The sequence below is a fragment of the Pseudomonas sp. TMW22091 genome, assembly GCF_022496705.1.
GTDB lineage: Bacteria > Pseudomonadota > Gammaproteobacteria > Pseudomonadales > Pseudomonadaceae > Aquipseudomonas > Aquipseudomonas saxonica.
On record NZ_SCFI01000010.1, the window covers coordinates 115,343 to 162,241 of the forward strand.

The 46,899-nt window shown below is 53.8% G+C and carries 29 protein-coding genes and 1 pseudogene (1 of these 30 running past the window's edge); 23 read left to right on the forward strand and 7 right to left on the reverse strand.

Going from position 1 to position 46,899, the window contains the following annotated elements:
- Positions 1-578 carry the 3' portion of a FadD3 family acyl-CoA ligase gene (locus EQV93_RS18010; protein WP_240892104.1) on the forward strand. It extends 973 nt beyond the left edge of the window, so 578 of the gene's 1,551 nt are visible here — the last part of the coding sequence; its start codon lies off the left edge, out of view; its stop codon occupies positions 576-578.
- 27 nt (positions 579-605) lie between these two features.
- Here the strand turns inward: EQV93_RS18010 and EQV93_RS18015 are convergent, their stop codons facing one another.
- The 5 genes and pseudogenes from EQV93_RS18015 to EQV93_RS18030 form a co-directional block, all read right to left on the reverse strand.
- On the reverse strand, positions 606-7,376 hold the full coding sequence (locus tag EQV93_RS18015) for a hypothetical protein (RefSeq protein WP_240892105.1): 6,771 nt from the start codon (positions 7,374-7,376) through the stop codon (positions 606-608).
- A gap of 124 nt (positions 7,377-7,500) precedes the next feature.
- Positions 7,501-7,637, reverse strand: a pseudogene (locus tag EQV93_RS22480) (enoyl-CoA hydratase); the annotation flags it as partial.
- Positions 7,638-7,742: 105 nt separating this feature from the next.
- A complete protein-coding gene (locus tag EQV93_RS18020; protein ID WP_240892106.1) occupies positions 7,743-13,976 on the reverse strand; it encodes a hypothetical protein in 6,234 nt (2,077 codons plus the stop codon).
- A 384-nt stretch (positions 13,977-14,360) separates the two neighbouring features.
- Positions 14,361-21,857 (reverse strand): hypothetical protein, encoded by a 7,497-nt coding sequence (locus tag EQV93_RS18025; RefSeq protein WP_240892107.1) that lies wholly within the window; start codon positions 21,855-21,857, stop codon positions 14,361-14,363.
- Positions 21,858-21,988: 131 nt separating this feature from the next.
- A complete protein-coding gene (locus tag EQV93_RS18030) occupies positions 21,989-22,774 on the reverse strand; it encodes an enoyl-CoA hydratase (RefSeq protein ID WP_208727534.1) in 786 nt (261 codons plus the stop codon).
- A gap of 145 nt (positions 22,775-22,919) precedes the next feature.
- Between EQV93_RS18030 and EQV93_RS18035 the strand changes: the two genes are divergently transcribed.
- From EQV93_RS18035 to EQV93_RS18120, 18 genes are all read left to right on the forward strand, one after another.
- Positions 22,920-23,705, forward strand: coding sequence for an SDR family oxidoreductase (locus tag EQV93_RS18035; protein WP_122784351.1), 786 nt, complete (start codon positions 22,920-22,922; stop codon positions 23,703-23,705).
- A 54-nt stretch (positions 23,706-23,759) separates the two neighbouring features.
- A complete protein-coding gene (locus EQV93_RS18040; RefSeq protein ID WP_122784352.1) occupies positions 23,760-24,746 on the forward strand; it encodes an OB-fold domain-containing protein in 987 nt (328 codons plus the stop codon).
- 1 nt (position 24,747) lies between these two features.
- The gene (locus EQV93_RS18045; RefSeq protein WP_240892108.1) at positions 24,748-25,881 is read left to right on the forward strand and encodes an acyl-CoA dehydrogenase family protein; all 1,134 of its coding nucleotides are present in this window, start codon (positions 24,748-24,750) and stop codon (positions 25,879-25,881) included.
- Complete coding sequence (locus EQV93_RS18050) at positions 25,853-26,272, forward strand: MaoC family dehydratase (protein ID WP_122784354.1); 420 nt, start codon at positions 25,853-25,855, stop codon at positions 26,270-26,272. The genes EQV93_RS18045 and EQV93_RS18050 overlap by 29 nt, the downstream gene beginning before the upstream one ends.
- Before the next feature lie 18 nt (positions 26,273-26,290).
- On the forward strand, positions 26,291-27,469 hold the full coding sequence (locus EQV93_RS18055) for a lipid-transfer protein (RefSeq protein WP_122784355.1): 1,179 nt from the start codon (positions 26,291-26,293) through the stop codon (positions 27,467-27,469).
- Positions 27,470-28,639, forward strand: coding sequence for an acyl-CoA dehydrogenase family protein (locus tag EQV93_RS18060; protein ID WP_122784356.1), 1,170 nt, complete (start codon positions 27,470-27,472; stop codon positions 28,637-28,639).
- A gap of 148 nt (positions 28,640-28,787) precedes the next feature.
- Positions 28,788-29,978, forward strand: a complete 1,191-nt coding sequence (locus tag EQV93_RS18065) for an acyl-CoA dehydrogenase family protein (protein ID WP_122784357.1) — start codon at positions 28,788-28,790, stop codon at positions 29,976-29,978.
- Between the two features lie 11 nt (positions 29,979-29,989).
- Entirely contained in the window at positions 29,990-31,117 is a 1,128-nt protein-coding gene (locus EQV93_RS18070) for an acyl-CoA dehydrogenase family protein (protein WP_240892109.1), read from the forward strand.
- A gap of 37 nt (positions 31,118-31,154) precedes the next feature.
- Positions 31,155-32,843 (forward strand): class I adenylate-forming enzyme family protein, encoded by a 1,689-nt coding sequence (locus EQV93_RS18075; protein ID WP_240892110.1) that lies wholly within the window; start codon positions 31,155-31,157, stop codon positions 32,841-32,843.
- An 86-nt stretch (positions 32,844-32,929) separates the two neighbouring features.
- Positions 32,930-34,312 (forward strand): DUF1329 domain-containing protein, encoded by a 1,383-nt coding sequence (locus EQV93_RS18080; protein WP_208727533.1) that lies wholly within the window; start codon positions 32,930-32,932, stop codon positions 34,310-34,312.
- 388 nt (positions 34,313-34,700) lie between these two features.
- Positions 34,701-36,026 carry a flagellar filament capping protein FliD gene (gene fliD, locus EQV93_RS18085; protein ID WP_240892111.1) on the forward strand — a complete coding sequence of 442 codons (1,326 nt, stop codon included), beginning with the start codon at positions 34,701-34,703 and terminating at the stop codon, positions 36,024-36,026.
- A gap of 8 nt (positions 36,027-36,034) precedes the next feature.
- Positions 36,035-36,418 (forward strand): flagellar export chaperone FliS, encoded by a 384-nt coding sequence (fliS, locus tag EQV93_RS18090; RefSeq protein ID WP_122784362.1) that lies wholly within the window; start codon positions 36,035-36,037, stop codon positions 36,416-36,418.
- A complete protein-coding gene (locus EQV93_RS18095) occupies positions 36,402-36,719 on the forward strand; it encodes a hypothetical protein (RefSeq protein WP_122784363.1) in 318 nt (105 codons plus the stop codon). Before fliS ends, EQV93_RS18095 begins: the two co-directional genes overlap by 17 nt.
- Positions 36,720-36,722: 3 nt before the next feature.
- Complete coding sequence (locus EQV93_RS18100) at positions 36,723-37,802, forward strand: flagellar hook-length control protein FliK (protein WP_240892112.1); 1,080 nt, start codon at positions 36,723-36,725, stop codon at positions 37,800-37,802.
- Positions 37,803-37,862: 60 nt separating this feature from the next.
- The gene (locus EQV93_RS18105) at positions 37,863-38,333 is read left to right on the forward strand and encodes a flagellar basal body-associated FliL family protein (protein ID WP_122784365.1); all 471 of its coding nucleotides are present in this window, start codon (positions 37,863-37,865) and stop codon (positions 38,331-38,333) included.
- Between the two features lie 8 nt (positions 38,334-38,341).
- The gene (locus EQV93_RS18110; protein ID WP_146387242.1) at positions 38,342-39,076 is read left to right on the forward strand and encodes a FliA/WhiG family RNA polymerase sigma factor; all 735 of its coding nucleotides are present in this window, start codon (positions 38,342-38,344) and stop codon (positions 39,074-39,076) included.
- 1 nt (position 39,077) lies between these two features.
- Positions 39,078-39,953: a flagellar motor stator protein MotA gene (motA, locus tag EQV93_RS18115; RefSeq protein WP_122784367.1), complete on the forward strand. Its 876-nt coding sequence runs from the start codon at positions 39,078-39,080 to the stop codon at positions 39,951-39,953.
- The gene (locus EQV93_RS18120) at positions 39,940-40,851 is read left to right on the forward strand and encodes an OmpA family protein (protein WP_240892113.1); all 912 of its coding nucleotides are present in this window, start codon (positions 39,940-39,942) and stop codon (positions 40,849-40,851) included. Before motA ends, EQV93_RS18120 begins: the two co-directional genes overlap by 14 nt.
- Before the next feature lie 57 nt (positions 40,852-40,908).
- Here the strand turns inward: EQV93_RS18120 and EQV93_RS18125 are convergent, their stop codons facing one another.
- Complete coding sequence (locus EQV93_RS18125) at positions 40,909-41,703, reverse strand: winged helix-turn-helix domain-containing protein (RefSeq protein WP_122784369.1); 795 nt, start codon at positions 41,701-41,703, stop codon at positions 40,909-40,911.
- A gap of 151 nt (positions 41,704-41,854) precedes the next feature.
- Positions 41,855-42,730, reverse strand: coding sequence for a lateral flagellin LafA (gene lafA / locus EQV93_RS18130; RefSeq protein WP_240892114.1), 876 nt, complete (start codon positions 42,728-42,730; stop codon positions 41,855-41,857).
- 407 nt (positions 42,731-43,137) lie between these two features.
- Between lafA and EQV93_RS18135 the strand changes: the two genes are divergently transcribed.
- Genes EQV93_RS18135 through EQV93_RS18150 form a run of 4 tightly spaced genes read left to right on the forward strand, consistent with a single transcriptional unit; the run spans position 43,138 to position 46,312 of the window.
- The gene (locus EQV93_RS18135) at positions 43,138-44,298 is read left to right on the forward strand and encodes a DegT/DnrJ/EryC1/StrS family aminotransferase (protein ID WP_240892115.1); all 1,161 of its coding nucleotides are present in this window, start codon (positions 43,138-43,140) and stop codon (positions 44,296-44,298) included.
- On the forward strand, positions 44,295-44,516 hold the full coding sequence (locus EQV93_RS18140) for an acyl carrier protein (RefSeq protein ID WP_146387236.1): 222 nt from the start codon (positions 44,295-44,297) through the stop codon (positions 44,514-44,516). Before EQV93_RS18135 ends, EQV93_RS18140 begins: the two co-directional genes overlap by 4 nt.
- Positions 44,517-44,519: 3 nt before the next feature.
- The gene (locus EQV93_RS18145) at positions 44,520-45,560 is read left to right on the forward strand and encodes a ketoacyl-ACP synthase III (RefSeq protein ID WP_240892116.1); all 1,041 of its coding nucleotides are present in this window, start codon (positions 44,520-44,522) and stop codon (positions 45,558-45,560) included.
- Positions 45,557-46,312 (forward strand): SDR family NAD(P)-dependent oxidoreductase, encoded by a 756-nt coding sequence (locus EQV93_RS18150; RefSeq protein WP_240892117.1) that lies wholly within the window; start codon positions 45,557-45,559, stop codon positions 46,310-46,312. Before EQV93_RS18145 ends, EQV93_RS18150 begins: the two co-directional genes overlap by 4 nt.
- Positions 46,313-46,899: the final 587 nt, after the last annotated feature.

Below are 46,899 nucleotides of genomic sequence, written 5' to 3' on the forward strand. Positions count from 1 at the left end.
CCATTTGTGACCCCGACGCCGCCAGCGACGTGATCGCAGGTACCAGCGGGCGGGCGATCCCAGGCACCGAAGTGAGCATCCGCGACCCGCACAACCAAGCGTTGGCGGCAGGCTCAACAGGCGAAATCTGCCTGCGTGGTTTCCATGTCATGCAGGGTTATTTTGAAGACCCCAAAGCAACGGCAGAAACCATCGACCGTGACGGTTGGTTGCACACGGGTGATATAGGGGTGCTGGACACGGCGGGGAATCTGCGGATCACCGATCGCTTGAAAGACATGTTTATCGTCGGTGGCTTTAACTGTTACCCGGCGGAAATCGAAGCGGGCTTGATCGAGCACCCGGCGATTGCCCAGGTGGCGGTGATTGGTGTGCCGGATGAACGCATGGGGGAGGTGGGGTGTGCGTGTGTGGTGTTGCGTCATGAACAAACACTGGATGAGGCCAGCTTGATTCAATGGGCGCGCGAGCATATGGCCAATTACAAAGTGCCAAGGGTCGTACGGTTTTATGATGCATTGCCGGTCAATGCGTCGAATAAAGTGGCCAAGAATGAACTGCGGGCGGCGTGGTGTTAAGAACGTTTAAATGGCTATTGAGGAAACTCAAGGGACCAGTTCGCCATGTTCATCTAAGAATTCGAGAATGACCTCGTACGGGGGGAGGCTGGGGCTCAGCTGATTAATGTTACTGTAAATATTGATTCTGTCAGCACGCACCAATGAGTAGGTATAGCCTATGACCGTGTTGTCCGTATCCAACACTTCTTTTCGGGTGCCGGCAAATAGACGTACAAGTATCTTATTGAGCTTTATTTTATTGAAATCTTGATTGATAAGGCCTGCAACGAAGTGAGGAAACGTGTGCGGACTGCGCGAGTTTTCAGGAATGGCATAAATGCCTTCTTGGGCAAGAGTACGCCGATTGTGCATCTTTACTCGGATACGCAGACTTTGTCCGATAGGAACAGAAATGGGCTTGTTACCATCATAGAGCGCCGTGAGTTCACCGATTACTGGAGTGCGATCGGCAAATGTTTCTGTGTGGATAATGGGCAGTATCGGCTCCGGCTGAGCTTCTAAAGGCCGTTCAGAAGGGTCTACATCATGGACGAGAATATCTTTATTGAGGCGGTTAGATGCAGGAGCCAGTTCCGGATGTTCGCCTGTCGCGACAGTCTCGTCAGGGGCGTTATCCGGTTCAACACCCGTTGAGTAATTGATAATGACAAGCCACGTGGCAAGATCAGGAGTTAGTTTCTCCTTGAGCGTGTTGATTTCACCACGAAACGCTGAGTCAGCGAGGAAGTTGCGCGGAACTTCGTAGCGGGGTTGATAGCCAATATTCGCCGCGGCCTGAGCAGCTAGTCGTTGCATAAACGTTTTGACAGCCGACGTTGAAAAGGGAATCGTGCGGCGCATGTAGTTGCTGTATACATTGGTCATTAGCATTTCAAGCAGCAACTCAGTAATGATGTGGTTACTGGCGAACAACCACAGTGTGGTATCAATAAAATCCTGAGTGTATCGTGAAGGCCAACTATTAGGCTGCGTCATGTTAGCGTAGGTAATGAGGTAATCCAGCATGTCGAGTGCGTTTCTGTTTTTGCTGCCTTTTGCTTCACTCACTTGTAATGTTTTATTGAAATATTCGATTGTTGTGGTCATGTTCAGCGCGAGCAGCAGATGATCGCAATAAGCATTGCGTTCAGGGACGACATAGTGAGTCTCGTCAAAAAAACGAATACCTTCCCAAGATAAAGCGTCGTCACTTATGATCACGCCCGATGAATAGGCCGTGGGTTGGCCATCAATCGACACTGTATAGCGGACAGGATCGGCAGCTAACAGTGCTGAAATGAGATCTTTCGAGTTTTCTAGCGCTTCAGCGATTGTACTCCTCCTGCCCTTGCGGCCCTTGATAGACGCCCCTGTAGAATTCTTTGAACCAGGCGCTATCATGGAGTCGAACTCCCAGCAAAGACCATTTTCTGCGGCAGGTTGAAAGCTGAGTTGGATGTACTGGTTGTGATCGTCATTGAGCCTGATAGTGCCCGCTTGATTTAACGCCTCAAACTGTCTGAAGACATAATGATTAGCCCATAACTCTTTTTTACGCCACTGGTCTTCTTTATAAGGTCCGGGCAGTACAGTAATTATGTTCTCGGCAGGTGTTAGTGGTGTTGTTAGTGATGGTAGTGCTGTAGGTGATGACAGTAAGGCTGTGTCCCTGGGCACTCTCAGTATTCTGTTTATCGGAATGACAAGGGGTTGTTGGTTCGGAAGAGCCAGTGATACAGGTTTAAACAGGCCATGTTCGCTGAAAATATTGGTGGCGATGGCTTTCTCTTTAACCAACGGTGCGAGCCCCAACCCTTGTCGGGTGGCCTTGGATGCCAAAAAGCCACGGACGTTAGGAATGCTAGAAACGAGTTCAGCAATTCCTGATGCTGCAGCTTCCCACTGGAAGCGGAATTTCTCATCGGGCTGATCCTCCGCGAAGCTTTGTATAAGGGGGGCCAAGGGGCCGAAAATCAACCCCAGAACACTGGATGTGACGGTGAATGCACCTGCAAATATTGAAATAAGACTCCAGCCAAATTTTAACTGCTCCAGAAGTTTCAGGGTCTCGAGTTCAGATTTCGAATGAACCAGCAAATCGGCATCTTCGGTGAAAAGTTCCTGATAAGACTTTATGATTTCTTCAGCGGGATTCGTGAATAGCGTGAATGTCAGCGGCAGGCCAGCGATGCTGTGGTTAGTCACGTAGTTCTTGTGAAATTGACGACGGTCCATGCAGCTCTTAAAATCATCAGTGTTATTTATATAGGCATTATGCACAGCGATCGGTGTGTGAAATTCCCAGTGCTTATTGTCTGGGAAAGAATAAACAATCTGTTCATTTCGATTTTTAAAGCCCGAAATAACACCCGGGAGCACGCGGCCTTCCAAAGAGACTGAGCTAAAGGGTTCGTAAGCTTTCAGGGAGCGTAACGTGATGTTTATGAGTTCGTGTTGAAGCTTGATGGTATCGGTGTCCTTAAAGGTCTCTTCAATGAGCTTGATATAATGCGAATAAAAATCGCGATTGATAAGCACTTTAGCAACTTTGGCCGCGCCGGTTTCAGTCGTGCCCATGAACAGGGGGGAGTGGCTGTAGGTCAGTTGGGTACGTAGAAATTCGTGGAGTCGTTTTTTTTCGGTGATGCCCCACAGGATTTCCAATAAGCTGGTGGATTGATAACGGGGCTCGAGTTGTGCGCGTCTTTGTTTAGTGTTAATTGGATTTATAGACTCCTCCCTTTTTTCCCACACGCGAGTGCTACCACTAATACCCTCGCGATCTTGAAGGTTGGGGAGTTGCTCTTCTATGACCTGCTTTATGTAGGTCTCTGAGTATTGACGTACATCATAGGTTCTAAGGTCCGCGGTTTGCCCTGCACGCATAAGTTCAGCGGTGCGGTGCATGTCTCTGTTTATCTGTTTGACAATCTTCCACTCTTGCGTCAAAGCGAGTATTTCTGTTTGTGCTGGAACAGAGGTCAGGTTGTCCCATTTTATTACACAGATGGAGGGTGGGAGATAGTTGTTTGAGCGTGTGTGGATGCCGTTGGCAAGTTGAAGCAGTGTGAAGTGCTCTTTGTGTATGGCGTAGGGCACATGGTATTCAACCTCAAAAGTACTTTTGGCATTCAGTGGCGATCCAGGCATATATTTGTCAATGATTTCAGCGATTCTGCCAACCATAAAATCTTTTCGGTCTTTGTTCTTAAGAACCGAGGTGCGTGCATCAACCCTCTTATTATTTATAAATTGATACTCTATCAAGTCCTGGATTACTTCTCGAGTTTCAAGAATGACTATCATGTCTTGATTGTAGCGGTCGTGTACCGTGAACGTCACTTTTGGCGTCGCGTGGGTTTCATCACGCAACCTAACGATTTCTTTGATGAGGTTGTCGCAATAAATAATGGCGCGAACCAGTGTGTTTTCAGTTTTGAAACTCTCCAGTTTTCCGTGGGTATCGATACGGACTTTATCCCACGGGTAAGCGATAAGGGCACTGGCTGTTGTAATGCCGTGGATAGGGGCCGGTGGAGGGATATTTGCGTATGAAAAAAACAGGCTCTTGCGGGAGGTGGGGCTGTTAACTTTTGGAAGGTTGTTCAGGGCCTCCAAGAGCCGCTTTAATTTTGCCACCCTGTCATTGATTGCAGGTGTTAATTCTCTTCTGATTCGTGTGGTGTTGTAGCTGATTCTTTCATTGTAGTCAGCTATTGTTTCAGTCACTGGTCTCCCACCAAGGGCGACCTTTCCCCGTCTGGTGTAGTTTCTGTTGTTCTCTATAAACGGTTCTTGGACCTGACGTGTCCGTTCAGAAAGCTCGTTGATAAAGCCTGCCAGTACTCTCTTCGTCGCCTTGATGTCGGATTCTATCGTGTCCCGACTTTCCAAGTTTGGGGGCGTACTTTGGCTGATAGGCAAGGCAATAAATTCATAAGGCTGTTTCAATCTTTGTTCGGTTTGGTCAGATGTGTCTCGTTTTTTTCGACTGGCTAAAGGCGGCGTGCTGGGAGATGCAGTTGTTTCATCAGAGGGAGGGGAGGTTAGAAGGGCATCAAACGAGGCCAATGACTCATTGAGTGCGGCGACCTCAATAATGAGTGTATCCAGCCAATGATCGACTGCATCTGCAGTAAAATATTCTTGAGGAGCGGCGAGCATAATGAGCAGATCGTCGCATAGTTGTTTGATTTTACGGGCTGCATCAGACGCTGTGGGTGCGGGTGAAGACGTATATCTCTTGATCAGTGCGTACGCAGATGCTGAGAATACTAATAAGGATACCCCTGCCAAAGCGCCTTCTATTTGCCAGTTATTGGCCTTCTTTTTAGCGACGGGGCGGTCAGGAGGTGTCGTGTTTTCGATGAGGTTTTCTTGTTCCGATGTCGGGTCTGTATGTGCCGCGGATGACCTGACTAACAATTCGATGGCATCCGCATCTTCCTTCTGTTTCTGTGCCGCCAGTTTATCTTTGCGATAACTATGGCGGGCCTTGAAGGCCAATACCATTGCGGCCATGAAAGTGAAAGCAGCTACGCCCCCGAGTACGGGCGTTGTATCCATGGGTTCGGGTTTCGCCTTAGGCGTATCATCGGCCTCTGAACTTGTCGGTATCACGGCTAAAAACATGATCAAGGGCACCAGTGATGCCTGGGGCTGTAAAAGGCCCCTTATGACATCCCCCAGAAGACCTTCACTGGCATAGTTAACGGCACTTTTCATCAAGCGGAGCAGAGGTGGGGCAACATCGATAGCCAGATAAAGCGATTTGATCACGGCTTTTTGAACGGGCCCCGGTTGCGCCTCGACTTCTTCGATCACCGCCTGTCCTAACACGGCTTCAGGAATCGCGCCCAACCACTCCTGGGCGATGCGCTGCACCTGTTCGCGCAGCCAGATAATTTCAGGGTTAGCCTGCACTTCCGGCTGTGTATACAGGCTCACCAATAGACGGGTCACCCACTGGATGCGCTGACCGGTTTCTATGGGTTGAACCTGTTTCAATACGCGGTAAAGCCCTGGTAAAACGGGTAGCCATATCAGGGCTTTATCAAAGGCCCACACTGTTGTGTCATCGGCGTGTTCGACCAGCAGTTGACGTATCAGAGCAACGCTTTCATCTCCCAGTTGCTGCTTGTCTTGCGTGGCGTGCCACAAGCTCCACAGATTGATCAGGCGGGCAACGTTTTTGGTCAGAAACAGGCAGGTGTTTAAAACTTTTTGCATCTGTTCAGGCAGCAGTTGGCCCTTGTTGGCCATGCTTGTCACCATGCTTTTGACTGACTGCGTTGAGACCGTTAAGAAATCACTCCAATTGTCTCCTTTCCAAGAGCCGATGATGCTGGCTGTCGCTGTCAGTACGGGCTGGATGAGGTCTGCAGGCACCCCGCTGGCAATGGACTGAGCTCGGACGAATTGGGAGTCAGGCGCTTGTAGATCACGTTTCAGGGTGCCACCGATCAAAGCCGGCAGGTCTTGCCAGCTGGCGGTTGCGTATTCGTCCCAGAACTGGTTATCCAGCACTTGCGACAACGCCCGGATCATTTTTCCGTGCTGGAAAATGTCACTGGTCAGTAGTTTCCAGACCTGCTCCTTTTCCGGCAGCCAGAGTATCTCGGCGATGGTTTCCTTGGCGAAACGGGTCCAGGTCTGTTTGGGATCGAACAAGCGCAACACCATGTTCATGCCCGCTTCTTGTCTGGCAGAACCGCGCAGTGCCGCGTGCGCGAAAGACAGAGGCTCGGCCATCAACTGCCCGACTTCCCCTGCACCACTCATGCGCGCAATAAAAGGTTTACTGGTGTAGTGATCAAGGGTGAGCAGGGCGGCACTCATGCCGCTGGTGTCCTCTGGCGCCGCCTGCTGACCTGTTTTAAGCAGCGCGAATACCTTGAACAGACCGCCAAACGCGTCTCCAGCGTATTTGTTGAGTATTGGCAGCGCTGTATCGTCGACCAACAGGTGAAACAGCGCAGTGAATTTACTCAAGGCGTCGTTACTTTCATTGAACTGAGTCAGAAAGCGTTTGAGGGGAGGAGCGTCTTCAAGCTCGGCTTTAGATTCGGCCTGCACATACAGCGCATCCAGAACTTCGTAAAGTCGCTGACCCTGCTCGACAATTTCAATAACCCAGCCTGGTAACAGGTCGGCCTCGCGCAGCCCCTCAAACACAGACTCGGGTGAGTCCCACGATGCTTGAGACAGGTGTAGCCAGGTTTGAGCCATCTCCAGGGCGCCGCGTAACAGGTTTTGCACCGGGGCGAGGGTGTGCTTGCCTGCAAGCGCTTGCACTTCGGGCATATGAGCCAGCGCAACCAGGCTTTTGAGGGTCAAAACACTGTGCGCAACGGTGAATGCTGCTCGTTGCTGCTGTACTTCGATGATGTGATGAAGATGTTGGGCAATGGCGATATAGGGTGTAGCCGTGGGTGTGAGGCTGTTTTGAGCCTCGAGAAAATCGAGCAGTGCCTTGCTTTTGATAAGCATGGATATATGTGGCTCGGCCAACACGGTTACCAGTTGTTGGAAGCCTTTGAGCAGCGTCAAAGGTTCGGCAAAGTAATCCTTGAAGGCTTGCCAAACCCAGTCCAGAAACGAGTTGCCCACTTGCTGGAGCAGCGCTTCGATCATGGGCTGCCAGAGACTCTGTTCAAAACCCGACGTGTCAGTTGCTCCGGGCTGGATGATATTGCCGGGGGCGACCAGGTTGAGAAGCTCCGTGCCCCCTTGAAGAAGCTGGCTCGCCAGGGCCTGGTCAGGTGCAGCTTTATGCACGGGGACCGTCGCAGGTTTTTCGAGCTCAGATTTACCCATTGCTAACCACCCTATAAGGAGCAGGCATGAGTGAAATGGTAGCTTTTAGTGTAGGAGGGTTATCTGTTTGTTTTGAATGAAGTGAAACGTATTTGGATGATTGCGACGGTTGGTACGTGCCTAATCAGCTTCCTTCAAACCTGGCGGTACGCTTTCAATAAAGGCCTGCATCCCTTTCTTCTGGTCGCGCGAGGCGAACAACAGTGCATTGGCCTTGCGTTCCAGGGCCAGGCCACTCTCCAGCGGTGCTCTGCGAGCCGCTGCACTTGCTTGACTGCGGTCAGGAATCGGATGGCGCGTTGGCGATGGTGATGACCTCGTGTCCGGGGTGCGTGGTATAGAACACTCATCTAAGGGTAGGGAATTTCATCTTGATTTTGTGCTGGAATCGCCGAGAAACTCAACTTCATCAGTGGTGTTTTCAGGTTCAACACCTTCAGAGTTAAGGATCAAGACAAGCCACGTGGCAAGGTCAGAGGTCAGTTGTGATTTGAGCTTTTCAATATCTTCGAGAAACAGTGAGTCGGCAACATAGGAGCGCGGCTCTTCGTACCGGGGTTGATAATTAATGATTTGCGCGGCCTGAGCAGCAAGCCGTTGCATAAATGTTTTAACCGCCGATGTTGACAATGGAGCCGTGCGCGATTGGTATTTGCCATATACATTATTGATGAGCATTTCAAACAGTAATTCCATAATCACGTTGCTGCTGGCTAGTGCCGACAGGGTGGTATCAATAAATACTTGGGTATAGAGGGCTGGCCAAACAGTCTCGTGCACGCTGGCGTAATAAGAAATGAGGTAATCCAGCAGCTTGAGTGCATTTAGGGTGTTGCCGCCTTTCACCTTACTGATCTGGAACGTGTGATTGAAATGATTGATGGTTGTGGTCATGTCCAGCGCGAGCAGCAGGTGATCGCAATATGCATCACTTTCTGGGGCATTATAATTAACCTTGTCAAAATAGCGGGTACCTTCCCATGATAAAGCCTCGTCACTAATAATTGACCCCGAAGAAGATTCTGCGGATTGGCTGTCAAAAGACACCGTATAGCGGACAGGATCGGCAGCTAATAGTTTTGAAATGTCATCTTTTGAATTCTGCAGCACCTCACCCATCGAACTTCCTCTGCGGTTCCGCCTGTTGGAAGGTGAACCTGTAGAGGTATCTGATGCAGCCCTGATTTTAGCTTCGAACATCCAGCGACTGTTGCTGGATGCGGCAGGTCGAAAGCGGAGGTAGACGTATTGAGAGTGATTGCCGGTGAGCATAATAATGCCCGCTTGATTCAATGCCTCGAACTGATTAAAGACATAGTTGTTAGCCCATAACTCCTTTTTACGCCACTTATCTTTTTTATAAGGGCCTGTTAGCACAGTAGTAATTTCTCCGTCTAGCACTGTTGGAGAATGTAAGGCATTGGTTTTGCGCAGCACTCTTCCCAAAGGAACGACTAGGGCTTGTTTGTTCGAAAGAGCCTCTGGCACAGGTTTAAACAGGCCATATTCGCTGAAAACACCAGGGGTGATTGCTTTCTGATTCTGCGGCGAGAGCCTGAATGCTTTTCGGGTAGCGTTGGATGCCAAAAAGCCGCGGACGTTAGGAATACTGGAAAAGAGTTCAGCAATGCCTGCTGCTACAGCTTCCCACTGGTAGCGGAATTTCTCATCGGGCTGGTCCTCCGCGAAGCTTTGGATAAGAGGCGCCAAGGGGCCGAAAAGCAAGCCCAGAACACTAGACGTGACAGAGAATGCGCCTAAAAATAGTGAAGTAACGCTCCAGCCAAATTTTAAACGTTCCATGATTTTCAGGGTCTGAAGTTCAGATTTTGAGTGGATAAGCATGTCGGCATCTTCTGCAAAACGTTCTTGATAAGACTTTATGATTTCTTCGGCGGGGTTTGTGAATAGCTTGAATGTTAGGGGCATGCCCATGAGGGGTATGCCCTGAGGTGTTTGATTGACCATTTGATTTTTGTAAAACTGACGACTGTCCATGCACGTCTTGAAGTCATCAGTGTTGTTTATATAGGCCTCATGCACTGCTATTGATGTCTCGAATTTCCAGAGTCTATCGTCTGGAAAAGAATAAACAATCTGATCGTTGCGATCTCTAAACCCCGAAATAACGCCCGGAAGTACTCGGCCTTTCAAAGAGACTGAACTAAAGGGTTCATAAGGTTTCAGGGGGCGTAACGTGATGTCTATCAGTTCCTGTTGCAGCTTGATGGTTTCGGCGTTCTTGAAGGCTTCTTTGATGTGCTCGATGTAGAGGGGATAAAAATCTTTAGAGATAAGCGCTTTGGCAACTTTAGCCGCACCGGTTTCAGTCGTGCCCATGAACAGGGGGGAGTGGCTGTAGGTCAGTTGGGTACGTAGAGATTCGTGGAGTCGTTTTTTTTCGGTGATGCCCCACAGAATTTCCAATAAGCTAGTGGATTGATAACGGGGCTCGAGTTCTGTGTTTATTTGTTTCTTGTTTTTAGTGTTGATATCTTCTTCTCTTTTTTCCCATACGCGTGTACTACCACGAATGCCCACGCGATCTTCAGGGTCAGGAAGTAGTTCCGCCGTTATTTTCTGTATGAATGCTTCTGAGTACTGACGAACATCAAGGGCATCAAGGTCAGCAAATTGTTCATCACTCATAAGTTCTGCGGTTCGCTGAGCGTCTCTGTTTATCTGTTTGATAATCAGCCATTCTTTGTTCAATGCAAGAATTTCTGTTTGTGCTGGAACAGATGTTAAGGTTGCCCATTTCACAAGTTGTTTTGATCCGCTGCGAGTGTTTTTTGAGACGGTGTGGATGCCCTTGGCAATTTGAAGCAAGGTAAAACGCTCTGTGTGTATCACGTCGGACACATGGTATTCAACGTCGAAAGTACTGTCGGCATTGAGTGTCGATCCAGGCATATATTTGCCCAGGATTTCACCAATTCTGCCGAGCATGAATTCTTCTCGGTCTTGATTTTTACGAAAGAGCAAATTCCCGAGCACGTTCGGATTTTTGCTAAATTGATAGTTAATCAAGTTCTCAATTATTTCCCGAGTGTCCACAATGACCGTCAAGTCTTGATTGTATTGGCGGCGTATTGAAGGCGCGACTTGAAGGGACGCACTAGAGGCGTCACGCCGTTCAAGGATCGCTGCGATGAGTGCATCGCAATAAAAAGTGGCGATAATCAGTTCGTTTTGCTCTGTAAAACGTTCGAGTTTACCGCTGGTGTCGATAAGGACTTCACCCCAAGGGTAGGCGATGAGGTCTCTGGCTGTTCTAATACCAGTGATATTTGACTCTGGAGAAATACCTTCGTATGAAAAAAACAGGCTCTTGCGGGGGAGCGCACTGTTTACCTTTGGTTGTGTGGCGAGTGCATTTACAAGAATTCTTAGTTTTTCTGTTCTCTCATTGATTGCAGGTGTTAATTGCCGTCTGATTCGTTCGGTGTTGCGGCTTATTCTGGCCGTGTAATCTTTTAATGTTTCAAAAACCAATACAAAACTGGTCCCGCGGCGCTGCAAATTTCTTGTATGTGGATTGTTGGCTTTAAAGGGCTCTTTTATTTGACGTGCTCGTTCAGAAAGTTCGTTGATAAAACCTGCCAGTTCGGTCTTGGTTGCCTTGATGTCGAGCTCTATAGCGTGCCGGCTTTGTAAATTTGGGGGAGCACTTTTCCTGATCGGAAAGGAGACAGTGCTCATCTTAAATGCAGTTATAAAATCTTGTTGATTTTGAGAGAACGTGTCTCGTTTTTTTCGATTTGCTAAGGGCTGTGGGGTGGGAGACGTCGTTGTTTCATCAGAGGGCGTGGGTGTGAAAAGCGTATCAAACGACGCCAATGACTCATTGAGTGTTGCTACCTCAGAAATGAGTGCTTCCAACCAATGATCAGACGTTTCTGGAGTCAGCTCTATCTCTTCTTGAGGAGCGGAGAGCATAACGAGCAGCGTGTCGCATATGTGTTCGACTTTCTGGGCTGCATCAGACGCTGTTGGCGTGGGTGAAGACGTATATCTATTGATCAGTGCGTAAGCAGACGCTGAGAATAGTAATAAGGATACCCCCGCCAAAGCAGCTTCAATTTTCCAGTTGTTGGCCTTGTTTTTAGCGACGGGTTGGTCAGGTGTAGTCGTGTTTTCAATGAGGTTCTCTTGTTCCGAAGAAGCGCCTGTTAGTACAACGGGTGCCATGACTAAAGATTCGACAGCATCAGCTTCTTCTTCCTGCTTCTGTGCCGCTAGCTTACCTTCGAGATAACTTCTACGGGCCTTAAAGGCCAAAACTATCCCGGCCACGAAAGTGAAAGCGGTCACTCCCCCAAGTACGGGCGTTGTATCAATGGGTTGAGGATCAGGTTTAGGCGTCGATGTCTCTTTACTGGCCTCGGAACTATCGGGTATCACCGCCAAAAACATGATCAAGGGCACCAGTGACGCCTGAGGCTGTAAAAGGCCCCTTATGACATCCCCCAGAAGGCCTTCACTGGCATAGTTAACGGCACTTTTCATCAAGCGGAGCAGAGGCGGTGCAACATCGATAGCCAGATAAAGCGATTTGATCACGGCTTTTTGAACGGGCCCCGGTTCAGCCTCGACTTCTTCGATCACCGCTTTTCCCAATACAGCATCTGGAATTGCGCCCAACCACTCCTGGGCGATGCGCTGCACCTGTTCGCGCAGCCAGATAATTTCAGGGTTAGCCTGCACTTCCGGCTGCGTATACAGACTCACCAATAGACGGGTCACCCACTGGATACGCTGACCGGTCTCTATGGGTTGAACCTGTTTCAATACGCGGTAAAGCCCTGGTAAAACGGGTAGCCATATCAGGGCTTTATCAAAGGCCCACACTGTTGTGTCATCGGCGTGTTCGACCAGCAGTTGACGTATCAGAGCAACGCTTTCATCTCCCAGTTGCTGCTTGTCTTGCGTGGCGTGCCACAAGCTCCACAGATTGATCAGGCGGGCAACGTTTTTGGTCAGAAACAGGCAGGTGTTTAAAACTTTTTGCATCTGTTCGGGCAGCAGTTGGCCCTTGTTGGCCATGCTTGTTACCAAGCTTTTGACTGACTGCGTTGAGACCGTTAAGAAATCACTCCAATTGTCTCCTTTCCAGGAGGTGATGATGCTGGCTGTCGCTGTCAGTACGGGCTGGATGAGGTCTGCAGGCACCCCGCTGGCAATGGACTGAGCTCGGACGAATTGGGAGTCAGGCGCTTGTAGATCACGTTTCAGGGTGCCACCGATCAAAGCCGGCAGGTCTTGCCAGCTGGCGGTTGCGTATTCGTCCCAGAACTGGTTATCCAGCACTTGCGACAACGCCCGGATCATTTTCCCGTGCTGGAAAATGTCGCTGGTCAGTAGTTTCCAAACCTGCTCTTTTTCGGGCAGCCAGAGTATCTCGGCGATGGTTTCCTTGGCGAAACCGGTCCAGGTCTGTTTGGGATCGAACAAGCGCAGCACCATGTTCATGCCCGCTTCTTGTCTGGCAGAACCGCGCAGTGCCGCGTGCGCGAAAGACAGAGGCTCGGCCATCAACTGCCCGACTTCCCCTGCACCACTCATACGCGCAATAAAAGGTTTACTGGTGTAGTGATCAAGGGTGAGCAGGGCGGCACTCATGCCGCTGGTGTCCTCTGGCGCCGCCTGCTGACCTGTTTTAAGCAGCGCGAATACCTTGAACAGACCGCCAAACGCGTCTCCAGCGTATTTGTTGAGGATTGGCAGCGCTGTATCGTCGACCAACAGGTAAAACAGCGCAGTGAATTTACTCAAGGCGTCGTTACTTTCATTGAACTGAGTCAGAAAGCGTTTCAGGGGAGGAGCGTCTTCAAGCTCGGCTTTAGATTCGGCCTGCACATACAGCGCATCCAGAACTTCGTAAAGTCGCTGACCCTGCTCGACAATTTCAATAACCCAGCCTGGTAACAGGTCGGCCTCGCGCAGCCCCTCAAACACTGACTCGGGTGAGTCCCACGATGCTTGAGACAGGTGTAGCCAGGTTTGAGCCATCTCCAGGGCACCGCGTAACAGGTTTTGCACCGGGGCGAGGGTGTGCTTGCCTGCAAGCGCTTGCACTTCGGGCATATAAGCCAGCGCAACCAGGCTTTTGAGGGTCAAAACACTGTGCGCAACGGTGAATGCAGCTCGTTGATGCTGTACTTCGATGATGTGATGAAGATGTTGGGCAATAGCGATATAGGGAGTAGCCGTGGGTGTGAGGGTGTTTTGAGCCTCGAGAAAATCGAGCAATGCCTTGCTTTTGACAAGCAAGGTAATCTTTGGATCGACCAACACTGCAGCCAGTTGTTGGAAGCCATTCAACAGTGCCAAGGGTTCGGCAAAGTAATCCTTGAGGGCTTGCCAAACCCAGTCCAGAAACGAGTTGCCCACTTGCTGGAGCAGCGCTTCGATCATGGGCTGCCAGAGACTCTGTTCAAAACCCGACGTGTCAGTTGCTCCGGGCTGGATGATATTGCCGGGGGCGACCAGATTGAGAAGCTCCGTGCCCCCTTGAAGAAGCTGGCTCGCCAGCGCCGGGTCAGGTGCGACTTTAAGCACGGGGACCGCCGCAGGTTTTTCGAGCACAGATTTACCCATTGCTAACCACCCTATAAGGAGCAGGCATGAGTGAAAGGGTAGTTTTTAGTGTAGGAGGGTTCTCGGCTTTAATTGAATGAAGTGAAACGAATTTGGATGATTGCGACGGTTGGTACGTGCCTAATCAGTTGCCTTCAAGCGTGGCTGCCCGCTTTTCAATACATGCCAGAAGCACTTTCTTTGGGTTACGCAAAGCAAAGGACAGCGCATGGGCGTTACGTTCCATCGCCAACCTGATGATATTCGTAAACACTGGAAGTAAAAGGTGTGCCGAGCCGGATTATGCATACACGCTAATGGAGCGGGATTGGCGCTCACCTCAACGCCTGCCACCAACAGTTGGGTACGAAAGAAGAGTTAAATAAAGACAGGCTACTGAAACTTTTAACCCTGTGTATGCGACATGGCGTATTTGTAGGGGTCGTAGTCATCATCGCTTCCAAATTCTACGAGCACCTGAAATGTGCGTGGGATACCTAGCATATTCAAATTGCTATGAATAAAAATTTTCTTTTTGGGGACCGCTTTAACGTAATGGCTGGCGTTCGAACTATTGCCACCACTAAAGGTGATAGAGTCGCCGGCAACTACCGTGAATTCTAGATCATTACTCAGTGGCATTTTCAACTTTGACATGTTGAGATTTATAGCGTTAGCAATGTAGTACGCTGCCATGGGCGGAGAAGTAAATCCGGCGGGAAGTGTAATATCTAGAATATGAGTTTTAGTGGTGCCATCACTGATGTATATATTGACGTTCTGACCAATGGGCAAGATTTCATCCTCTGGGGCGGTAATTGACCCTGCCAGTAGAAAAGGTTGGCTAGTTGAAGCTTCAGGGTGGGTTGCATAATACTTAGGTTGTGCGGGCGGCATAATGGATTTTGGTAGGCCCCCGGCATAACTTATGACAGCGATCCAAGTGGCTAGATTGGCGTGTAATTTATCTTTTAACGAACTCAGGTCTGTACCAAATTGCGACTGTGGATGGTCCTGACTGTACCGGGACGTGTTGAGAGGTTGATGGAGGATATAAGAGGCTTCAGCGGCCAGATGTTTAAGGAATGCGGAAATGCCTGAGGCTGAAACAAGAAACTGAGTGTCAGCGTGTGGTGATGACCTTAAATCAAGATTTAACGTGAGAAACTCAGTGAGTATATCAGCAAGGATTAGGCTATAGGTGAGTTCTTCAAAACGCTCCTCTAGGTACTCGCGGGTGATGATCGCAGGCCAGGGGGCAGGATCCATCTGAAATTGAACAGCCAGCAAATAGTCCAGCAGGCCCAGAGCGTTAACATTCAAGCGGCCCTGAATACCCTTAACGGTAAGGTAGTGGGTGAAGTACTCATTTATATTGATAACGCTGAGATTTACCAAGAGACTATCCCCCAAAGCACCATAATCACGCAACGTTAAAGTTCTGAGCTCGAAGGGGAAACCCTCGTGTCGGAATAAAAAATCATCATCAACCAGTGAGCCTCTCTGGTCTGACTGGCGTGTATACAGCTCATAATTTGCTTGTGGATCTTTGAGCAGTATCTGGACAATTCTGTCATAGGTCGACAGTGGGGGTTCAAATACCGTGGTACTAAATTTTCCGGACGACTCTAGCGCAGGCGAATGGTTTTCTTGATCTGCAGCGAGGGAGGATGGTTTTAACCACCATTCGATAGTCAGTTGTTGTTGGCTGGAGAGGGTCATCGTGAACGCTTCTAAGTGAGTGTTTTGAAGTCTCAAATACCCGGGTGAACGGGTCTCAATGAAGTGCTCGAGCACATAGCGATTTGACCAAAGTTTTCGTTTATACCAAGGGTCTTTCAGGTAGGGGCCAGGGATAGTTTGCTGGGTGACATTCGGAACTTGACGGGGGGCGTCAGAAGTCTGTGCTGTGGTCGATGCTTCAGTTGTTGTCGGTACTCTGTTATTTGCTGGTGGATCTGGCTGATCTTTGATCGTGCCTTTTGCAAAAAACAGCTGCTGTCTATCAGGATCAGGAACGTCACTGAAAAGAGTACCCTCGCTTAATTTGACCAAATCATCAGCGGCAAGGATGGACGATGCGGGATCTAAATCAGGATGCAGTACGTTATTACCGATGCCTTGAAAGTGGCCACCACCGAGGCTGACAAGTACATGTTTCAAATGTGAGCCTGTATCAGGGAGCTTGTTCTTAGTCATGATAGTTATGAGCTCGCCTTTCCTGACCATAAAGAAATCACTGAAAATAACCTTCAAATAGATAATGTCCAGGAAAGTTTCTAAAATGGCAGTGTTGTCAGCGTTGGCTGGGCTTTTATAAGCCTGCTCCAGGGCACCCTTGATCCTTAACGTCTGTTTGGGTTTGTAACCTAACTTCACCAGCCTGTCCGCAACATAGTCCCAAGGTTCTTTATAGGCGGCGCTACCACCTGGCGTATTGAGCAGCATAAATTTTCTAGCCAATTGTCTTAGAATCTGCTTGCTCCCAGGAGCCATGTATTTTTGTGATTTGGCTAAGTGGCTCACTAACACCGTTTTCACACTTTTAGAGTTACCTATGCCTCCCCACGAGTAATCCATGAGGGCGTTCAAGAAGCTTGTCATGAAAATACTCCGTGCTTCTTCCTGAGTGTCCGCAACGGTTAACTCTAAAAAAGGGAGCGCTGCGAGACCTGCAGATACGAGTAATGCAATCGGGCCACTGAGGGGCAGCGTGGCCAAACCAATGTAGAGGCCGAGGTCAGTCATATATTGAAATATTTTATGAACAAAGACTTCAATATCGGATTTTATATAGACATCGACATCCTCTTTTAATTGATTGACCAGATGGTCGAACATGAGTTTCGTCATCAGTACTGGTGTGTCCAGTGTCATATCATCTTGTGGGTATTTGTTACTGTCAAAATTTTCATAGAGTTTACTATCCGCACCCAGGGACTCTCCAAGGGCAGCTGACGCTGAGTGGTCAGAATTATCTTTGAAATAGGTGCCTTGATGTTCTCGCAGCCAAAGAAGAAAACCCTCGTGCTGTCGCCTGGGCTCATTGCTTTTGCGGGTTCGCAAATCGTGTGCACGCCGCATATGTAAGCGGTCATTGAATTCAAAGTAAGTGTCGCTGAAGATTGATCGTAACTGGAAGCTGGTGCTTCCTGTGGGTATTTTAAATACACCGGGCAGGGGCCTGGAATCGTATATTATCGAGGTGATGGGGCTGTTTTTATAGGGCTGAGGTATTCTTGCATCAAGTAGGGGAGTAAAAATAGTTGCCCATGCTTGTTTTTGCACGTCATCCGCTTTATAGGCGTCCAATCGGCTGATTAGATTGACTTGCCAATCCTCACTGGATAGAAAGCTAATTATTTCTGGCAGGAATTTTCTTTCGATATCATATTCAATATATAAAAATCCATTTGTGTCTCCGTAACGCAAGGCCAGTTTGCTCATGACTTGACTGAGCGTAAATTCTTTAACCTCGGGCGCTGTCGGAGGCGTTAGAATCATTTCGGCCAGTCTGGGAATAGGAAGGGGTGACGTACCGAGGGCGTCTTTATAACTCATGCTGAATCTGACTTTTATAGTGTCTTTGAGTTGGAGCTTGCCCGGGTAGGCAGTGCTGGGTAAATATTTTTTTACTGCTGCATCGAGAGCATTTTGCAGAAGTCCTTCAGTCGTCGGTACATTCAATGTTTTACGCGCTTTTTCCAGCTGCAAAATTTCTATGATTTTAAGTCGAGCATGTTTGCTTTCCTGTATGAACTCTCGCAGCAATGGATCCGTTATCAGCAATCCTGCCGGGTCGCTGATGGTCACATTAGTGCTTTCACTGGAGCGCTCGCTTTCTTCAAAAAAGAAGTTTATGAGTGACCTTTGTGTGGATTTTGTAGCGCCCTCACTGTCGGTTGTCGCCAGGCCGATAGTTGAATCAAGATTCATCAGTTTTAATTGAGGGTGATTGCCAATTTTACTGGCCATCTTCGGTTCCTGCCAAAGCGCTTTTATAAATTGGAGGGTCAGGGTGTCTTCATCTTCATGGCGGGCATTCCAATGTGGGATGGAAGTGGTGCCTGCCAGATAAGCTTTTTTAAAACTGGGTTTGTCGAACTCTTTTTCCCACGCTTCCGGATAATGATCAGGCCACGTTATGTCATTTGATGTATACGAGGTATCTGTATACAACTTGCGAATGTACATGTCCAGTGATAGCGCGATGCTTTCGGGTTCGGCGCCTGCTTTATTGATTCTGATGCTCAGTCTGTCCGCGGTCGTCGGAGGAGGTATTTTGGTCATGATATCTATCGGGGTCATGAGTCTTTTGAGTGCTTTGTCTTTAGTCCATTTGCCTGGTACGTAATCTTTTAACCCCTCTAATAAGTCTTGTGCCACTTCAGTGTTGCTATACTTACTGCTGAACGTTATCGGCCTGCGGCCCTTGAATTCTTTTAGTCTCTTATCGATGTCTCCATTCAGGAAGTTGACCAGTGGAATTTGAGTGGCAAGTAGTTTGCCGTCTTGTGAGGTGAATCTAAAGGGAATGCGTGCGCGTGGATCGAATTGGCTCCAGACGTCGGCTATTTCGGGAGGGTAGAAGTTTTTCATTTCGTGCAGCATGTTATAGGCATAGACATTTGTCACAGTCAGGCGTTTGTTAGATTCGTGTACGGCACTTTTCATCAGCGCTTGGCTTTTTGCCAGTCGCTGAGTCAATATATCTAGTTGTGCGCGCATGACACGCAATGAGTTTATGGGCTTTCCTTCTGCCCGTAGATAATTCAGATTAACTTCCAGTTCCAGAATTTCGCGCATCAGGGGCAGTATCTGATCTTCTTGCTCTTCTTCTATGTCTTCATCTTCTTCAACCTGATTTTCTCCAGGGTCCTCCTCCTGTTCTTCTGAAGACGTATAGGGAGCATCCATCATGAGTTCGTCGGGGTTGAAGCTCTGCTCGTGCATATCGCCTGGATCATTCGACGCGGTCAAATGAATAACGTCGCGCGTTGCCAGCCTTTCACTTGTGTTATCTGGAGATTGACCATTGTCGGCAGGCTGCGATATGACACCGTTCAAGTCATGAGTCAACTGCAAGAACTCGCTGATGTTTTTGATGACCTGCTCTTTATTATCTGAAAATATACTTTCCTTTGTTTGGGTCAGTAATTTATCCAACTGCTCAAGCACGCGATTATTTTTACGCGATGCTTCGTAGGCAGACCATATTGCGTAAAGTGAACCGGCAAAAAAAACCGCTGACAGTGTTCCATAGATGGCCGGGTGTAACATCGTTGCCGGCTGCTCATGCTGTTGAAGGGATTTAGACAAGCCTGTATTTAAAGCGATGTGTTCTCTATCACTTTCTTCATTGCCGAGATCAATTGCACTGTCCGCTATAGAGTGTTCATCGCGGTTGACCGCAGCGTAAGCTTCTTCATCAGGTGCTGCCTCTAAACGTTGTTTTCTGCTCTGGTGTGCCTTCCAGGCAAACAGGATGCCTAGCCCTAGCGAACCTGTGGCGGAAGCGCCCCATGCTATGGGCACCACTTTAGAGGGCTGCGCATTGGAACCGGCTGCCAAACCGTAAATAGCACCTGCCACGGAGACTGTGGCCGCGGCTCCGATTGTTAGACCTGTTGCAGTGACCGCTCCAATCACAGGTGCAGCACCAACGGTGCCGATACTTGCAGCCCCTACACCCAAAAACAGTAATTGTTGGGCTGGCGTCAAGCGCATTTCGCCCATACCACCGCGCATACTGTTTTGCAGTGAGCGGGTAACGCTGCCTATGAATGGGCTGATGTAGGTTGCCGTGGCCGCTGTCATTCTTAGCCCAACGAAAAACGCTTTTGCTATTGCGCTGGGTTGTGCCTTGAGTTCTTCAAGGACGGCGGGGCCGAGCATTGCAACGGGTATACCGGCCAGCCAGTGTTGCGCGACATGTTCTACTTTTTCGCATAGGTCGATGGTTTCGCCCGACTCAATGGCCCGCAGGCTATAGAGGCGGATTAAAAGGTTGATCAGCCACTTGATCTGCTGCCCGGGCTCAATCGGTGGCAGGGTTTTCAATAATCTGTACAGCGATGGCATAAGCGGGAGCCAGGGCAACGCCTGATCGAAAGCCCAGAGTGCACGTTCCCCTGCAAAACTATTGATGTGATGGCGTATTTCCTCGATCGCCATTTGACCTAACACTTCTTTGCCCGAACGCAGGTTCCACAGAGTGCGAAGCATCATCAGGTGCGAAATCATTCGCGCCAGCCAAAGACCTATATCGACTGCTTTCTGTACTTTGTTCGGCAAAAAGCGGCCGGATTGATGCAATACCTTTATGAGACTTGTCATTGCCAACTGGGTTTCGCTTATAAAAGCCGCCCAATCGTCGTCCTTCCATGACAGCGCGATGCGCGTGACCTGATCGAGCACTTGCTGGATCAGACCCTCTGGTAAATCCGCTGCTGTGTTCAGGGCCAGCGCCAATTGTGAAGGCTTTTTTTGCATATCCCTTTTAACCGCGTTCGCAATCAAGACGGGCAGTTGGTGCCAACCGCTCGCTTTTAATTCCTGCCAGAGTTGTTGGTCCGGCACGCGGGACAGCGCGCGCGCTATTTTTAATTGGCCCACGATGTGACTGATCATCCCGACCAGTACATCCGATGCACTGGGCAACGCAAGGAGCTCCAGAGCACTTTTTTCAGCAAAATCCAGCCAGCTCATGTGCGGGTCAGTCAGGCGCATAAGCATGTTGAACCCTGCTTCCTGACTGGCGGAGCCGCGTAGCACGGCTCTGATTCTGGTCAGAGGCTCGGCCACGCTCTCGCCCAGAACGCCGCCTTCAGATTTGAGTTGATCGACAAATACCTGACTGGTGAAGTGATCAATGCTCAGTAAGGCTTTTCGCAGGCCAGAAGGATCGGCTTGACCTTCTTCTGGTGTGTCCGTTCTGAACTGAGCGGGCTGCACCATCGCATACACTTTAAATAGCCCTTGAAGGGCTGACGGCACGTAGTGCTCGATAAGTGCGAGGGCTTGATCATCTGCCAACACGTTCATGAGAATGGCGAATTTTGTCTCGACCGCGTCAGCCTCCTTGAACTGGATGAGATGATGTTTCAGGCGCCGCTGCGTTTCACTGTGTGTGGGGTCTGCGGGATCTGCGGAGCTCTCGAAGTAGAGCTGCAACTGCGCGTACAACGCTTGCCCCTGAACCACAAAGTTATTCATCCAGTCGGGCAGGAAATCGCCTTCCACAAGATCCTTGACTATGGCTTCAGGTGATTGCCATGACACTTTGGATAAGCGCTCTATCCAGAGAGTCCAGTCCTTAAGTGATGCAATCAACGTGCGTAACGGGCTGATAGAACTCGGGTCGGCCAATGCTTGAACAGCTGGGTTGTTGAGCAGGTGTTCTAGATGCTCGAGCGTGAGGACGCTGCGTTTGAATACAGTGCTGCCCGCTCCACCCAGATCAGTGACGATGCGCAGTAAAATTTGGACAAGCGCAATCTCATCTTTTATCTGGGGAATTTTATTTTTTTGAATTTCAAGAAAGGCAACGATCCGGGCGCACTTATCGATCATCGACAGCGTTGCGTCGAGCAAAACCCCTGACAGTTCAGTGGCGTCACTCAGTAATTCAAACTCCTTGGCGTATCGCTCTTTGATGGCGGCCCATAGGCTCTCCAGCATGACTTGAAAGGCGTGTTCAAGCATGTGTGACGAGATTGATTGCCAAAAGGCTTCGTCTTGACCGTTGATGCCCTCGCTGTGGGTGCCAGAGGTGAGGGGGGCACCCATGAATACAACGGGCGCTCTCGATTGCTGTGTGTGTTCACTAACCGGCTGCGCGGCTGTTGTAGCCTGTGCGGCAGTATTCGAGGGCTGCTTTGTTTCATGGGTAACCGCTGGCATGTCGTTCAACCCTGAAGGCTTACAGGTCTGAATCAGTACACAAAAGCGTAGGACATTTATGATGTTTTATTGAGCGAACATGAACCTTTTTGAATCTATATGACCGCTGGTAGTCTGGAATATTACCCAGGTCAGTTCCCGTTAAACTTGGCGGTACGCTTTTCAATAAAGGCCTGCATCCCTTCCTTCTGGTCGCGCGAGGCAAACAACAGCGCGTTGGCTTTGCGTTCCAATGCCAGGCCAGTCTCCAGCGGTGCATCCACACCGGCCAGGATCACTTCCTTGATTTGCTCAGCGGCTAAAGGCGGCATGGCGGCGATCAAGGTCGCCAATTTCAGCGCATGGGCTTGTACCTGCCCATCCTCGACCACGTCACTGACCAACCCTGATATCCAGGCTTCTTCAGCGGTGATGGGTTGCCCGGTCAAGGCCATGCGCATGGCTTTGGCTTTACCCACTGCCCGCACTAAACGTTGGGTGCCGCCAATGCCGGGCATGATGCCGATGCGGATCTCCGGCTGGCTAAACTTCGCGCTGGTACCCGCCACAATAATGTCCGCCAGCATGGCCAATTCGCAGCCCCCGCCATAGGCATAACCACAGACCGCCGCGATCACCGGTTTGGGGCAGTGCTGAATCGGCGCCCAGACCCGTTCGGTATGACGTTGGTAAATGTCGATTGGCCCCACACCGGCCATGCTGTTGATGTCGCCACCTGCAGCAAACACGCTGTCCCCACCGGTCAGCAGGATGCAGCGCACCTCGGGGTTCTCGGCCAACTCGGTGAAGTAGCGAGAGAGTAAGGCTTGCAGCTCAAGGCTCAGGGCATTGGTGGCCTGCGGGCGGTTAAGGCGCAGCAGGGCTACGCCCAGGGCCGGAAACTCCAGTAGTACCGGCGCAGCAGTCGGGTCAGACATGTGGGTCCTCATTGAGCAGGGAGCTGTCAGCACAGCCTGTGCTGGAGTGTTGCGTTCACACGCGCGCGCTTCATCGTCCGTTCAGACGACGAGCACCCTGAGCGTAGCCCCTAGAGTGGCTCTATCAGTAGAAGAGGAGCGTGTCATGGGCCAACTCTCAGGGCTGGACTACAGCGGTAAGGTGGTGCTGGTTACCGGCGGAACCAAAGGTATCGGGGCAGGGATCGCCAGCAGTTTTCTCCAGGCCGGCGCGCAGGTGATTGTGTGTGGCAGGGCGGCTCCTGAAGTGTTGCCTCGGGGCGGCGCCGCGCAGGCGATTTTCATGGCGTGTGACGTGCGTGATCTGGATTCGCTCAAGGCATTGTTTGACGGTATTCGCGCCGATTTCGGCCGTCTTGATGTGGTCATCAACAACGCGGGTGGCAGCCCGGCGGCCGAGGCTGCGACTGCTTCGCCGCGCTTTCACGAAGGCATTATCCGTCTCAATCTGATCGCCCCCCTGAATGTCGCGCAGCAGGCTAACGCCCTGATGCAGCAGCAGGCCAGCGGCGGTTGCATTGTGTTTATCGGCAGTATCAGCGCCTTGCGCGCATCGCCTGGCACAGCCGCTTATGGCGCGGCCAAGGCCGGTGTGCTGGCCCTTGTTCAGTCACTCGCGGTGGAATGGGCGCCCAAGGTGCGGGTGGTCGCGGTCAGTCCGGGGCTGGTTCAAACCGAGCAATCACACCTGCACTACGGCGATGAGCACGGCGTTGCCGCGGTCAGTGCCGGGATTCCCGCCGGGCGCATGGCGCTGCCCGAAGACATTGGTAACGCTTGCCTGTTTATCGCTTCGCCCATGGCCGGATATGCCAGTGGCTGCAATCTTTTGTTGCACGGGGGCGGTGAACGTCCTGCTTTTCTGGGTGCCGCGCAGAGCGCAGTGCATTGATCGACCTTAAGCGGCGACCAGTGGGTTGCCGTTCTCTACACGCAGGAGACGAACGTGGCTGATTCTCAATTGCTAACCGACGTGCGCGCCCTGGTGGGGCGTGAATATGGTCGCGTCTACGCCTGGGACGAGGTCAACGCCCCGATGATTCGCCAATGGTGCGAGATCATGGGCGTCGACAACCCGCTGTACACCGATGCGGTCACGGCCGCTAACAGTGAACAGGACGGGCTGGTTGCACCACCGGCAATGTTGCAGGTCTGGTGCCTGGAAGGCTTTCATGCCAACAACTACCCGCCGGGCTCGACCACGGAAAATCCGTATGAAGTGCTCAAGCTGATCGAGAGTTACGGCTATCCGTCTGTGGTGGCGGTCAACTCTGAGCTGACTTTCAACCGCAACTTGCGTCCGGGCGAAAAGCTCTACTACACGACGCGTCTGGACGCGGTGGGCGACGAGAAAACCACGGGGCTGGGCACCGGCTTTTTTGTCACTTTGGTGATGAGTTATTTCGTCGAGCACAAAAGTGGCGACGAGGCGGTGGGCGAGTTGCTGTTCCGCGTCTTCAAGTTCCGCCCGGCCAAGGATCACAGTGTCAAGGCTGAGCCGGCCAAGGCGGATGCCGCACCCGTTATCAAGCGTCCTAAACCGGGCATGAGCGATGACACGCGGTTTTTCTGGGAAGGCTGCGACGCGGGCAAGTTGCTGATTCAGCGCTGTACCCAATGCCAGACCCTGCGTCATCCGCCTGCACCGGTGTGTATCGAATGTCACTCCTTTGATTGGGACAGCGTTGAGGCCAGTGGACGCGCCAGCCTGTATTCGTTTGTGATCATGCATTACCCCGAAGTAGCGCCGTTCGATCATCCCAATCCCATTGGCTTGATCGAGCTTGAGGAGGGCGTGCGTCTGGTGGCGGGGCTGGCGGGTGTAACCCGTGAGGACCTGCGTATCGGTCAGGCCTTGCAGCTTGAGTTCCAGACCTTCGACGGTGAAATGACCTTGCCGATGTTCCGGCCAGTCGCCGAGCAGGGGGCATAGCATGGATTTTGAATTAACCGAAGAGCAGCTCGCGATTGCCGAAATGGCTCAAAGCGTGTTTGCCGACTATTGCACCGATGACCGTTTGCGTCAGTACGACACGCGCGATCAAGCCTATATGGAACCGTTGTGGCAATTGTGCGTGGAGACCGGTTTGCAGGCCTTGGCCATCCCGGAACAGCAGGGTGGCAGCGGGCTGGGCATGACCGAGTTGATGTGCGTGCTGGAGGCGCAAGGGCGTGCACTTGGGCAAGTGCCGTTGTGGCCTCATCAGTTGACCGCCGCAACCTTGGCACAGTTCGCAGACCCGGCCTTGCAAGCATGGGCTGATGACGCGGCGGCGGGACGTACCCTGCTGACCCTGGACTTGAGCGGGCTCAACACGGCTCACGGAATGACACTGCACGCTCAGCCGGTTGAGGGCGGATGGCGGCTGAGTGGGCGAGTCGGTGCCTTGGCACTGGCGCAACAGTCTCAGGCTGCTTTGCTGCTGGTCAACGCTGAAGGTCAGCCGCGTCTGGCGTTTGTCGAACTGGCCGCGAAAGGGATCACCCATGTACCTGGGCGTATGACCCACGGCGAAGGGATTGCCGATCTGCATATTGACGGGCTGCCCATTACTGCCCAGCAGCTGCTCCCGGTAGCCGCACTGGACTGGCTGGAGCCGCGCAGCACGGCGGCTTTGGCGGCATTGCAGCTGGGCGTCAGCGCCGAACAGATTCGCCGCACGGTGGAGTACGTCACCGACCGCCGCCAGTTCGACCGCAGCATTGGCAGTTTTCAGGCGGTGCAAATGAGCATGGCCAACGCCCATATCGCCCTTGAAGCGTTGCGCAGTTGCTTGTGGCAATTGTGCTATCGGCTCGACGCCGGTTTGCCTGCGCCGAGCGAAGCACTGGCCACCGCTTGGCAGGCCTGTGAAGCGGGCCATGTGATCGGGCATAACGCTCAGCATGTACATGGCGGTATCGGCGTCGACCTGACGTACCCGATGCACCGTTTTCTCTACTGGAGCCGCGCGCTGGGCAGTGCCCTGGGCGGATCGGCAGCAAGCCTTGAACGCCTCGGCGATTGGCTGAGCCATAACGACAAGCTGGGATGGAAATATGACCTTGAAGAACACCAAGCGCTTTGATGACGTACGCCCCGGCGAAGCACTGCCGCCTCTGGCGATCCCGATCACTGTGGGGCTGGTAACGGGCGGCGCGATTGCGACCCGCGACTATTTCCCTGGTCACCATGACCTCAACGCCGCACAAGCGCTGGGTTCACCGCACATCTTTATGAACATCCTGACCACCAACGGTCTGGTGCAACGCTTTGTCGAAGAGTGGGCCGGCCCGGCAGCGCGTTTTACGTCGCTGAAAATCAAGCTCGGTGCACCTAACTACCCCGGCGATTGCATGACCTTCAACGGCGCCGTGACGGGCCAGGATGCCGCCACCCGCACGGTGGAAATCACCCTCAGCGGCAAAAATTCCATGGGCAACCACGTGACCGGTACGGTCGCGCTGGTTCTGCCTTGATAGCGGGAGACAGCACACATGACGCAATCGTCACTTTCCGGTAGCGCCGCCATTGTTGGTTTGGGTGCCACTGAATTTTCCAAGAACTCTGGCCGCACCGAGCTGCGCCTGGCCATGGAAGCCACCCTGGCAGCGCTTAAAGACGCCGGCATTGATCCCAGTGAAGTTGAAGGGTTCAGCTCGTACTCCGTGGACAAAGTTCCGGAATACGAAATTGCCCGCCTGCTGGGTTGCAAAGACGTCAAGTTTTTCTCCCAGGTGCCCCACGGCGGAGGTGCCGCCTGTGCGCCGATCATGCATGCCGCGATGGCCGTGGCGACCGGCGTGGCCAAGGTGGTGGTGGTCTATCGCGCCATGAACGAGCGTTCGTGGTATCGCTTCGGCAGCGGCAGTTACGGCTTTGCTTCCACCCCGATTTTTGAAAACGTCAATTACGGCTGGTACATGCCCCACGGCTTGCATACACCCGCGTCCTGGGTCGGCATGTTTGCCCAGCGATATATGCACACCTATGGCGCGACGTCAGAAGATTTTGGCCGCGTGGCCGTGGCCGTTCGAGATTTTGCCGCGACTAACCCGGCGGCGTTCTTTTATGGCAAGCCCATCACTCTGGAAGAGCATCAGGCGTCACGTTGGATCTGCGAGCCGTTGCACTTGCTTGATTGCTGTCAGGAATCGGATGGCGCGGTGGCGATGGTGATCACCTCAGCCGAGCGCGCCAAAGACTTGCGCCAAAAACCGGTAATGATCAAGGCCGGTTCTCAGGGGATTACTTCTGGCCAGCAAATCATGACCTCGTTCTACCGCGATGACATTACCGGGCTGCCGGAAATGGGCGTAGTGGCCAAAGAGTTGTATCGCCAGTCAGGCCTCGGCCCAGAAGCCTTGCAGACGGCGGTGATCTACGACCACTTCACTCCGTTTGTATTGCCCCAGCTTGAAGAGTTCGGCTTGTGCGAGCGGGGCGAAGCCAAGGAATTTATTCGCGCGGGGCACCATGCCCGGGGTGGCAAGTTCCCGATCAACACCCACGGCGGGCAGTTGGGCGAGGCCTACATCCACGGCATGAACGGCGTGGCTGAAGCCGTACGGCAAGTGCGTGGCAGTGCCGTCAATCAGGTGGACAGTGTCGAAAACGTACTGGTCACGGCCGGTACAGGCGTACCCACCAGCGGTCTGATTTTGGGAGCAGCCTGAATGTACGTCGACCTCACGCCCGAGCAACACGCCCTGCGCCATAAAGTGCGCGACTACTTCCAAAACCTGATGACCCCTGAACTGCGTGATCAATTGCGCGGCAAGGAGGGCGGCGAACTGTACCGCGACACCATCCGCCAGATGGGCCGTGACGGCTGGCTGGCCGTGGGCTGGCCCAAGGAGCACGGCGGTCAGGGTTACGGCCCTACCGAGCAATTTATCTTCTTTGAAGAGGCCAATATTGCCGGGGCACCGCTGCCGTTTGTGACCATCAGCACCGTGGGGCCGGCCTTGATGGCCCACGGCACCCCGGCACAGAAAGCCAAATTCTTGCCGGGCATTGCGGCAGGCGAAATCATTTTTGCCATCGGTTATTCCGAGCCGGATGCGGGCAGCGATCTGGCGGTGCTGAAAACCACCGCCCGGCTTGAGGGCGACACCTTCGTGGTGAATGGCAACAAACTCTGGACGTCGGGTGCCGAGTCGGCCGATTACATCTGGCTGGCTGCGCGTACCGATCCGGAACGGCCTCGGCACAAGGGCGTGTCGATCCTGATTCTGGATACGCGCGCCGAGGGCTTCTCGACCACCGTTATCCCGACCACCAGCAATCCGACAGCGGCCACTTATTACGACAACGTGCGGGTGCCCTGCGACATGCTGGTAGGTGAGTTGCACGGCGGCTGGAAGCTGATAACTGCGCAACTGAACCATGAGCGTCTGGGGCTCGGCGCCTGGTCCGACAAAGTGGTCGGATTGTTTCGCCGGGTCTTGATGTGGGCGCGCGAAGCCGACGAAAACGGTGTCAAGGCGACTGACAAAGCGTGGGTTCGGGCGGGTTTGGCGCAGTGCTATGCCCGACTCGAAGCGATGCGCCTGATCAATCTGCGCATCGCCGCCGACCTGGAACATGACCGCATGGACGTGGCGCTGGCGTCGACCACCAAGGTGTATGGCTCGGAATCGGCTATCGAGATTCTGCGTGTGCTGAGCAACATCGTCGGTGCCAACGGGCTGGTGCGCGGTGGTTCGCCTGCTTCGCTCATGCAGGGCGAACTGGAGTACGAAGTACGTGCCTCAGTGACCTTGACCTTTGGTGGTGGCACCAACGAAATCCAGCGTGAGCTGATTGCCCAGTTCGGCCTGGGCATGCCGCGAACCCAGCGCTGAATCGCAGCGAAAACACGGCAAAACCTGTAGCCGCTGCCGAGGCACGAAGGCTGCGATGGGTGGCCCTCTATGCGAAGGTCCTGCGGCCCTTATCGCAGCCTTCGTGCCTCGTCAGCGGCTACGGAATTACCATCCGAAAGGAAATTACATGAGCGCGATTGAACAGTTCAGAGAGCAGACCCGCAGTTGGCTTGAGGCCAATTGCCCGCCATCGCAGCGTAAAGCCATCCCTGAAGGGGAGTTGGTCTGGGGAGGCAGTGACGTCGAGTTTCCCAATGCTGACGCCCGGCTGTGGTTCGAGCGCATGCGTGACAAAGGCTGGTTCTGCCCCGACTGGCCGCAAGCCTACGGCGGTGGCGGCCTGAGTGCAGAATATAACGCCGTGCTTGAAAGCGAGCTGCGGCGCCTTAAATGCCGCCCGCCGCAAATCAATCTGGGCATCTGGATGTTGGGGCCCGTGTTGCTGGAGTTCGGCACCGAAGAGCAAAAACTCAACCTGTTGGCCCCGATGACCCGTGGTGAAGTGCGATGGTGCCAAGGGTTTTCCGAACCCAATGCCGGTTCTGATCTGGCCAGCCTGAAAACCACTGCCCGCGATGAGGGCGATCACTTTGTGGTGGATGGCAGCAAGATCTGGACCTCTTACGGTGACAAGTCGGACTGGATGTACGCATTGGTCAGGACCGATGGCAGCGCCAGTAAGCACGCGGGCATTAGCCTGATTGTGCTGGACATGAAAAGCCCCGGTGTGAGTGTCGCGCCGATTGATTTGATCAGTGGTAAATCGGCGTTTTGCCAGGTGTTCTTTGACGGCGTGAAAGTGCCAAAAAGCCAGTTGATTGGCCCCTTGCACGGCGGCTGGAACCTGGCCAAGCGCCTGTTGCAGCACGAGCGTAAAGCCATGTCCAAGTTCGGCGAGTTCAGCTTGCCGACGCATTTTCACCTGCTGCCGCTGGTGCAGGAATACCTGCCCGAACCCACCGGGTTAAGCGAGTCGGCATTGGCAGCGCGGGCGGTGGCCTGCGCGATGAACGAGCACAGCTACAACCTGACAGTGCAGCGCATGGGCGAAGAAGCCCGCGCCGGGCAAGACGTCAGTGGGCTGATGTCGATCATGAAGCTGGTGCACACCGAACAGGAACGCGACAAGTTTGAGGTGCTGCTGGATGTCATGGGGGTGAATGCGCTGGGCTGGGACAAGGCGGCGTTTACTCCACAAGAACAGGCGATTACCCGTGGTTGGTTAAACAGTTTCGCCCTGACGATTTCTGGCGGCGCGTCGGAAATTCAGCTCAATGTGATCGCCAAGCGGGTCTTGGGCCTGCCTGAAGTCAAGTAAGGATCCAGACCATGAACCTGCTTTATAGCGAAGATCATCGGCTGTTGGCCGACAGCGCCCGCGAGTTTCTGGCGGCGCGCAGTCCCGTATCCCGCCAGCGTGCCTTGCGTGACGAGGGCAGTGAACTCGGCTTCGACAGCCAGCTGTGGCAAGAGGCGGTAGCACTGGGCTGGAGTGCGATTCCATTCCCCGAAAACCTCGGCGGACTGGATTTCGGCTGTATGGGCCTGGGCCCGATTTTTGAATCCATCGGCAGCAACCTCAGTGCTTCACCGTTGCTTTCAAGCGTGGTGCTGTGCGGTTCGCTGTTGCACTTGCAAGGCAATGCGCAACAGCAAGATCGCTGGCTGTCGGCCACCATCAGCGGCGAGCAACGCCTGGCCCTGGCACTGGACGAGCGCCCACGGCACAGCCCCGCGCAGTTGGCGGTGCAGGTTGTAGCCAATGCGCAGGGGTTCTGTCTGAACGGGCAAAAAACGTTCGTCATAGACGGGGTAGGGGCTGATGGCTATCTCGTTGTTGCGGGCAATGCGCAGCAGGGTGTCAGCCTGTTTCTGGTGCCAGCCGATGCGCCGGGTTTAAGTGTCGAACCCTTGTCGCTGATTGACTCGCGTAACCACGCGCACTTGCAACTGGATCAGGTGCAGGTCGGGCCGGATGCCCTGTTGGGCGATCCTGGCTCAGCCAGTGCAGCATTGACCATCGCACTGGATCGCGGCCGTGTGTGTCTGGCTGCCGAGATGCTGGGCATGGCTGAAAAGCTGTTCGCCTTGACCCTCGACTACCTGAAAACCCGTGTGCAATTTGACGTCGCCATTGGTTCTTTTCAGTCCCTGCAACATCGTTCGGCCCAGCTCTATGTGGAGCTGGCGCTGGCCCGTAGCGCAGTGATGGCCGGCTTGGCAGCGCTGGATGATGCCGACTTGAGCGAGGTAGAGCGTCAGCGGCTGGTCAGCTTGGCCAAGTGGAAGTCCGGGCTGATGGCCGTGAAAGTAGCCAATGAGGCCGTACAAATGCACGGCGGTATTGGCGTCACCGACGAGCTGGATGTCGGTTTGTTTCTCAAGCGCATCCGTGTCGCACAAGCGTGCCTGGGGGATGCCGAATATCACTGCGAGCGCTATGGCGCACTCGCTTAAACCTGTGGGCATTGGTTCGAGTCAGGAGAATAACAAGATGAAACTTGAACAATGGCAGAGCGCCTGGGATCAACTGATTGGTCCCGGCTCGCCCTATGAAGTACTGACACCTGTGGCCGGCGGCCCCAAGCACTTTCGCCACAGCGCTCCAAACCTCTGGGCTGCAATGGATGCTGGCCGGGCCCACGCGGATCGCGAATTTCTGGTGTGGGAGCAACAACGCCTGACCTTCCGACAGTTTTTTGATCAGGTCGATCGTCTGGCGGGCCAATTGGTGCACCGCTTTGGCCTGCGCAAGGGCGACCGTGTGGCAATCGCCATGCGTAACCAACCGGCCTGGCTGGTGGCGTTTGCTGCGATCCAGCGCTGCGCCGGTGTGTGCGTGCCCTTGAACAGCTGGGGCCTGCGCGACGAGTTGTTCCATGGGTTGCAGGACAGCGGGACGCAACTTTTACTGTGCGACGAGCCGCGTCTGCAACTGCTCAAAGATGACCTGCGCGAACAAGGTTTGGCGACGGTTGTGGTGGGCATGGATGCCAACCAGCCCCGTGACGAGCACTGCCAGCGTCTGGAAGACCTGCTGGCCGAGCCGCTGCAGGATGCGCCGGTGCCGACCATCAGTGCCGATGACCCGGCGATGATCCTCTACACCTCGGGTACCACCAGCCTGGCCAAAGGCGTGCTGTCGACCCATGGCGCAGTGTGTCAGGCCTTGGTGGCGCTGGAATTTCAGGGCGTTTTTTGCGCGGTCAGCTCGCCTGAGCGCATCAGCGTCGTGATCAACAGCGGTTATGCCCCGACCACGTTGATGGCGGTGCCGCTGTTTCATGTCAGTGGTCTGCACGCCCAGTTTTTGCTGGCCTTGCGCGGTGGTCGTCGACTGGTGCTGATGTACAAGTGGGACGTGGAAAAAGCCTTCGACCTGATCCGCGACGAACACTGCACCCAGTTCAACGGTGCGCCGGTCATGATGCAGCAACTGCTGACCTCGCCACGCTTCGGCAGTGCCGATACCCAAAGCCTGTTCGGCCTGGGTCTGGGTGGGGCTGCCCCCTCGGCCAGCCTGTTGGCGCACTTGACCCAACGCAAACCCGAAGCCGTCGGTGGCAGTGGTTACGGCCTGACCGAAAGCAACGGCATTTGCGCAGCCATTGGTGGAGATCAGTTTGTCTATAAACCGGCGTCGGCGGGCTGGCCGTTGCCGATTGTCGATGTGCGCATTGGTGAAAGCCCGCAGCGTGCACTGCCTGCAGGCGTCAGCGGGCTGATTTGGGTGCGCTCACCGACCCTGATGAACGCCTACTGGAACTTGCCTGAAGCCAGTGCCCAGACACTCAATGACGGTTGGCTCGACACCGGCGATATCGGTCATCTTGACGAGGAAGGCTTTCTTTACATCACTGACCGCGCCAAGGATTTGATCAACCGTGGCGGCGAGAAAATCTCCGCAGCCGAGATTGAGTCCTGCGCGTGTGAAATGCCCGGCGTGATTGAAGCGGCAGCCTTTGCCGTACCGGACGATGTACTGGGCGAAGTGGTGTTTGTGGTGGTGCGCGGCAACCCTGACGACTGCCCTGACCGCGAGGCCGTGCGTGGTTATTTTGCCCAGCGTCTGGCGAGCTACAAGGTGCCAGCACAGATTCATGTGCAACACACCCCGTTCGCCCGTAATGCGTCGGGCAAGATGCTCAAAGGTTTGCTCAAAGAAGTGCTGGTAACGGCCTGATTAGTCTTTGTGGACGATGTGCTCGCCGGTGGATGGCGAAGAATGAACCCATACCCAGCAAGCCTTATTCGCGTAGGAGGCAATACATGAAAATAACAAGAACAGGCGTAGTGCTCGCAGCCACCCTGGCCGTCAATGGACTGGTCATGGGGTCGGCATTCGCTCAGGTATCGCCCGCTGAAGCGGCCAAACTGGGTAAAGAGCTGACCTGTGTGGGGGCTGAACAGGCCGGTAACGCGGCGGGCACCATCCCGCCTTACACCGGTAAATACCTGGGCGAAGTGCCGGGTTGGAACCACGTCAAATTCTCCGGTGACCAGCCGGTTGATCCCTATGCCGCTGAAAAGCCCATTTTGGTGATCACCGCGCAGAACATGGACCAATACGCCGACAAGCTGACAGAAGGCCAGAAAGCTCTGTTCAAGCGTTATCCGGCCACCTACAAGATGAATATCTACCCCGGCCACCGTGATTTCCGCTACCCGGATTATGTGTGCAAACGGGCGATGAGCAACGCCTTGAATGCCAAGCTGGTGAACGATGGCATGGGTTTCGAAGGGTTGGGCCAAGTGCCGTTCCCGATTCCGAAAAACGGCATGGAATTGCTGTGGAACCACCAATTGCCTGCGCGTGCCTGGACCGAAGAAAAAACCAGCGATCTGGCCTCTGTCTTGCCTAACGGCAGCATTGGCTGGGGCCGTGCATACGCCCGTAACTTGTCCCAGGCCAACTCGCCAGAAGTTGAGCCCGTGACCTCGGGCAAGATTCAGGCAATGAGTAACAACATGACCCTCAAGCCTGCGCGTGACAACGGCACGCTGAACATCGCCCACGAACCCTACAACTTTTCCACGGACCCGCGTCAGGCCTGGACCTACAGCCCTTCAACCCGGCGCGTGCGCCAATTGCCGGGCTACGGGTATGACCAGCCGATGATCGGCACCAACGGCACCATGACCGTCGACGAAGACCGTTTGTACAACGGCTCGCCGGAGCGCTTTAACTGGAAATTGGTGGGCAAGCGCGAAATCTACATTCCGGCCAATGCCTATAAGCCGAACGCAGGTACGGTCAAATATGCCGACATGCTCACGCCTAACCACCCCAATCCGGATTTGATGCGTTATGAACTGCGTCGTGTCTGGGTGCTTGAAGCGGATCTGAAAGAAGGCTACCGCCATGTGTATGGCAAGCGTGTGCTGTTTCTCGACGAAGACACGTGGAACTCGGTACTGGCTGACAACTACGACGCCCGCGGCCAGTTGTGGAAGCACGCGATGATCAACTATTACTACCACCCGGACATGAGTGCCTGGCAGGCCGGCTCGCAGTTCTTTATCGATTTGAACTCGGGTCAATACACCGGCTACGGCATGACCAACGAAGCGAAGAAGGGCCCGATTCTCAATGAGGGTAAATTCACTGCCGATCAGTACACCGCCGACGCTGCACGGGCGATGGGGCGCTAAGGCAAGACCACGCTGCAAACGGTAAGCTGCAAGCAAGATCAAAAGCCCTGTCGGTTAGACGGGGCTTTTGCGTTTTCAGGGGTGAACCGCAACCCCTGAAAAGTCTGCGCTCTACGCCCGAGCTCGCCTGGGCCCACTCTGCCTCCTCTGGGGGCCCTCAATTTCCCCTCTTCAAACTTCTGCCCTTAATCAATCCCCGCTTTATGTCGCCTTTGAATCCTACTGAACTTTTGAGCTGAATAATCCGGAAACAACCTTTCCGGCCCACTCAAGCCCTCTGCGTGAAAACGGAAATCCTGCTTCACAAGAACAAAAAATACTTCATATAAAACAACACGTTATCTATTGGCACCGGTTTTGCTAATTAGCAATTAAGGAGAGCACGTACATGGCTATCGATACCGACTACATCCAGGCTCAGGCAAAACTTCTCGCTGAATATGAAGTTCAGCGCGAATTAGCGCAGGCCCAGCGTAACGAGACCAAATACAAGGCCCAGCTGGAAGCAGTCACCGCCCTGGATGCAGCGCTCAAAGCCTTGGGCAATGCGATCAAAAGTTTCAAGGGCACCGACAAAAGCATGCTGATCAATGCGGCGACCTTCAGCGCTGAAGGCATCGCCAGTGCCACCGTTGGTGCCAGCGCCAAAGAAGGCAGCTATCAGTTTTTTGTTGAACAACTGGCGAGTCGGCATCAGGTCGCCGTCAGTGGTCTGGGTAATGATGCTGCCGACTCGGGCAACTTGTATATCAAGCAGGATGGCGTCGAGTTTGCCGTCGATCTCGCCGCTGCGGACAGTAACGGCGATGGCGCACTGTCCCAGGAGGAGCTGGCTTCGGCGATTAACAATCACCCGGATAACGAGGGGGTCAAAGCCACGCTGGTTCGCAGCGGCGGTGAGGTGACCATGGTTCTGAGCGCCGAAGAAACAGGCGAGCAGTACGCCATTGAAATGCGCACAGATGCCGCAGGCAGCCCGCTGGAAACCAGCCTGGGAAACACCAAGGAATTGTCCAAAGCCCAGGACGCCATTGTCTATCTGGGCGCAGACGCCAGCGGCATGAAGCTGCAGCAAAGTTCCAACACCTTCAAGGACATGATCGAAGGCGTCAGCCTGACGTTCAGCAAAGTGCATGAGGCGGGGGACGAGCCGCTGACCGTCAATATCAGCCGTGACCAAACAGCGACCAATGACAAGCTCAATGAGTTTGTCACTGCGATCAACACGATGTTGAGCACCTTCGATGATTTGACCGGTTCGGGAGGTGAGAACGGCGAACGCGGTGCGCTGGCGGGTGACTCCAGCATCCGTGCCATTGAGGCCATGCTCAACTCGGTACTGCGCACGCCGTTTGGCGGCGTCACGTTGATGGAGTTTGGTGTGGTGGCAGGGGCGGACGGCAAGCTCAAGGTGGATACCAAAGCCTTCGAGAAAATGCTGGATGCAAACCCGGACGGTTTCGAAAAACTCTTTTCAGGCGCGGGAAATCTGCTGGAAAGCCTCGATAAAAGGCTCGGCACTTATACCAGCGGCAGCACCGGGGCCATGAAGGCGCGCAAGGATAATCTCAATAACCTGCTGCAACGGGTCGACGAGAAATACGAGGATCTGGAGATCAAATACCAGAATCACTATCAGCGCTATCTCAAACAGTACACCCAGTTGGCGCAGGTTATGGCGGCGATGGAACAAACCTTCAGCATGTTCGGATGATCTGAAAAATGAATGACGGCTATGACAGCTACCGCGCAATCGACCTCGACACTCAAGTGTCTTGCGCTTCGCCTTATCAATTGGTGCTGGTGCTGTTCGATGGGCTGCTGGATGAGTTGTCTCGCGCCCGTGGACACATTGAAACCCGGCATTACGATCTCAAAGGCCAGTCGCTGGAGAAGTGCATGAACATCATCAACGCGCTCAATAGCACGCTCGATCATGAGCAGGGCGGGGAGCTGGTGATCAGTCTGTCGCGTCTTTACGACTATTGCCTGCATCGGCTGGTGGAGGTCAGCGCCTCGTTGTCCATCTCCGGGATCGATGAAGTGATGCACCTTCTGGAGCAGATTCGCGAAGGCTGGGAGGGTGTCAATGTCGCTCGAAGCTGAATTCAATCGTCTGGCCCATCTGCAAAAGCTCCTCGCCGAAAGCCTGGCCAAGGAAGACTGGGTGCGCATCGGGGAGGTCGACGGGTTGATCAGGCAATGCCTTGAGCGCTTGCAAAACGCCCAGCCCTTCAACGATGAAACTCGACGCAAACTGGCTCCGCTCAAGGCGTTGCACGGTCATGCCTTGCAGGCTTGCGCGCGCGAATGTGCGCGCTTGAGCCAGATGTTGGCAAACCACACCGAATATGCAGAAGGGCGTCACGCCTATTCATTGGCAGACAGCCTGCAAGGAGTGAACTAGGCCATGTCCGCATCGCTTTCTTTGCTCGGTGGTTTCAGCCCGCTGGCGGCGCAACTCGGGCCTGACGCTGGGGTGGAAGGTGCTAGTGAGGCGCTGGCGCAGTGGGTCGATGTCATACAAGCGCCCGCGCTTGAGCTGCCATTACCCTTGATTGAAATGCCAGCCGGGCAAGCGCAGGCACCCGATCAAGCGGAGCAAGCGCCCGCTGTCGAGCTGCTGGCGGATCCTCAGCAATGGCTGCTTATGATGCTCAATCAGCAAGCGGTCAACGTGCAGGCCCGCGACTCAAACGCAACGGCTGCACCGCCGCTGTCTTCTGCGCGTGTGTTGACGCGACTGGTAGCAGGTGCCGGTGTGATGCAGGGGTTAAACGAACCGTTGCCACTGCCTGATGCGCCCTTGATGCCGGGTCGTGCAAAACAGGCTGAGGGTGAACGTATGGCGTTATCGCTTGATAGCCACGTTTTGACAGCAGGACGAGGGGGCGCGCCAGCGCCCGTCATGACCGCTGCAACCGCCGTAATCAACGCACTCGCAGAGGGGCAGGGGGCAGGCTTGTCGTATGCAGGGGCCGTGAGTGCCGAGCAGGTTGATGCGACGGTGACACAACCCGTCCTGACAGGCTCGACCGCCACAACGGAGCCTGTTCTTGAGCGTGGGCTCAAGTTGGTCGCCCCTCAAGCACGCTGGGGTGAACAGATGCTCAATGCCTTGCGTGAAACCGTTGAAATCCAGGTTCAGCAGCGCTTTCAGCAGGCCACTATTCGTCTGGATCCGCCAGAGCTGGGCAGCCTTGAAATTTTTATCAGTCATGAGTCAGGTCGCTTGAGTGTCCATATTTCGGCCGCCCAGACCGATGTTGCCCGCTTGCTCGCGCATTCCAGTGAGCGCATGCGTCAAGAATTGGTGCAGCAGAATTTGCTTCACGTTGACGTGCAGGTTTCGAGCGACTCTCGAGGGCAGTCGTCCCGAGAGCAGGCGCGCCAGCAGCATGAACCCGCCATTGCTCAGGCGATAGAAGACGCACAGATGCCTGACAGTGTGCCCAAAGGATATGGCAGTGACGTGCTTGTCACGGTTTAGCCGAAGAAGTGGCGTTTGCACCCCGCCCAAATTGAACTTCATGTGGAGTGAGAGACTGCTATGTGGATGCCGCGTGTCATTTTATTAATCGTGGGGCTGAACACGGTCATCACTCTTGGGAGTGTGGTGTTTGGCTATCTGTACTTGCGCCCTGACAAGTCTGCGGGTGTTGAGCATGAGCAACAGGCGGGTGAGGCTCCGCTTGTTCAAGATCCGGAGAACTACGTGTTTTATCCGGTAGAAAAAATTGTCGTGAATCTGCGAGGTGAGGACCGTGAGCACTACTTTGTGCTCGACCTTGCATTGCAAGGGGATGCCAAACAGTCAGTGAGCGCTTTTAAGCAGGCCGACCTGCTGGTACGCAACGCAGTGGTCGGCTCATTGTCGACGCTGCCGTTCATTCAGTTGCGGGCTTTGTCACTCATCGATTTGCAGTCACGTCTTGAGGCAGATCTGCGCAAGAGTTTCAGTGCCAAAGGGCTGGACATACCGTTCACGTCGGTGTTGGTCAGCAAGATGCTGGTGCAGTAATTGCCCTCATGAATAGCGAACGTCTGGCTGATTACGGCCCCGATGCGGGCGACTCTTGCTCGGTGGTGATGGCGCCTGAAGCAGAACAGCAGTGGCTGGTGAATTACCTTCCGCTGGTCAAGCGGATCGTCAATCAATTGTCTCTGCAAACCAGTCAGGTACTGGATCGAGAAGACATGGAGCAGATTGGCCTCATGGGCTTGCTTGAGGGGCTGCGCCGTTATGGCGTGCCCGATGAGCACTTTGCACGTTTTGCGGCGATGCGAATTCGTGGCGCCATTCTTGATGAGTTGCGCAGGCTCGATTGGCGCCCGCGGCAAGTGCGCCAGCAAGCCCACAAAACCCGGGATATTTTGCGCAACCTGACGCGTCAACTGGGTCGTCAGCTGCGCGATGAGGAAGCCTTGCAAGCCACCGGGCTTAGCCCTTCGCAGTTTCAGGCTTACTTGCAAGCTGAAGCCGGAGAGGCGCTGGAGAGCCTTGATGCTTTGTTGCAGGACACCAGCAGGGACTTTCATAACGGCGCTGCCAGTGTCGAGGCGACTGTGTGCAGCCAACGCATGTTGACTCAGGCGCTGGAGCAACTGAATGAACGTGAGCGACTGGTATTGACGCTCTACTACTTGCACGAACTGAACCTGAAGGAAATCGGCCTGGTGCTCGAAATCAGTGACGCACGCGTGTGCCAACTGAGCAAGCAGGCCATCGATAAAGCTCGAGCCTTTTTAACCAAGAGTAAATAACGTGCAGAAACTGTTAGGTGCATTAATCATTATCGGCTGCGTGCTGGGCGGTTTTGTGATTGCCGGCGGGAGCATGTCCGTGTTGTGGCAGCCCTCGGAGATGCTGATTGTGGTGGGTGCTGCTCTGGGTAGCATGATTATTGGGAACCCCAAGGAAGTGCTGCTCGAAATGTGGGTGCAGGTCAAGGGGGTGTTCTCCTTTCGCCGCCGCGGCGAGGCGTTTCAGCGCGAGTTGCTGATGCTGCTGTATGAGCTGCTCGAAACCGTCGACATGGGTGGTCTCAAAGCACTCGATGCACACATTGAAGAGCCGGACCAGAGTGATCTGTTCACAAAATACCCGCTGATTTTGCAAGAGAAAAACCTGATGGCTTTTATTGCCGATAATTTCAGGTTGATGGCCATGGGCAAAATCAGCGCCCATGAACTTGAAGGTTTTCTCGAGCAGGAACTGGACGCCATGCACGAGGCTTTGCTATTGCCTTCGCGCTCGTTGCACAAAGTGGGCGAAGCCATGCCCGGGTTCGGCATTTTGGCGGCGATCATGGGCATTATCATCACCATGGACAGTATTGGTGGGTCGGTGGCTGAGATTGGAGCCCACGTGGCTGCAGCCCTGGTGGGTACATTCCTCGGGATTTTCTTCTGTTATTGCATGATGGAGCCGCTGAGCAATGCAATGGCCCAGCGCATCAGGACCGAGTTATCGGCTCTGGAGTGTGTGCGCACGACCCTTGTCGCCCATGTGGCCGGCAAGCCAACCTTGTTGGCGGTCGATGCGGGTCGCAAGTTGATTGAACAGGACGTCAAACCGGCCTTCCAGTTGCTCGAAAGATGGGTGACCAGTTTTGAGGACGGACGCAATGAGGACGCGTGAAGACAAACATGACCCCATTATTGTCAAGCGTCGCAGCAAGCGGGGGCATAACGAAGACCACAGTGGCGCCTGGAAAGTAGCCTTTGCCGACTTTGCTCTGGCGATGATGGCGCTGTTTATGGTGCTGTGGGTTATTCAGCCGCAAGCCGACGCTGAACGCATTGCAAAGGTTGTGCTGGCTTCGACGGTCATAGAAGGAGGGGCAGGGGTTTTTGAGGAGGTCAGTCGAGTTCCCGTGGCATTCGACAGTGCCCCGGAGTTTGATGCGGTGCCCCGGCCCCAGGAAGTTCGCTTCAATGCCCCCCGCTCAGGGGATGTGCAACGTTATGACAGCGAGCCAGAACTGCAGGCGTTGGCCAAGCTGATGGCCTTGTTGGCTGAGCGCACGGATGCGATGGCCAATCTCGAAGTGCATGTCGTGCCCCAGGGCTTGAGAATTCTGATCAAGGATGATGACAAGCGTTTTATGTTCGAGCGTGGCAGTGCGACGCTTGATCCACACTTTCGTACCTTGCTGACGGCTCTGGCGCAAGAGCTGGCCAAGGTACAAAACAAGTTGATTGTCAGTGGGCATACCGATGCCGCCCCGTACCGTGACTCACGGGGTTATGACAATTGGAATCTCTCAGGTGAAAGGGCCTTGCAGGCTCGAAGTGTACTGGTGAACGCAGGGTTGCCGGCTCACGGTATTTTGCAGGTTTCGGCGCAGGCCGATGTGATGCCTTTGCGACCTGAGGAGCCTTTGAGCGGGGCTAACCGGCGGATTGAGCTGCTGGTACTGACCGAACAGGCTGAAACCCTGTACAGGCAGTTGTTCAGCGAAAACTTCGCGCGCTATTCTCCCGGGGCGGTTGACTATGTGCAACCCGTTACTGAGCCCGCGGACAAACCTCGCTAACCTTCCCCAAGACACTGCGCAGCCGTTTGGCCGCGCAGTATCGCTAGGCCCTCACCCTCAATGGATGGGCTGAGTGACCCCTTCTATGCATTCACGCAGCTGTGTGTCGCTGACGGTGTGAAGCTCATTGTCGTTCAAACTTATATAGTTCGCGCCGGCTTGGCCTGAGCAATAAATATGATAGGTCTGATCATCGATTGTCACGATTGACAGTTCCATCGGATTTTTGCTCAAGCTTACGAGCCGTGTACTGAGCCCGTGCGTCAGGTTGATAAGTTGCTTGAGTTGATCTTTCTTTGTTTCGACAAAGGTCACCGTGTGGCCGCCCATGATGTGCAGGCTGGCAAACAACTGACTGGGATGTGAGGTCAGGATGTAGCCCACAAAACCCGCTGCCGCCATGGCCCTGAGTGTCCATTTACGCTGGATTTCAGCGCGCGAAATCGCTAGCAATGAAGATGCGTGATCTGTGCCAGCTTGAGGTTCAGTGTTTGATCCATTGTTCTGGTCCACAACGAAGGCAGGATTGAATCGATATCCGCGCCGTGTGACGGTCTGAATGATCTTTCGATCTTTTTCATCGCCCAAAATCTTGCGCAAGGTATAAATCTGCTGATTCAGGCTCCCCTGGCCGACGACCCGGTTGGGCCAGGCGTAGGCGGTCAAGGTATCGCGATCAATCATTTCTCCCGGCTCTTGCATCAGGCGGGCAAGCAGCCGCCCACCCGAAAACCCTAAATCTATGATTTGTCGATTAGCGTTTTTGTACAGTGTCAATGTACAAAGCGCAGAGCAGAAAAATGCCAGGCAATCGCCGTGTCCGGTCTTTAAGTTCGCGGAGAGTGTGTTCATCAGGGGTAAGCTTCTCTACGATTAAGTCAGAGAATTTTCCCGAGCTGGATGTAAGAATGATGCAGGACGTTTCTTCTTTTGATGTAAACCATGAGCTATTTACCAAAAAAAACGCCCTTGATTGCAAGGGCGTTTTCTTTTTGCGGGCGGCTTAGCCCAGCAAGGACATTACCAGGCCAGGCATCTGACCGGTTTGCTTGAGCATGGAGATACCCGACTGCATCAACATCGAGTTTTTGCTCATCATGGCACTTTCACTGGCGAAGTCTGCATCCATGATGCGACCCCGGGCCATCTCGGTGTTGTCTTTCATGTTGGCCAGGTTGTTGGCGGTATGGGCCAGACGGTTGATGTTGGCGCCGAACTGGCCACGTAGCTCACCGACGTCTTTCAACGCTGCGGACAGTACGTCGATCTGAGCATTGGCAGCGCCACTGGTGCTGATTTCAGTACCTGGTGTGCCGGAAGTGGTGTAGTTCGAGGACAGGCCGTCCAGGGTGGTGCCCAGGGCGGACGATTGTGCTGTGACGTCCAGGGTCAGTGTTTCAGCAGCGGTCGCACCGATTTGGAAGCTGACAGCGGTACCGAATTTGCCAGTGGTGCCGTCCTTGCCGAACAGCTCCTCGCCTGCGTAGGAGGTGTTGTCCATGATGTTGCCGAGTTCTTTACCCAGTTCATCGTACTCAGCCTGCATGGCTCTACGATCGTCGTCGCTGTTGGTTCCGTTGGCAGACTGTGTGGCCAGGTCTTTCATGCGTTGCAGGATGTCGGTCATCTCACCGAAGGCGCCATCGGCGGTTTGCAGCAGCGATGAAGCGTCGTTCACGTTACGCCCGGCTACTGCCATGCCTTTGGTTTGAGCGTTAAGGCGGGTGGCAATTTGCAGGCCTGCAGCATCGTCAGAAGCGGAGTTGATTCGCAGGCCCGTACCCAGGCGTTGCTGGTTAACAGCCAATGCATTGTTGGTTTTGTTCAGGTTGGTCTGAGTGAGCAACGATGAGTAGTTGGTATGAATGGTAAGAGCCATGGGTCGGTATCCTTGATTGCACTAAAGTGAATGCAGGCGCTGAGTGCCCGCTCCCCCTAACAAGGCGACGCACTATTTATGAGCCTTAAGTTTTATTTGTACATTTTTATAATCCAGGCCTTCACCCTCGTAGTGAGAGGAAGTGTGATTTCCCCATGCCCGGCAAGCGGGCGGTTAAAAGAGGAAGGCATCAGCACTTTGTTAGGATGGCGAAGTTATTAAATTGCTTTTAAATCATGTGCTTATACCTAGTTATTGAAGTTGGCATGACGTCTGCATTTCCACGTATATACCCGTTATGACTGTTCACGTGAGTGCCCGTTATTGGCGAGCAGGCAGGCACACGTCGGAGGCGTTTAACAGTTGACGGTATATCCGATTTGCACGCTCATTCGAAGTCAGCGCTCATGAATAAAGACCTGTATGTCAGCAGCCCACTCTTGCCTGAACTGGATGATTTTATTCCTTATTTACGCACTATCTGGCAGAGCAAACGCTTGACCAATGCAGGGCCTTTTCATCAGGCCTTTGAGCAAGCGCTTGCGGATTACCTGGGCGTTGAGCATCTATCGTTATTCAACAATGGCACCACCGCGTTAATGGCCTCGCTGCAAGCCTTGGCCATTGATGGAGAAGTCATTACTACCCCTTACACCTTCGCGGCCACGGCCCATGCGCTGGTGTGGAATCGGTTAACGCCGGTGTTTGTCGATATCGACTCGCAGACCTTCAACCTTGATCCAGCCGCTATTGAAGCAGCGATCACCCCGCGTACCCGCGCGATCTTGCCCGTGCACTGCTATGGCGTGCCGTGTGATGTCGATGCCATAGGGGAAATAGCCCGGCGTTATGGTTTGCGGGTGATCTATGACGCGGCCCATGCCTTTGCAGTTCGGGACGGGCAGGGCAGCGTGTTGCGTCATGGCGACATGAGTATTTTGAGCCTGCATGCGACAAAGGTGTTCAACACCTTTGAAGGTGGCGCGATCATCAGTCCGACGCTGGAGACCAAACGCTTGGTGGATCAACTGCGTAATTTTGGTTTTGTCGATGAAACCACGGTGGTCACCTGCGGCATCAACGGAAAGATGAACGAAATCAGCGCCGCCTTGGGTCTGTTGCAACTTACCCAGATTGATGCAGCACTGCACAAGCGCGCCACGCTTGATGCGTTGTACCGCAAGCGTCTGGCCTGTGTGCCCGGCATTACGCTGTGCCGTGAAGCCGCCAACCACGGCTACTTCCCTATTTTGATTGAAGATGCCTATCCACTGAGTCGTGACCAGCTTTACGACGCCTTCAGGCAACAGCAGATTTTTACCCGCCGTTATTTCTACCCGCTGGTCACCGACATGGCTGCTTATCGCCAGCATCAGCAGGCCGGTGTCGCTGCCTTGCCTGTGGCCAATCACGTTGCCCAGCGAGTGATTTGCCTGCCCCTGCATCCCGATTTAAGCCTGAACGATGTTGAACGTGTGCTGGCCGTGATCTGTACGGCTTCATCTGCCGCCCTGCGTTCTCGCGCTACGCCTTTTTCTGTGTCTGATTTGAAGAGACTGCAACCATGAGCACTGAAGCCTTTATCGCCAACTTTATTGATGCCACCGATTTTCAGGTGCCTGTCGACATTACGCTGGACACCCCACTGTCTGCTCTGCCCGAGTGGGACTCCCTCGCTGCGTTGGGGGTCATTGTGATGTTTGACATGATCTATAACAAAAGCCTCACCGGCGAAGACCTGTATGCCGCCACCACGGTGGGTGATTTGTACCGCAGGGTGGGTTGAGCCATGCCTCAGTGCACCCTGCAACACGTCCGCTTTAGCGGCATGGCCACGTGTGTGCCCAAAACCCGCGTCTCCAACCTGGTGGATTGCAAGCCGCAACTGCGCGCTGAGCGTGAGCGACTGGTGCGTAACATCGGTATCGAGTTTCGCCGCGTGGCTCCCAGCTGGCAGTGCTTCTCGGATTTGGCCTTTGACGCCGCTCAGACACTGCTCGACGCCTTGAATTGGCAGCACAGTGAAATTGATGCGTTGATTGTGGTCACTCAGTCTCCGGACTATCGGGCGCCTGCCACCGCGATCATTTTGCAAGATCGCTTGGGTTTGCCCCATTCAACGTTGGCCTTTGACGTCAACCTTGGCTGCTCTGCGTATCCCTATGCGTTGCACCTGCTGGGCTCGATGATTGCCAGTGGCAGTGTCAAAAAAGGCCTTGTGTTGGTCGGTGACTGCACCTCCACGCCTAACGATCCATTGTTCTCTGATGCGGGCACTGCGACAGCGATGGAGTTCGACGCCCATGCGGCGCCCATGTACTTCGACCTGAACAGTGATGGCAGTGGTTACCAGGCCATCATTCTGCCAGTGGGAGGCCACCGTGAGCCGACCGCCATCGAGCACCTACTGCCGCACCGTCAGGACCCGCAAGCGCTTTGGCGCCGGCCTTTAGACCTGATACTTGATGGCCCGGCAGTGCTGACCTTCTCGACGCAGCGCATCCCGCCTGCGGTCGAAAAATTGCTGGAGTACGCACAGGTGAGCAAGGAGCAAGTGGACTACTTCATCTTCCACCAGGCTAACCGGATGATTAACGACACATTGCGCAAAAAACTTGAATTGCCCGTCGAAAAGGTGCCCAGCAGCCTGCGCGACTTTGGTAACACCAGCGGCGCGTCTGTGCCGTTGACCATGACCGCACGCCTCCATGAACAGCTTGAAAGTGGGCCTCACCGCTTGCTCATGAGCGGTTTCGGGATTGGTTTGTCATGGGCGACATGCCTTGTGGACATTGACGGCGCGTGCTTCCCGGCATTGATTGAATCATGAGTGCCTTCAACCCCTTCAGCTTGCAGGGCAAGCGAGTACTGGTCACGGGGGCCAGTTCTGGATTTGGTCGAGCGATTGCCTTGGGTTGCGCGAGCATGGGTGCAGAGGTGATTGCTACAGGGCGAAATGTTGAGCGTCTACATGAAACGCTTGAGCAACTTAACGGCCTGTCATCCCTTGGCCACCGTGCGGTCATCGGCGACCTGACCGAACCGCATGACCGAGCAGCCTTGGTGGAGACACTGGGCCAGATACACGGGGTGGTGCACAACGCGGGCACATCCGTCATTTGCCCTACGCGGCAGATGTCCGAGCAGCACCTGCGTGACTTGCACCGACTCAACGTGGAGTCGCCCATGATGCTGACCCAGGCGATGCTTCGTAAAAACCTGATAGCAAATGACGGAGCCATCCTCTTTATTGCCTCGATTGCCGCGTTTCAAGGGGTTCCCGGCGTAGGGGCTTATTCGGGCACCAAGGCCGCGGTTATAGCGATGGCGCGTTGCCTGGCGCTTGAAGTGAGCAAACGCCGGATACGGGTCAACTGCCTGGCGCCGGGGTTAGCCAACACCCCTTTATTGGAATCCCTGCGCAAATCGCCGGCCTCGGTGAGTGAACAACTGGCGAGTTACCCGTTGGGTTTTGGCGAGCCGGAAGACATCGCCCATGCTGCAATTTTTATGTTGTCCGGGGCAAGCCGCTGGATAACGGGTGCCACGTTGGTGATGGATGGAGGGATGAGTGTGCTTTAAAGCGCGAGCCAGCTTTTGATCTGGCTTTTGATCTGGTTTTTGATCTTGATCTTGATCTTGATCTTGATCTACCGCCCCTTTCGGGAGGCCGAGTGGAGGTTCTGCGGAGTGGGTCGACCGGCATGGATGCCGGGAGAGCTGCGATCGGGCCATGGATGGCCCGTCGCAGCGTGCCCACGGAGCGGGACCGGAGCGAGGGACACCTGAGCGCAGCGAGGGCCGTACGCAGGGGCAAGGACCTTTTGCTTACTTTTGGGGCTGTTTGCCAAAAGTGAGCCGCCGTAAGGGCGGAACCCGTAGATAGTCGTTAAGCATCAAATGGATATGTACGCGGTTTATATAACTAGAGCTCTGAGTACACATCCAATGGATATGTGCGCGGTTTATATAACTGGAGCTCTGAGTACATATCCATTGGATGTGTAAATTCTTTCTACGGGTTTCGCCCTTACGGCGAGTTCCTTTTGGCAGACGCCCCAAAAGGAACCAAAAGGTCTGCGCCCTACCATACGGCCGAGCTCGCCTAGGCTCGCCCGGTGCCTTCACTCCGGCACTGTTATGGGGGCACGCCGCGACGGGCCATCCTT

Excerpts from the sequence above, each read along its gene's own strand:
- EQV93_RS18015 (WP_240892105.1), bottom strand. The coding sequence starts at position 7,376 with ATGGGTAAATCTGAGCTCGAAAAACCTGCGACGGTCCCCGTGCATAAA.
- EQV93_RS18020 (WP_240892106.1), bottom strand. The coding sequence starts at position 13,976 with ATGGGTAAATCTGTGCTCGAAAAACCTGCGGCGGTCCCCGTGCTTAAA.
- EQV93_RS18025 (WP_240892107.1), bottom strand. The coding sequence starts at position 21,857 with ATGCCAGCGGTTACCCATGAAACAAAGCAGCCCTCGAATACTGCCGCA.
- EQV93_RS18030 (WP_208727534.1), bottom strand. The coding sequence starts at position 22,774 with ATGTCTGACCCGACTGCTGCGCCGGTACTACTGGAGTTTCCGGCCCTG.
- EQV93_RS18035 (WP_122784351.1), top strand. The coding sequence starts at position 22,920 with ATGGGCCAACTCTCAGGGCTGGACTACAGCGGTAAGGTGGTGCTGGTT.
- EQV93_RS18045 (WP_240892108.1), top strand. The coding sequence starts at position 24,748 with ATGGATTTTGAATTAACCGAAGAGCAGCTCGCGATTGCCGAAATGGCT.
- EQV93_RS18050 (WP_122784354.1), top strand. The coding sequence starts at position 25,853 with ATGACCTTGAAGAACACCAAGCGCTTTGATGACGTACGCCCCGGCGAA.
- EQV93_RS18055 (WP_122784355.1), top strand. The coding sequence starts at position 26,291 with ATGACGCAATCGTCACTTTCCGGTAGCGCCGCCATTGTTGGTTTGGGT.
- EQV93_RS18060 (WP_122784356.1), top strand. The coding sequence starts at position 27,470 with ATGTACGTCGACCTCACGCCCGAGCAACACGCCCTGCGCCATAAAGTG.
- EQV93_RS18065 (WP_122784357.1), top strand. The coding sequence starts at position 28,788 with ATGAGCGCGATTGAACAGTTCAGAGAGCAGACCCGCAGTTGGCTTGAG.
- EQV93_RS18070 (WP_240892109.1), top strand. The coding sequence starts at position 29,990 with ATGAACCTGCTTTATAGCGAAGATCATCGGCTGTTGGCCGACAGCGCC.
- EQV93_RS18075 (WP_240892110.1), top strand. The coding sequence starts at position 31,155 with ATGAAACTTGAACAATGGCAGAGCGCCTGGGATCAACTGATTGGTCCC.
- EQV93_RS18080 (WP_208727533.1), top strand. The coding sequence starts at position 32,930 with ATGAAAATAACAAGAACAGGCGTAGTGCTCGCAGCCACCCTGGCCGTC.
- fliD (WP_240892111.1), top strand. The coding sequence starts at position 34,701 with ATGGCTATCGATACCGACTACATCCAGGCTCAGGCAAAACTTCTCGCT.
- fliS (WP_122784362.1), top strand. The coding sequence starts at position 36,035 with ATGAATGACGGCTATGACAGCTACCGCGCAATCGACCTCGACACTCAA.
- EQV93_RS18095 (WP_122784363.1), top strand. The coding sequence starts at position 36,402 with ATGTCGCTCGAAGCTGAATTCAATCGTCTGGCCCATCTGCAAAAGCTC.
- EQV93_RS18100 (WP_240892112.1), top strand. The coding sequence starts at position 36,723 with ATGTCCGCATCGCTTTCTTTGCTCGGTGGTTTCAGCCCGCTGGCGGCG.
- EQV93_RS18105 (WP_122784365.1), top strand. The coding sequence starts at position 37,863 with ATGTGGATGCCGCGTGTCATTTTATTAATCGTGGGGCTGAACACGGTC.
- EQV93_RS18110 (WP_146387242.1), top strand. The coding sequence starts at position 38,342 with ATGAATAGCGAACGTCTGGCTGATTACGGCCCCGATGCGGGCGACTCT.
- EQV93_RS18120 (WP_240892113.1), top strand. The coding sequence starts at position 39,940 with ATGAGGACGCGTGAAGACAAACATGACCCCATTATTGTCAAGCGTCGC.
- EQV93_RS18125 (WP_122784369.1), bottom strand. The coding sequence starts at position 41,703 with ATGAACACACTCTCCGCGAACTTAAAGACCGGACACGGCGATTGCCTG.
- lafA (WP_240892114.1), bottom strand. The coding sequence starts at position 42,730 with ATGGCTCTTACCATTCATACCAACTACTCATCGTTGCTCACTCAGACC.
- EQV93_RS18135 (WP_240892115.1), top strand. The coding sequence starts at position 43,138 with ATGAATAAAGACCTGTATGTCAGCAGCCCACTCTTGCCTGAACTGGAT.
- EQV93_RS18140 (WP_146387236.1), top strand. The coding sequence starts at position 44,295 with ATGAGCACTGAAGCCTTTATCGCCAACTTTATTGATGCCACCGATTTT.
- EQV93_RS18145 (WP_240892116.1), top strand. The coding sequence starts at position 44,520 with ATGCCTCAGTGCACCCTGCAACACGTCCGCTTTAGCGGCATGGCCACG.
- EQV93_RS18150 (WP_240892117.1), top strand. The coding sequence starts at position 45,557 with ATGAGTGCCTTCAACCCCTTCAGCTTGCAGGGCAAGCGAGTACTGGTC.